At 50.7% G+C, this 57671-nt stretch carries 51 protein-coding genes and 1 pseudogene (2 of these 52 cut by a window edge); 29 read left to right on the forward strand and 23 right to left on the reverse strand.

Annotation, left to right across the window (positions count from 1 at the left end; genetic code table 11):
- From BQ5383_RS02125 to BQ5383_RS02145, 5 genes and pseudogenes are all read left to right on the forward strand, one after another.
- Positions 1–390: the 3' portion of a BTAD domain-containing putative transcriptional regulator gene (locus tag BQ5383_RS02125; protein WP_071429127.1), read on the forward strand. Its footprint begins 1026 nt before the window's first position; 390 of the gene's 1416 nt are visible here — the last part of the coding sequence; the start codon falls outside the window, past its left edge; the stop codon is at positions 388–390.
- Positions 391–443: 53 nt separating this feature from the next.
- Positions 444–884, forward strand: coding sequence for a hypothetical protein (locus tag BQ5383_RS02130; RefSeq protein ID WP_139193320.1), 441 nt, complete (start codon positions 444–446; stop codon positions 882–884).
- Positions 885–1052: 168 nt separating this feature from the next.
- Positions 1053–1367: pseudogene (locus BQ5383_RS21980) on the forward strand (DUF1016 N-terminal domain-containing protein); the annotation flags it as partial.
- An 88-nt stretch (positions 1368–1455) separates the two neighbouring features.
- Positions 1456–1917 carry a low molecular weight protein-tyrosine-phosphatase gene (locus tag BQ5383_RS02140; protein ID WP_071429129.1) on the forward strand — a complete coding sequence of 154 codons (462 nt, stop codon included), beginning with the start codon at positions 1456–1458 and terminating at the stop codon, positions 1915–1917.
- A gap of 4 nt (positions 1918–1921) precedes the next feature.
- A complete protein-coding gene (locus tag BQ5383_RS02145) occupies positions 1922–2764 on the forward strand; it encodes a KilA-N domain-containing protein (RefSeq protein ID WP_071429130.1) in 843 nt (280 codons plus the stop codon).
- A 368-nt stretch (positions 2765–3132) separates the two neighbouring features.
- Here BQ5383_RS02145 and BQ5383_RS02150 read toward each other — a convergent pair whose 3' ends face one another.
- On the reverse strand, positions 3133–4353 hold the full coding sequence (locus BQ5383_RS02150; protein WP_139193352.1) for an IS110 family RNA-guided transposase: 1221 nt from the start codon (positions 4351–4353) through the stop codon (positions 3133–3135).
- An 885-nt stretch (positions 4354–5238) separates the two neighbouring features.
- Here BQ5383_RS02150 and BQ5383_RS02155 point away from each other — a divergent pair.
- Positions 5239–6549, forward strand: coding sequence for a hypothetical protein (locus BQ5383_RS02155; RefSeq protein ID WP_071429132.1), 1311 nt, complete (start codon positions 5239–5241; stop codon positions 6547–6549).
- A 193-nt stretch (positions 6550–6742) separates the two neighbouring features.
- Here the strand turns inward: BQ5383_RS02155 and BQ5383_RS02160 are convergent, their stop codons facing one another.
- The 4 genes from BQ5383_RS02160 to BQ5383_RS19855 form a co-directional block, all read right to left on the reverse strand.
- Positions 6743–7981 (reverse strand): IS256 family transposase, encoded by a 1239-nt coding sequence (locus BQ5383_RS02160; protein ID WP_071429133.1) that lies wholly within the window; start codon positions 7979–7981, stop codon positions 6743–6745.
- A 171-nt stretch (positions 7982–8152) separates the two neighbouring features.
- A complete protein-coding gene (locus tag BQ5383_RS20975) occupies positions 8153–8326 on the reverse strand; it encodes a hypothetical protein (protein WP_172724574.1) in 174 nt (57 codons plus the stop codon).
- A gap of 317 nt (positions 8327–8643) precedes the next feature.
- A complete protein-coding gene (locus tag BQ5383_RS02170) occupies positions 8644–9042 on the reverse strand; it encodes a replication initiator protein A (RefSeq protein ID WP_071429135.1) in 399 nt (132 codons plus the stop codon).
- A gap of 23 nt (positions 9043–9065) precedes the next feature.
- Positions 9066–9506: a cysteine-rich VLP domain-containing protein gene (locus BQ5383_RS19855; RefSeq protein WP_083389831.1), complete on the reverse strand. Its 441-nt coding sequence runs from the start codon at positions 9504–9506 to the stop codon at positions 9066–9068.
- 256 nt (positions 9507–9762) lie between these two features.
- Between BQ5383_RS19855 and BQ5383_RS02175 the strand changes: the two genes are divergently transcribed.
- From BQ5383_RS02175 to BQ5383_RS20350, 10 genes are all read left to right on the forward strand, one after another.
- Complete coding sequence (locus tag BQ5383_RS02175; protein WP_071429136.1) at positions 9763–10464, forward strand: helix-turn-helix domain-containing protein; 702 nt, start codon at positions 9763–9765, stop codon at positions 10462–10464.
- Positions 10465–10601: 137 nt separating this feature from the next.
- A complete protein-coding gene (locus BQ5383_RS21745) occupies positions 10602–11750 on the forward strand; it encodes a type I restriction-modification system subunit M (protein ID WP_268874616.1) in 1149 nt (382 codons plus the stop codon).
- On the forward strand, positions 11677–13170 hold the full coding sequence (locus BQ5383_RS21750) for an N-6 DNA methylase (protein ID WP_268874617.1): 1494 nt from the start codon (positions 11677–11679) through the stop codon (positions 13168–13170). The genes BQ5383_RS21745 and BQ5383_RS21750 overlap by 74 nt, the downstream gene beginning before the upstream one ends.
- Complete coding sequence (locus tag BQ5383_RS02185) at positions 13167–14372, forward strand: restriction endonuclease subunit S (RefSeq protein ID WP_071429137.1); 1206 nt, start codon at positions 13167–13169, stop codon at positions 14370–14372. Before BQ5383_RS21750 ends, BQ5383_RS02185 begins: the two co-directional genes overlap by 4 nt.
- A 13-nt stretch (positions 14373–14385) precedes the next feature.
- Positions 14386–17583 carry a type I restriction endonuclease subunit R gene (locus BQ5383_RS02190; protein ID WP_071429138.1) on the forward strand — a complete coding sequence of 1066 codons (3198 nt, stop codon included), beginning with the start codon at positions 14386–14388 and terminating at the stop codon, positions 17581–17583.
- A complete protein-coding gene (locus BQ5383_RS02195; protein ID WP_071429139.1) occupies positions 17583–18245 on the forward strand; it encodes a M48 family metallopeptidase in 663 nt (220 codons plus the stop codon). Before BQ5383_RS02190 ends, BQ5383_RS02195 begins: the two co-directional genes overlap by 1 nt.
- 519 nt (positions 18246–18764) lie before the next feature.
- The gene (locus tag BQ5383_RS02200) at positions 18765–19118 is read left to right on the forward strand and encodes a helix-turn-helix domain-containing protein (protein WP_071429140.1); all 354 of its coding nucleotides are present in this window, start codon (positions 18765–18767) and stop codon (positions 19116–19118) included.
- Positions 19118–20626, forward strand: a complete 1509-nt coding sequence (locus tag BQ5383_RS02205) for a recombinase family protein (protein ID WP_071429141.1) — start codon at positions 19118–19120, stop codon at positions 20624–20626. The genes BQ5383_RS02200 and BQ5383_RS02205 overlap by 1 nt, the downstream gene beginning before the upstream one ends.
- A 138-nt stretch (positions 20627–20764) precedes the next feature.
- Positions 20765–21943, forward strand: coding sequence for a hypothetical protein (locus BQ5383_RS02210; RefSeq protein ID WP_071429142.1), 1179 nt, complete (start codon positions 20765–20767; stop codon positions 21941–21943).
- 869 nt (positions 21944–22812) lie between these two features.
- Positions 22813–23997, forward strand: a complete 1185-nt coding sequence (locus BQ5383_RS20350) for a CAP domain-containing protein (RefSeq protein WP_071429143.1) — start codon at positions 22813–22815, stop codon at positions 23995–23997.
- Between the two features lie 427 nt (positions 23998–24424).
- Here BQ5383_RS20350 and BQ5383_RS02220 read toward each other — a convergent pair whose 3' ends face one another.
- The 4 genes from BQ5383_RS02220 to BQ5383_RS02235 form a co-directional block, all read right to left on the reverse strand.
- The gene (locus BQ5383_RS02220; protein WP_071429144.1) at positions 24425–26191 is read right to left on the reverse strand and encodes a glycoside hydrolase family 2 protein; all 1767 of its coding nucleotides are present in this window, start codon (positions 26189–26191) and stop codon (positions 24425–24427) included.
- 15 nt (positions 26192–26206) lie between these two features.
- A complete protein-coding gene (locus BQ5383_RS02225; RefSeq protein ID WP_235821917.1) occupies positions 26207–27100 on the reverse strand; it encodes a carbohydrate ABC transporter permease in 894 nt (297 codons plus the stop codon).
- Positions 27049–27846: a carbohydrate ABC transporter permease gene (locus BQ5383_RS02230; RefSeq protein ID WP_235821918.1), complete on the reverse strand. Its 798-nt coding sequence runs from the start codon at positions 27844–27846 to the stop codon at positions 27049–27051. The genes BQ5383_RS02225 and BQ5383_RS02230 overlap by 52 nt, the downstream gene beginning before the upstream one ends.
- A gap of 579 nt (positions 27847–28425) precedes the next feature.
- Entirely contained in the window at positions 28426–29760 is a 1335-nt protein-coding gene (locus tag BQ5383_RS02235; protein ID WP_235821919.1) for an extracellular solute-binding protein, read from the reverse strand.
- 307 nt (positions 29761–30067) lie between these two features.
- Between BQ5383_RS02235 and BQ5383_RS02240 the strand changes: the two genes are divergently transcribed.
- From BQ5383_RS02240 to aroQ, 9 genes are all read left to right on the forward strand, one after another.
- Positions 30068–31036 (forward strand): ArsR/SmtB family transcription factor, encoded by a 969-nt coding sequence (locus BQ5383_RS02240; RefSeq protein WP_071429148.1) that lies wholly within the window; start codon positions 30068–30070, stop codon positions 31034–31036.
- Positions 31037–31048: 12 nt separating this feature from the next.
- Positions 31049–31885, forward strand: a complete 837-nt coding sequence (locus BQ5383_RS02245; RefSeq protein WP_071429149.1) for a sugar phosphate isomerase/epimerase family protein — start codon at positions 31049–31051, stop codon at positions 31883–31885.
- A gap of 615 nt (positions 31886–32500) precedes the next feature.
- The gene (gene aroF, locus BQ5383_RS02250) at positions 32501–33517 is read left to right on the forward strand and encodes a 3-deoxy-7-phosphoheptulonate synthase (protein ID WP_071429150.1); all 1017 of its coding nucleotides are present in this window, start codon (positions 32501–32503) and stop codon (positions 33515–33517) included.
- A 15-nt stretch (positions 33518–33532) separates the two neighbouring features.
- Complete coding sequence (aroB, locus tag BQ5383_RS02255; RefSeq protein ID WP_071429151.1) at positions 33533–34594, forward strand: 3-dehydroquinate synthase; 1062 nt, start codon at positions 33533–33535, stop codon at positions 34592–34594.
- Between the two features lie 3 nt (positions 34595–34597).
- Positions 34598–35869 (forward strand): 3-phosphoshikimate 1-carboxyvinyltransferase, encoded by a 1272-nt coding sequence (aroA, locus tag BQ5383_RS02260; protein ID WP_071429152.1) that lies wholly within the window; start codon positions 34598–34600, stop codon positions 35867–35869.
- The gene (gene aroC / locus BQ5383_RS02265) at positions 35847–36926 is read left to right on the forward strand and encodes a chorismate synthase (protein ID WP_071429891.1); all 1080 of its coding nucleotides are present in this window, start codon (positions 35847–35849) and stop codon (positions 36924–36926) included. The genes aroA and aroC overlap by 23 nt, the downstream gene beginning before the upstream one ends.
- A 112-nt stretch (positions 36927–37038) precedes the next feature.
- Positions 37039–38178, forward strand: coding sequence for a bifunctional chorismate mutase/prephenate dehydratase (locus tag BQ5383_RS02270; protein WP_071429153.1), 1140 nt, complete (start codon positions 37039–37041; stop codon positions 38176–38178).
- A gap of 21 nt (positions 38179–38199) precedes the next feature.
- Complete coding sequence (locus BQ5383_RS02275) at positions 38200–39435, forward strand: shikimate kinase (protein ID WP_071429154.1); 1236 nt, start codon at positions 38200–38202, stop codon at positions 39433–39435.
- The gene (gene aroQ, locus BQ5383_RS02280; RefSeq protein ID WP_071429155.1) at positions 39432–39869 is read left to right on the forward strand and encodes a type II 3-dehydroquinate dehydratase; all 438 of its coding nucleotides are present in this window, start codon (positions 39432–39434) and stop codon (positions 39867–39869) included. Before BQ5383_RS02275 ends, aroQ begins: the two co-directional genes overlap by 4 nt.
- 268 nt (positions 39870–40137) lie before the next feature.
- Here aroQ and BQ5383_RS02285 read toward each other — a convergent pair whose 3' ends face one another.
- From BQ5383_RS02285 to BQ5383_RS20980, 8 genes are all read right to left on the reverse strand, one after another.
- Complete coding sequence (locus tag BQ5383_RS02285) at positions 40138–40893, reverse strand: ABC transporter ATP-binding protein (RefSeq protein ID WP_338061398.1); 756 nt, start codon at positions 40891–40893, stop codon at positions 40138–40140.
- A 16-nt stretch (positions 40894–40909) separates the two neighbouring features.
- Entirely contained in the window at positions 40910–41521 is a 612-nt protein-coding gene (locus BQ5383_RS02290) for a hypothetical protein (protein ID WP_071429156.1), read from the reverse strand.
- Positions 41522–41533: 12 nt separating this feature from the next.
- A complete protein-coding gene (locus BQ5383_RS02295; RefSeq protein WP_071429157.1) occupies positions 41534–42829 on the reverse strand; it encodes an ABC transporter permease in 1296 nt (431 codons plus the stop codon).
- Complete coding sequence (locus BQ5383_RS02300; protein ID WP_071429158.1) at positions 42829–44454, reverse strand: efflux RND transporter periplasmic adaptor subunit; 1626 nt, start codon at positions 44452–44454, stop codon at positions 42829–42831. The genes BQ5383_RS02295 and BQ5383_RS02300 overlap by 1 nt, the downstream gene beginning before the upstream one ends.
- 545 nt (positions 44455–44999) lie before the next feature.
- A complete protein-coding gene (locus BQ5383_RS02310; protein ID WP_071429160.1) occupies positions 45000–46655 on the reverse strand; it encodes a sensor histidine kinase in 1656 nt (551 codons plus the stop codon).
- Positions 46639–47313, reverse strand: a complete 675-nt coding sequence (locus BQ5383_RS02315) for a response regulator transcription factor (RefSeq protein ID WP_071429161.1) — start codon at positions 47311–47313, stop codon at positions 46639–46641. The genes BQ5383_RS02310 and BQ5383_RS02315 overlap by 17 nt, the downstream gene beginning before the upstream one ends.
- 139 nt (positions 47314–47452) lie before the next feature.
- Positions 47453–48871, reverse strand: coding sequence for a sugar transferase (locus BQ5383_RS02320; RefSeq protein ID WP_235821920.1), 1419 nt, complete (start codon positions 48869–48871; stop codon positions 47453–47455).
- Positions 48872–49033: 162 nt separating this feature from the next.
- On the reverse strand, positions 49034–49174 hold the full coding sequence (locus tag BQ5383_RS20980) for a hypothetical protein (protein ID WP_172724575.1): 141 nt from the start codon (positions 49172–49174) through the stop codon (positions 49034–49036).
- A 235-nt stretch (positions 49175–49409) separates the two neighbouring features.
- Here BQ5383_RS20980 and BQ5383_RS02325 point away from each other — a divergent pair, with 235 nt between their 5' ends.
- Positions 49410–50684, forward strand: a complete 1275-nt coding sequence (locus tag BQ5383_RS02325; protein WP_071429162.1) for a glycosyltransferase family 2 protein — start codon at positions 49410–49412, stop codon at positions 50682–50684.
- A gap of 436 nt (positions 50685–51120) precedes the next feature.
- On the opposite strand, the gene BQ5383_RS02330 is transcribed toward BQ5383_RS02325, so the two are convergent.
- The 5 genes from BQ5383_RS02330 to BQ5383_RS02350 all read right to left on the reverse strand — a co-directional run bounded on the left by BQ5383_RS02330 (position 51121) and on the right by BQ5383_RS02350 (position 54031).
- Entirely contained in the window at positions 51121–51483 is a 363-nt protein-coding gene (locus BQ5383_RS02330) for a NifB/NifX family molybdenum-iron cluster-binding protein (RefSeq protein WP_071429163.1), read from the reverse strand.
- Positions 51484–51592: 109 nt separating this feature from the next.
- Positions 51593–52465, reverse strand: coding sequence for a nucleotide-binding protein (locus BQ5383_RS02335; protein ID WP_071429164.1), 873 nt, complete (start codon positions 52463–52465; stop codon positions 51593–51595).
- Positions 52462–53292: a nucleotide-binding protein gene (locus BQ5383_RS02340; protein WP_172724576.1), complete on the reverse strand. Its 831-nt coding sequence runs from the start codon at positions 53290–53292 to the stop codon at positions 52462–52464. The genes BQ5383_RS02335 and BQ5383_RS02340 overlap by 4 nt, the downstream gene beginning before the upstream one ends.
- Positions 53293–53294: 2 nt before the next feature.
- Positions 53295–53651 (reverse strand): NifB/NifX family molybdenum-iron cluster-binding protein, encoded by a 357-nt coding sequence (locus BQ5383_RS02345; protein WP_071429166.1) that lies wholly within the window; start codon positions 53649–53651, stop codon positions 53295–53297.
- Complete coding sequence (locus BQ5383_RS02350) at positions 53648–54031, reverse strand: DUF134 domain-containing protein (RefSeq protein ID WP_071429167.1); 384 nt, start codon at positions 54029–54031, stop codon at positions 53648–53650. The genes BQ5383_RS02345 and BQ5383_RS02350 overlap by 4 nt, the downstream gene beginning before the upstream one ends.
- Before the next feature lie 244 nt (positions 54032–54275).
- Here BQ5383_RS02350 and BQ5383_RS02355 point away from each other — a divergent pair, with 244 nt between their 5' ends.
- Positions 54276–54974 carry an aspartate/glutamate racemase family protein gene (locus BQ5383_RS02355; RefSeq protein WP_071429168.1) on the forward strand — a complete coding sequence of 233 codons (699 nt, stop codon included), beginning with the start codon at positions 54276–54278 and terminating at the stop codon, positions 54972–54974.
- Positions 54975–55177: 203 nt separating this feature from the next.
- Here BQ5383_RS02355 and BQ5383_RS02360 read toward each other — a convergent pair whose 3' ends face one another.
- Positions 55178–56251, reverse strand: coding sequence for an ABC transporter substrate-binding protein (locus BQ5383_RS02360; RefSeq protein WP_071429169.1), 1074 nt, complete (start codon positions 56249–56251; stop codon positions 55178–55180).
- Positions 56252–56638: 387 nt separating this feature from the next.
- On the opposite strand from BQ5383_RS02360, the gene BQ5383_RS02365 reads away from it, so the two are divergent.
- Entirely contained in the window at positions 56639–56977 is a 339-nt protein-coding gene (locus BQ5383_RS02365) for a P-II family nitrogen regulator (RefSeq protein WP_071429170.1), read from the forward strand.
- 103 nt (positions 56978–57080) lie between these two features.
- Positions 57081–57671, forward strand: partial view of an ABC transporter ATP-binding protein gene (locus tag BQ5383_RS02370; protein ID WP_071429171.1) — the 5' portion only. Its footprint extends 576 nt past the window's final position; 591 of the gene's 1167 nt are visible here — the first part of the coding sequence; it begins with the start codon at positions 57081–57083; the stop codon falls past the right edge of the window.

Consider the following 57671-nt stretch of genomic DNA (forward strand, 5'->3'; position numbering starts at 1 on the left):
GTGCAGAAAATAAATCTCATGAAAAAAGCCGTAAGATTATATCGAGGGCCAATATTCCGCGGCGCACAGGATGAGCACTGGATCATCAGCCAGGTTAATCTATACCGCCTGCGGTATGTGTCCTTGGTTAATGACCTCCTGCGTGCTCTGGCCGAAACGCAGGACTATACCTGTGTCCAGCATTATGCGCTGAATGCCATAGACCTCATGCCAGGAAATCTGAAAGCACACTATTGGCTGGTTGCTTCCACCTATCATCTCGGTTCTATTGCACTGGCCAAGAACGAGTTGCTTCGCGCCAAAGAGATTCTTACTTGCGAAGAATACAGCATATTGGAGGATTATCTCAGAAAGAGTGAAGATGTCTCCTGGGAGAAGCTGAGCAAATAGTAGTTTCACAGCATATAACGCCATAAATGACTCAATTTTCGGAGAGGAAGTCTTTGTTTAACGCACTATGTGACGCAAACGCATTTAATATACTTAAATATAACACCCTATGTGACGGCCATATTCTGAATCCCAATGCGCCGGATTTTGAAGAGCAGTATTGGACTCTCCGAAGAATGGGCGCCCGCTTCCGGGTCAACCATCACTCCTGGTGGAAACAGGAGCTTCCCAGCAAATCCGAGTACGAAGAAGCTCGGCGCAATCTGGAACGCATTCACTATGAGGTGGACTATGTGATCACCCACTGCGCCCCAAGCAGTATCGTTGACATACTGGGGAACGGTGGATATGTTCACGACCACCTGACCGACTTCTTGGAGGAAGTCAGAGAACGAGCTAAGTTCCACTACTGGCTGTTCGGACATTACCACGACAATAGGATCATCAATGACCGCTTCGTTCTGCTCTGGGAGCAGATGGTGCAGGTGGTGTAAAACAGGCCAAAGAGAAGCACAGGAAATACTCCTGCGTTTCTCTTTGGCCTGTTTCTAAATAAGGCAGGTTCTGCCGGAAAGGAGGAAGCCATGAACATCCGCAAAAACATCGATTACTCTGCCATGTTTACCGCTATGGATACGGCAATGGCCACCGCAATGTCTCAGATGGAGCTGTACTGCCAGCTGGGCGCTTTGGTCTGTGACCGACCGGAAAAGGGCGCCGCTGTCGCAGCTGCCGAATACCTGAAAAACCGTTACCAGGATGCTTCCGGCTTCTCTCCCCGCAACCTGCGTCGGATGCGGGACTTCTACCGGATATATGGTGGAAAGCCGGAACTGCTGAAGCTGGCCATGGAGGTCAGCTGGACACACAATGTAGTCATTCTCGAAGCAGAACTGAATCTGGAAGAACGGCGCTGGTACTTGCGCGCTGCCCGGCAATTTGGGTGGTCAAAGACTGATCTCCAGAAAAAGATTGCGACAGAGGCCCATCTGGAACTCCTCCTCGACGAATCAGAGGTTCCGTGCTATACTGAATGCGAAGACAGCAAATTGGAGTGTTCAAAGCATGATCAAGATACTTTTTCTCTGCCACGGCAATATTTGCAGAAGCCCGATGGCCGAGTTCATTATGAAGGATCTGGTGAAGAAGGCCGGTCTGGAGCAGAGCATTCAGATCGAGTCGGCAGCCACCAGCACCGAGGAGATCGGCAATCCGGTGTATCCGCCGGCTCGCCGCAAACTGTCCGAGCATGGCATCGATTGCTCCGGCAAGAGAGCCCGTCTGCTGCTGAACAGCGACTACGAGAAATACGACCTTCTGATTGGCATGGATCATGCCAACCTGCGGAGTATGTACCAGATCTGCGGCGGCGATTTTGCCGACAAGATGCATCTGCTGATGGACTTTACCAACCGTCCCGGCGAGGTAGCCGATCCGTGGTACACCGGCGATTTCGATACGACCTGGCGGGATGTGGAGGAAGGCTGTCAGGGGCTTCTTCAAAAAATAATCAACAAGGAGGTGTAAGTGCGTGGAAAAACTGGTTGTCAGGGGAACTGAGATCAGTGTACAATGGAATTCCAGTCGGGATGACTTTATCAGCTTGACGGACATTGCCAAGCTCAAGGATAGTGACAACCCCCGGTACATCATTCAAAACTGGCTTCGCAATCGGAATACGATTGAGTTTCTTGGTGTTTGGGAGTCCCTTTACAATCCAGAATTTAACCGTGTCGAATTCGATGCGTTTAGAAGTCAGGCCGGTCTGAACAGTTTTGTGATGACTCCCCAAAAGTGGATAGAGGCAACCGGCGCTATCGGCATTGTCTCAAAAGCTGGTCGATACGGCGGCACTTATGCACACAAAGAGATTGCCTTTGAGTTTGCCTCCTGGATTTCTGTTGAATTCAAGCTGTATCTGGTCAAGGAATTTGAGCGGCTCAAGACCGAGGAGATGAAGCAGCTCGGCTGGGACATCAAGCGAAACCTGGCCAAGATCAACTACCGCATCCATACAGATGCCATCAAGGAAAATCTGATTCCGCCTGAGCTTTCCGCAAAGCAGGTCTCCATGGTGTATGCCAGTGAAGCTGATGTTCTGAACATGGCCCTGTTCGGTATGACTGCAAAACAGTGGCGGGACAGCCATCCCGATCTGAAAGGAAATATCCGAGACTACGCCAATGTCTCTCAGCTGGTCTGCCTGTCCAATCTGGAAAACCTGAATGCGGTGTTCATCAACGAGGGGATGTCTCAGGCCGAGCGGCTGGCAAAGCTCAATGCCATCGCCATCAGCCAGATGGAGATTCTGACGCAAGATCACCGCATCGAAGCCCTGGAGTCCCATAGCGGAGAACGATCTCCCATCGAGTAAAAAAAACGCTTGCGAGTGGGCGAAGACCGTGGCATCTATAGTGTTGCGATGTTCCAGATGGACATTGCACGAACACCTACTTTTTCAAAGGCGGCTTTGCCGTAAGGGTGTGGCTGTGATGTCAAAACAGAACCAGAGGGTCAAGGTGCGATGTGCCTTGGCCCTCTGGTTTTTTGTATGCTTATACCTTATTAGGATTCAGCACCCAATCATAATAGACAGCTTGTCGCAAACCTGCTAATAGGTGTCAAGCCCCAAAATGGAAAATCGGATGTCAGAAAATGAGCATAACAAAACAGACCTGCAACAAAGTGAAAATTGCAGACCTGAGTGTTTTGTGACTTTGAGATTTTGTGTTTACACCAGAGTTAAGCGATTTCTTGCGTGTTCAGATATTCTTTTACTCTTGCATAATAAATCCGCAGGAACTTTGCAGCTCCGGCCACGGTGTAAACGTAGAAATGCTTTCCTTCTGCTCGTTTCTTATCCATGAAACAGAATACAGAATTGTCGGGATTCCCGTGAACAAGGATCATGGAGGCGATTTCAAACAGCACCTTACGCAAGTGAGGCGAACCGCGTTTGGAAACATGACGATTCTTTGCATCAAATGTACCGGATTGATACGGTGGTGCGTCCACACCAGCATAGGCAACCAGAGCGCCTTTGTGCGAAAAACGGCGCACATCACCAACCTCAGCCATCAACTGCGGTCCTGTGATTTTCCCAACGCCTTCCATCGCCATTACCAGCTCATATTCTGGCAGCAGGGAAGCCAGCCGATTCATTTCCACGCGGAGCGCATGAAGCGAATCATACACGGTATTCAGGCTGATTGCCGCTTGCGTTATCAGCAGTTTTGTACTATCATTTTTAGGAAGCGTGGCAACGGCATTCCTGGCTGCGGTATGGATTCGTTCGGCATCGGAAGTGCTGAATCTGTAACCGGTTCTTTTGCACCATTTTTGGAAGGTGTCTGCAAAAGTATGTAGGGATAAAGCTGCCACGCATTCTTTATGCCAAAAACGGATCACAAAATCTACCCATTTGACATGGCCCTTTGAGTTCCTACCTTCATTCAGAAACAACTTATTGGCGCCGGGGAATGTCTGATCCAGGAGTGAAATTAAACCGTTTCTCAACATCGTGCCGGTGGTAGTTGTCCGCTCATAGAGCCGATTCTGGATCTTCAGCATTTGTCTTGTTTCATCTTCTGAGGAATATTCCCTGAGATCCATCCAGAATGTGAGGCCATAATTTGCGATTTTCAACGCATCCGCTTTATCCGTTTTGACCTTGCGCAGTGAATTGTCGCTGAAGTTGTGGATCAGAATCGCATTGACTACACTGACAAAGAATCCAGCCTGTTGCAGCGCCAAAGCCACGGGCCTCCAATACATTCCTGTATGCTCCATGACAACTCGAATCTCACCGCTTTCATCGTCAAGACTATGCAGTTTCTCAATCAGATTCTTGATGCCGGTAACATCATGGCTGATATCAAATGGGAGCAAGGCCACTTCGCCGCCTGGTCTTCTGGCAGCCACTGTGCTTTTGTATTTTGAAACATCAATTCCAACCACTGTAATGACTCCTGCGTTCATCTACGATCCTCCTTTGCTTGGTTTTATAACCGGCGACCGCCACAGTTCATTGCCGATTCAGCTTGCTTAGTCACACGAATGTACGGATTGCTCCGATGATTCAACCTGCGTAAATCGAACGCTGCAATGAGAGGGTCGGCTAACAGTTTGCACAAACGAGCGTGGTTAGCTCAAGCAATGCCCCGTAAGGCCGATTACCTCTTCATTGTAGCTTAGGTTTGAACCGCTGAACAGCATTATCAGTACAACACTGTTCTTGGGGTCAAGCATATTGTAGCAAGCAATGCGAGTGTTAATACACACTCACTTTTCCGCTTGTTGGGTACTATGCCCCAAACCCCACTGAACACAGAACTCATTCTGTGGTTGCGTGTTCTGCGAACACTTTTGAAGGGTAACATTGCAAAACGCCCCCTCATCGGACACTTCTAGGTCTGCAGCCTATGGTCTATTTTAGAGCAGAGGGCGTCGTAAATCACGACACCCTTTTGTATGGTGTGGTACGCCCTGAAATAGAGTCTACCTTGGAAGATGGGGTGGCAATATACCATCCCATCGGGCAATAATGAGTTTTCCAAAAAGGGGTACTCAAATTCCGAACCCCATTACTCCGTAAGAGTTCCGCACTCTCAATTCCAACTGGTACGTAGCGAAATACGATGTACCTCCACGGAGCAAATCAGGTGTTTCTATACGGATGGTCTTCCTTTATCTTGTTTAGTGTGGCAACTTAAAACGGTTTTTACCCAACTGTCCAGGATGTATTGTGCGCCACACGAGAAGACACAGTCCTACTTCCACTAATTGAAAATTGCCCATTACTATGGTATAATATGCTAAATACAACATCAAATTAGGAGATGAATTAGTATGGAAAATCAACTAATAGAATCCCCATCTTCTGAAATGCAAGTCATTAATGATCAAAAAATGGAATTATTTAGAGAACGCTTTAAGTATATTCGGGAAGATATGCAGGATAATCCTTATGTGATCGAAACCCTTAGAGTGTTACCTGTTGGCGGCTTTCGTAGTGCTATAGGATCATTTTGGAATGCCGTAGTAGATGACTTGCGGAATAAGATAATGTTCCGTAGTCTTAGTATGTTTAACAAAGAGATGAAACCACCAAGAACGGTAACTAAGTATGAAGATTTTCAAGATTTCATTAATGATGAAATGTTGATTGACGGAGCTTATAAAATTGGTGTTATCGGGTGGGAGGCTCACAAAGTTCTTAAACAAGCAAAGGAAACTAGACACATATTTGACGGACATCCTCGGAGTTCCGATCCTGGCCCATTAAAGGCGTTATCAATGATGGAAGATTGCATAAAATATGTGCTGAGCCAAGAGTATCCGCCGCAAATTATTGATATAGACGAATACATATCCAATATGGGAAGTACAGATTTTGATAGAAACGAATTTAGTGTTTCTAATGCAATATCAGATTTACCGGATAATTACAAAACCGAATTGATTAATCGTTTATTTAGCTCTTATATTAATGACAGTTGTTCTTCTATCTTGCGATCTAACATTGAGGTTGTCGCACCAATTTTATGGCGAGTATTACCTAAGCCAACTGCATTACAAGTTGCACGCAGAGTTGATCAAGAAATTGGAAAAGGAAATGCCGCTTCAACAAACTATGCTTTCACATTTATCAGCTTAGTAGGAGCGAAGAAATACTTGACCACTCAGGCACGCAAATATCGTCTTGCACCGTATATTCAAAAATTAGTAGATAACCTAGATGTTTTTTCAGTAGAAAACGAGTGTGTTGATGAATTAAGTAAATATGCCGGTTATGTTCCAAGAGAATTATTATCTGATTATGTCTGTGGATTAACACAAACTTATGTTGGTCGTATAGGCGGAAGTGCTTATTATGCAAGAACTGATTTCTATGCTGATGGCGCAGCAATCAAAATCCCTAAAATGTTTGAATATTTCGATGATGAGTCTGCCCATGCATTTGTTGATACCATTAAGTCAAATAGTCTTTTGCAGCAGAGAATACAAAGCAATGTGAAATTGCGCCGATTAAGAACCCTGGGCGAGATAGTATACAAGAGAATTTCAGAGCACTTTGATGAAAAAGAATTCTTAGAGGCTCTCTTAGATGAGAAGCGTGAAAAGGAATTTTTTGAAATGCTCAAAAGGGAAAAGCATTAATACTAAAAACATATGAACGGGAGGGGCAATCCCAAATTTTGTGTAACCGCCAAAAGCGGTGCAAATAGAGAAAAATTTATCATGGGCGGCAGACGGGAAAAACGGCTGCCGCCTTGTTAACAACATAACGCCAATGGGACGGGATGTCAAGGCGGAGCTATCATATCCCCTCTGCCATCGATCTGAAACGGCATTACTCAGGCATGCGCTCGGCGAAGTAGACAGCCATCTGGGCGTGGATCACACTCCAGTCCTGCCGCCGGCCGGTCCACTTCTTCGTGATGTCCATCATGGCCAGATACAGCATTTTCAGCAGACTGTCGTCGGTGGGGAACACGGATTTGGCTTTGGTCACCTTGCGCAGCTGGCGGTTGAAGCCCTCAATGGCGTTGGTGGTGTAAATCAGCCGCCGCACCTCCTGAGGGTACTTGAAATAGGTGCTCAGGTTTGCCCAGTTGTCCCGCCAGGACTGGGAGATTTTCGGATATTTCCGGTCCCAGTGCTCCCCGAAGGTATCCAGGGCATCCAGTGCCGCCTGCTCATCTACAGCGGCATAAACTGCTTTCAGATCAGCCATGAGCGCCTTTAGGTCCTTGTAGGACACATATTTACTGGAATTGCGCAGCTGGTGGATGATGCAGTTCTGAATTTCGGTTTGAGGAAAGGTTGCATGGATATCCGCATCAAATCCGGCAAGGTTATCCGTGCAGGCGATGAAAATATCCTCCACACCACGGTTCCGCAGGCCGTTAAGCACGGTCGCCCAGAACTTGGCACTCTCATTTTCGCCTACCCACATGCCCAGTACATCTTTCCGGCCATCCAGATCAATGCCTATGGCAATATACACCGCCTTCTTTACGATCTGCCCCTCGCTGCGGACATGGTAGTGGATGGCATCCAAAAATACTACGGCGTAGATGGACTCCAAAGGCCGCTGCTGCCACTCTTTGGCCACAGGCAGGATCTTGTCCGTGATCCGGCTGACCGTGCTGTCCGAGACCGAAATACCGTAAATATCCTGAATATGGGTCTCAATATCTCCGGTGGTCATCCCCTTGGCATACATCGACAGGATCTTTTCCTCGATATCCTGGCTGATGCTGGTCTGGTTCTTTTTCAGCACCTGCGGCTCAAACTCGCCTTTCCGGTCCCGAGGCACGGATACTTCTACGTCGCCAAAGCTCGTACGCAGCGTCTTACTGCTGTGCCCATTGCGGCTGTTATCTGTGTCCTTGTTTTTGTAGTCATACCTGCTGTAGCCCAGCTCGTCATCCAGTTCCGCCTCCAGGCCGTTCTCCATGAATTCGGCTATGGTCTCTTTAAATAAGCTCTGGATGTCTTCCATGCTGCCGATGTTCGCCATCTGCAGCAGTTCACGGATTTTCTCCCGCCGGGCCTTTTCTTCCGGCGTGCGATTCTTTCTGGCCATATGTATAACCTCCTGTGTGATGCTTCTATTCTACACCACTCAGGAGGTTTACACATAATTTGAAACAGCCTCGAACGGGACGATTTATCGTCCCGTTCATATGTTTTTAAAAGAATCTTGTATGACACTACCTTTCGGGGTGATATTTTGGGACGATCTATGAATTTCACTTCATTCCTCGCTTTTATCAGGATGCTTCTTTTTCCATTCCTTCAACTCCTTTCGTCCCTGTTCGCTTGCGTAGAATTTCTGAATTTCGGGGACGAGAAATCGGGCGAAGGAATTAATGATGGACTGCGGCAGTTCGATCTCGTATGGATTCTGACATTTTTCTTGGCTGGCCATAGTGTATTGCCCCGACAGCAAACCTTTCCGACTCGACTCAGCCCATCTCACACTCCTTCCCGGCAATACACAGCTGCCAAAGATTGTTCCCATGCACAGAAGGAGAACAGATCGTTTTAAAACCTGAGAAATTTCTCATAGAGCTCCTTTCCCATTCCTTCCCTTCCGGGGTTTTCGCCGGAAAAGCCCGTACAAAATAGCTCGGATAGGAAGGGAATGAATCGAATTAAACTGGGTATATCTATCTTTTTCTTTTTATCTACCGTCTGGTTTTCGCACTTCAAGAAAGCTGATTACCGTACTTGTAGGGCTCGTTTTCAACCTTCTGGCGTTCCGTAACCGGATTTCTTGAAATCGGCATTTGAAACCGCTTCATAGTGTTTTGGGTAGATACGGTTGGGTTTTCCACACCCCTGCTTCTTGATGGAGATCAAATCGGCATATTGCAGCTCCCGCAGTGTGTCCACTGCTTTTTGGCGGCCGCAGTGCAGCAGCTCACACACCTCGTTGATGGGATAATACAGATAAATCTTGCCATAATCGTCAGCCCATCCGTTTTTGCGAGACAAGTCCGTTCGACGTAGGATCATTGCGTATAACAGTTTGGCTTCGCTTGACAAGGAACAAAAACTCGGTGCTTCAAACAGAAAATTGGGCAGCCGTATAAAACTTTGGGCTGGTGGCTTCTGATGAATATAAAAGGGTTTTGTAGCCATGACAGGTACCTCCATGCGGACAATTAGAATGTGGTTTCTGAGCGATGAGGGGTATTGCTATTCACCTCCATGATTGCCGGGCTGGAAACCGAGTATATATCCGGCTTTTGAAAGCTCTGTTTGTCCGTATTCGACCTCCGTTTCCTGTCACTTGCTGTTTTCTGACGACGGTGCACCTTGCGGGCACAATCAGAACAATACTTAGCGCGGTTGGACTTTGCCAGGAACGGCGAGCCGCATTCTGCGCATCGCTTCAACCCCTTTGGTTTTGTGATCTCGGCATATAAAGCTGGAGCGCCCGGCAGAACCCAATCCCGGAACCAAGTGCAGCACAGAGAATAAGAGATACTTTGTACACAGACACAAGGTTCGCCATCGTCCAGTGCGATACAGTTGCCGCGGTCATAATTGCAGCAAGATTTTCGAATTAGCGCATTGGCTTTTCTCCTTTGCTTGGGTGTCATTTGAATCAACAAATTGTTTTTCCTCCCAGCTTCGCGGTTGCATCTTGTGCAAATATTTTTCCATGCGCTTCACTCCGTTTCATGTAAAGAATTGATTTTGTGAGATTTACGGTTTATAATAGTTGTAAACCGTAAACTCTAATTGAATTATACCGTAGGAAGGTGCTTGAATCGGTATATCAACCATAAATTATTTTAGTTTCAAAAATGATTTATTTATAAATTATAGTTTACAAATGGACGGGAGGATCAACTCATGCTGTATGACGAAGCAAGGATGGCGCTGACCAAAGAGCGGCTGGAAGATCTGCGCAAAGAAAAAAAGCTGTCCTTTGAACAGCTTTCCAAGCAGCTTGCGGAGCGTGGTGTCAACATCAGCCATACAAATCTCAAAAATTATGAAATCAACGATCCAGTCCATCCTCTGTATGGCCGCACCCGTAGCATGAGCATCGAGTATCTGGTCGCCTTTGCGGATTTTTACGATGTGTCGGTGGAATATTTGCTGGGACTGTCTAACTCCCGCAAACGAGAATATCATGATATTTCCGAACAGCTGAATTTGAGCGACGGCGCAATCGAAGAATTGGTTCGATGCAAAGAAAATTCCAGCAACGAAGAAGAGCCGCAGATGTATTTTACCAAAGACACAGTGGTTCTGAATGATTTTCTCACCAGCACAGAGTTCAAAACTGTGATGGAGAAAATCAAGCAAAGCTTGTTTGCCTATCATATGTACCAGGTCACCCACGACAGCATTTCGGCGCAAATACGCGAGGAAAAATCCGAGCAGATGAAAGAGGCCCAACGAGTGTTGGATGCGTGTGGCTATTGTTCTGTGGAATATGATTTGATTTCCCAGGTTCATATGGAAAACGCAATTGGTGTATTGAATACCTATCTGCGCAAGCTGCCAAGGCTGCTTTATGAGGAAAACAGAGAACAGCTCGCTTGGTAAGATGCGGTGTATTTGTTCACCAATATCCAGATGGTGGAGCACGGAAACAGCAAAGACATTCTGGGCCGCACCTAGCGGAATACAAGGTGTGCACCGAAGCCAAATGACAACAAATAAAACATGAGGGAGAATTTATCATGCCTAAATTAACAATATCTCAATTGGAAAGCCATCTGTTGAAAGCAGCAGATATTCTCCGTGGCAAAATGGACGCTTCTGAGTTTAAGGAATACATCTTTGGAATGCTCTTTCTAAAGAGACTTTCCGATAACTTCATGCAGAAACGTAAAGAACTGGAAGCGGAATATAAAGATGATTTGACGCCGGAAGAACTGGAGGATTTTCTTGAGGATAAGACTTCTTACGGCAGTACTTTTTTTGTGCCTCGTGAGGCGCGTTGGGAGTGCGAGGATAACGGCGATGGCTGGACGGGACTGCTCCATGTCAAAGTGGATGTTGCTGCCAAGCTGAAACGCGCCCTTGTTGCCATAGAAAAAGAAAACATCCAGCTTGATGGCGTTTTGAAGAACATTGATTTTGCAAAAAAGGTTAAGAACAAGCAGATCATTACAAATGAGCGCCTCGTTCAACTTGTCTGGCATTTCAATAAGTACAAGCTGACAAATGATAATTTTGTGTTCCCCGACCTGCTTGGAGCAGCCTATGAATACATGATCAAGAACTTTGCGGACTCTGCCGGAAAGAAAGGCGGAGAATTCTATACGCCGTCAACTGTCGTTCAACTGATGGTGCGAATCATTAAGCCGCAGGAAAACATGGAAATATACGATCCCACGGTCGGCAGCGGCGGTATGCTTATTCACAGCAAGCAGTATGTTGAGGAGCAAGGCGGCGATGGACGTAAGCTGGCTCTGTTCGGGCAGGACGATGCTGCAACGGTATGGTCGATTTGTAAGATGAATATGATCATGCACGACATCAAGGATGCCGACATTCAGCACGGCGATACCCTGATGGAACCATATTGGCAGAAGAACGGATCGGTGCGTCAGTTTGACCGCGTGATTGCAAATCCTCCATTCTCACAGAATTATACAAAGAACGATAAAATGAAGTGCCAGAACCGCTTTGTCTATGGGTGGGCTCCTCAGACCGGCAAAAAAGCCGATTTGATGTTTGTGCAGCACATGATTGCCAGCACAAAACCGGACGGCATGATGATAACGGTCATGCCTCACGGCGTTTTGTTCCGTGGCGGTGCGGAGAAAACTATCCGTAAGGGCATTCTCACGGACAAACAGGATTATTGTACAGGCAATTATTAGCCTGCCGCCTGATTTGTTTTACGGCACCACTATCCCTACCTGTCTTCTGGTTATCAACAAAAAGAAGCCTAAGAAACTCAAGGACAAGGTGCTAATCATCAATGCCGATGCGGAATATGGTGAAGGCAAGAATCAGAACTTCCTGCGCCCGGAAGATACCGAGAAAATCGTCTGGGTATTCGATAATATGGTCGAGGTCCCCGGATATTCTAAGATCGTAAAGATTGCGGATATTCTTGATGAAAAGACAAACGATGCTAATCTCAACATTAGTCGCTATGTCGACAATGCTCCGCCGCAGGAGCCGCATGATGTCCGTGCGCATATGCTCGGTGGCGTACCGAATGTAGAGATTGAGGCATTGAACGGACTGATTGCAAAGTACGATATAGCCCCTGCGGACATCTTTTCTGACAGAGGAGACGGATACTCCGACTTCCTGAAGAGATGCGCCACAAAAGGAATGATTAAATCCTACATTTCAGATCATGCGGGCGTTCTTAGCGCAAAGGAGCGAATGCACGGAGCATTTGAAGATTTCTGGATAGAAGCCGCTCTCGCCGTCAACAGTGTTCATACCGATATGGGTATTGCCGAGTTTGCCATAAAGTTTACCAATCTTCTCGTGGAGACGCTTGAACCGCTCGGTATTCTGGATCAGTTCCAATGCCAGGGCGTATTCGCCAACTGGTGGGAACACAGCTACACTGTCCGTGAATATACGGAGATCGAGCAGTCGGTCGAGGGCAAGGAAACGAAGGTTGACGTCAAGGAAGTCATCCGTATCAAGAATGTTTTCAAGACCATCAGTTCCGAGGGCTTCGTTGCCTCACTTGTCAGCGATGATAAGATTGCCTCGGAGCATTTTGCTGACGAACTGGAAGAACTTCACAGGCTCCGTGATGATGCGGAAAATGCGCAGGCTGACCTGATGGCGTATGTAGCCTCCATTGAAATGGAGACTGATGACGATGATTCCGAGGACGGCGATGAGGAGAAAGAGCCGAAGGAACCGTCCGTGAAAGAGGTCGAGACTTATCTCAAGAGCCTGGGAACGGACGAGGCAAAGGCGTCTCTGAAGCAGATCGCCGCGCTCAAGAAGGAAAAGAACCGTCTTGGCAGAGAGGTCAAGAAGAAGGAAAAAGAGCTGCAGGATAAAATCGATGCTATCCGAGAGGAACTGACCGAGGAGCAATGCGAAGACCTCGTGATGCAGCTTCTCCATGACGGTTTCGTGGAGGAACTGGACGCTTACCTTTCCGCCGAGGTGCAGAAAACCATCCGTGCGGTCAATAAACTGTGGGAGAAGTACCATGTTTCCGTTACCACGCTGTTGGACGAGCGGAAAGCCGCCGAGGACAAGCTGAACGGATTCCTCGCGCAATTGGGATATATTCCGAAAAAGGAGGTTGACGCATGACCTCCATGACAAAGCATACGCTTGTCGACTGCTTCTCCCTGCGTGCCCGCATCGGTTGGCAGGGACTGCGGTCAGATGAGTTTAAGACAGAGGGACCATACCTTGTAACGGGTGTAGATTTCCATAACGGCAGAGTCGATTGGGATGACTGCTACCATGTTTCCGTTGACCGTTATGAGCAAGACAAGGGCATCCAGCTCCGTGAAAACGACCTGCTGGTAACAAAGGACGGTACTGTCGGGAAGACAGCGTTTGTGGTGGATTGCCCGGAGCAGGCTACCCTTAACAGCCACATCTTCCTGGTTCGATCCAAGGATGGCTCTGTTGAGCCGGAATACCTGTACTATGTTCTAAATTCTCAAATCTTCACAGATTTCATGAAGAACATACTCACGGGGACGACTATAAAAGGACTGACGCAGAGAAATTTCTACAAGTTTGTATTTGAGGCTCCTGACGTACCGACACAGAAGAAAATTGTAGAGGTGCTGGAGTCTATTGATGCTGTCATCGACAAGACAAGGGATTTAATTCAGAAATACACATCTCTAATGAAAGGTGTTGTTCAAGATATACTTATCGAAAGTATCAAGGATGAGAATACAGTTAAAATGGGAACTTTTGCTAACGCACTTGGTGGCAAGCGCATCCCTAAAGGCTCTGAATTGACGATTGCTAAAACAGCACACCCATATATTCGCGTTAGAGATATGACAAAACCGAAGGTTGTGGAATTGACAGACGATTTCATGTATGTAGAAGAATCAGATTTTCACAAGATTTCGAGATACATAGTAGATGCCGGAGATTTGATTATTTCTATTGTCGGAACTGTTGGTGCGGTTGCTCTTGTGGGAGAAACGCTTGATAAAGCTAACTTAACAGAAAATTGTGCCAAAATTGCAAACATCAAAGGTTATAGTCCTGAGTTTTTATACTATTTTCTCAAATCGGAGTACGGGCAGAAAGAAATTGCGAGTGGAACAGTTGGCGAGGTTCAAGCAAAGTTGCCTTTGAAAAATATTCTTGAAATAAAAGTTCCAGTGTTGAGTATGCAGGAACAAGAAGCAGTTGTAGAAAAACTGCGGATAGTAGATGAGAAAATAGAACGAGAAGTACAGTACTATAACAAGATGGAAAGTATCAAAGTTGGAATGATGCATGATTTACTGTCTGGTTTAGTAGATGTGACTATGATATAAGGAGGCGGCGTTTATGGCAGGAAGACCATCTGAATTGATGTATGTGGAGACTCCCCTGCTTGAACAACTAAAACAGTTGGGATGGACAGTCGTCCAACTGGATGACAGCGAAAAGCACGATCCTCAGAAGAGTTTCCGGGAGTCCTTCTCGGAGGTCGTTATCGTGTCGCGCCTGAAAGCTGCCCTGAAGCGTCTAAATCCGTGGCTGAACGATGTCCAGGTCGACGATCTCTGTGTTCAGGTTCAGAACTATCCTCATCCACTTCGGCAGATTCTTGAAAACAACGAGGAAGTTTATGACCGCATTACGGAAGGGCTGTCTGCCGACAACGAAGAAAGTGGCGAGATAAACTGTCCTGTACGTCTTATCGACTGGAGGGATGTGGATGCCTATGACGGTCCCAACGCTACTGATAACGACTTCCTTGCCATCAGCCAGTATAAGGTTCGCATTCCCGGCAAAGAGGAGTATATCATTCCCGATATTGTCCTGTTTGTAAACGGTCTGCCTCTCGTGGTCATCGAGTGCAAGGCGCCAGATATCACAGAACCGATGGCAGAAGGCATCGACCAGCTGATGCGTTACCAGAACCGCAGAGGTGCTGAAGAGCTGGAAGGTGTGCCGGAACTGTTCTACTTCAATCAGATTATCATGTCCACCTGTTTCCATGATTGCCGCTATTCTAGCATCACAGGCGGTGTCAGCCATTTTATGGAGTGGAAAGATGCCTATCCATACAAGCTTCGTGATATCAATCCTAACGGCAAGCCTTCGGCACAGGAGATTGCTGTGGCGGGTATGCTTGAACCATCCCACCTCCTTGATATTGTCCAGAACTTCATAGCGTATAAAGATGAGGACAACGGCATCCGTGTGAAACTCGTTCCCCGCTATATGCAGTATCGCGGCGCATCCAAAATTATCGAGCGACTGCGTACTGCCGATAAGGGAGAAAAAGGCGGTACGCTCTGGCATACCCAGGGTACGGGCAAAACGCTCACCATGATGTTTGTTATCCGCAAGATGTACAATTCCTTCGATTTAAACAACTACAAGGTCGTTCTAATCGTGGACAGAAAAGACCTGCAGACGCAGATGTTCAAGACCACGAAGACCGTGAAGTATGCCATCAACATTGCTGGCAGCATCGATGGACTGAAAGATCTCATCAAGAATACTGCAAGCGATGTTACGGTTGCGATGGTTCACAAATTCGGCGAGGCGGAAAAGAGCAAGGATAAGAAGGGTAAGAAAACCGGCTCTTTGGAACAGAGAACTTCAGTTTCCACATTCCCGGTTCTCAATACAAGCGATCGCATTCTGGTTATGATCGATGAGGCGCACCGTTCCGAATACTCTGAATTGGCTGCAAATATGTGGAAAAGTATGCCTAACTCGGTAAAGGTCGCATTTACGGGGACTCCGATTACCAAGACTGTTGATAACTTCGGTGGTTACATTGATACCTATACAATGCGACAAGCCGAGGAAGACGGTATTGTCGTAGAAATCAAATATGAAGGTCGTGCAACGGACAGCGAGATTACCGATCACGATGCCATGAACCACGCATTTATCGATGTTTTTGGCTATCTCGAAGATGATGAACAGCTTGAAATCCTTGGCAAGTACACTGTCAGAGGATATCTTGAGGCGCAGGAAGTTATAAGCGAAAAAGCTGCTGATATGCTCGACCATTATATCAATACAGTTTTCACCAACGGATTTAAAGCGCAGGTCGTCGGAGTCAGTAAAGAAGCGGCATACCGATATAAGAAAGCGATTGATGCACTCCTTCCCAAGAAAATAGAAGAGCTGGAATGCAGCAATCCGAACCACATTGATATCGAACAGCTGAAGAAACTCAAAACTGCCTGCATCATCTCGTCCGGCGGTGCAAACGAGGATCAGCACCTGAAACAGTATACAAATGAGAGTGAGAATGAACTCATCATTGACGGCTTTAAGGCACCGTTCGGAGAGATCGGCCTTAAAGGTGGTGATGGCAATTACGGCATCCTAATCGTTACCGCCATGCTGCTGACAGGGTTTGACGCTCCTGTTGAGCAGGTCATGTATCTTGACAAGAAGTTGACAAACCATAATCTCCTGCAGGCCATCACAAGAGTGAATCGCACTTGCGGAGCAAATAAAAAGTGCGGATACTTGGTAGATTATGTGGGTATCACAAACCATCTTAAAGACGCTCTTGCCGATTATGCTGATGCTGATAGGGATGAGATTTTGTCATCCCTTCGTGACAAGTCCAAGGATATTGATGCACTGAATACGGCGTACAACGAGATTATCCAGTTCCTTAACGAAAAGGTCGGTTACGCACTTTCGCAGACCTCCGACATTATTGAGGAACTTTGCATTGATGAGGAACTCCGGGAAGAATTCAATGGACGGGTCTCTGTTATGTCACGCTTGTTTGACCGTGTTCTTCCGAATCCGGCAGCATTGGAGTATAGCGAGGATTACAAGGCGCTTGCTTTCATTCGTGAATCCGTAGCAAAGATGACCAGAAATCCAAGGTTCTCCAATAAGGATGCCAGCAAGAAAGTCCGAGCCATTATCGAGGAATACCTCAAAGTCAACGGTGTGGATATGGAAATTGCACCCATTTCCTTGCTTTCGGATGACTTCCTGAAAGGCGGCCAGAGCAAAAAGAGTGATCGTGCGGTTAGCGAAGAAATCAAATATGCTGTCCGCGAGTTTATCAACATTAATATGCCGAAAGACCCAGAATTGTATGCTCGCTTGAGTGAGCGGTTGGAACAGATTCTGGAAGAGTTCAAAAACAACTGGGCAGAACTCCGTAAGGCTCTCGAACAGCTGCGCCGCGATATCAAAGCCGGTCGTGCGAAGGAAAACACCTACGGTTATGATGCGACACACGAGATGCCGTTCCTCGGTCTTCTGAAGACGGAGTTCTTCGGGAAAAAGACTTTTGAAGAATTGTCCGATGAGCAGATGACCATGATGAAGAATCTGACGGATAATGTTCTGAACCGATTCAAGCAGGAAACGGTCGCTGTCAACTTCTGGAATAATGTGGCGCTGCAGCAGGAACTCCGCACATATATCATCAAACAGCTGATTTCACCTGAGATCAAGAAGTTTGTACCGGATATCGTGAAACGCCGCAAGGACATCGCACAGAAACTGATGGAACTCGGCTATCAGCATTTCGGGAGGGATGACTGATGCAGGAAATAGCATATCAGGTGGTGCGCTCCAACAGAAAGAGCGTGGCACTTGTAATAGATAACGAGGCAAACCTCATAGTTCGCGCTCCGGCTCTTATGCCGGACACCGTGATAGATGAGTTTGTCCGCAAGAAAAGACGCTGGATTAATGAAAAGCAACAGCAGGTAGCAGTCTTCGGAGAAAAGCATCCTCCTGTTGTCGTGGAAACCGGCGAGAGCATTATGTACCTCGGCAGCAATTACGCCATCATCAAGGATGCGGTCGATGCGGTCGAAGTGTCCGGAAATGAACTGATTGTCCCGGAAACCTACGATGTTGAGGCACTGACCGCATGGCTAAAGGAACAGGCTATGCAGACCATATCAGAGCGGGTTGCTCTGTATGCGAATGTCATGGGCGTTACGCCCGGAACCGTAAAGCTGTCGGAGGCAAAGGCTCGATGGGGTTCTTGCAGCACGAAGAATAATCTGAACTTTGCGTGGAGGCTCGTCATGTGTCCTCTCTCCGTGATTGATTATGTTGTTGTGCATGAGTTGAGCCACATCACTTACAAGAACCACAGTCCTGCATTCTGGGCAAGAGTAAAAACAGTTCTCCCGACCTATGAGGACGACCAGGACTGGCTGAAGCTTAATAAGAAATTGATGGAGATAATATAAAGAATTCATTGATCACACAATACCTTTTAATTATCCCAGTTGGCGAGATGCTTAGGAGGAAATATCATGGAGGAAGCGGTACAGATTGTAATGAGCCAGTGCGAGATGTGGATAGATAATGCTGTGCTATAGGTAAGTGTTTTACGCAATAGCATTAGATAGCATCGCTTCTATTCCAGGGAAAATTCCAAATAAGAGCGTTCGCAGAACGCGCAGCCATAGAATGAAATTCTGTGTTCAAAAGGGGCTTGGGGGCGCTGCCCTCAACAAGCATACGGCAGAAAATGTGAGCGTGTATTAACACTCGCATTGCTTGCCGGATTTGTGTGTGGCTATCCACACGCATTGCTTGCTACAATGTGCTTGCTACAATGTGCTTGCTACAATGTGCTTGGATCAAGATATGGAGTTCGAAGATTATGAGATACCGCTATTTCTTTCTTTAAATTATGCTAATATAGGGTTGAAGATTAACCTGCTATCTGATATAATGAAGCTGTCAAATAGGGGGTGTATCTCTTGAAAGAAGTAGCTGAAAGGTTGCGGTTTCTGCGGGAAAGTGTCAAACTATCTCAAGTAAAGATGGCTGAGATTGTCGGTGTCAAGCAATCCAGCCTGAACCGTTATGAGCTTAACCAGGCTTCGCCGACATTTGAAACACTTACCCGGTATGCGGATTACTTTGATGTATCTATGGACTATATCTTTGGACGTACGGACAATCCTCAGGGCAAGCTGTATGAGTACAAGCCTAAAATTCAGCAGAACGACCCCCAGATGCAGAAGTTTGTGGAAATGTGCTTTGACCCCACATCTCCTATGAATGCACGACTCAAGGAAACACTGCTACAGATGCTTGGGGAGGCGAAATAATGAATGTTGTCATCTATGCTCGCTACTCCAGTCATAGCCAGACTGAGCAATCCATTGAGGGACAGCTCCATACCTGCTATGAGTATGCTAAAAACAATGGTTATCTCGTTGTCGGAGAGTATATTGACCGCGCTCAGAGCGGAACCACCGACAGCCGCGCCGAGTTCCAGCGGATGATTGCCGACAGTGACAAGCATACCTTTGAGGGTGTTCTGGTTTACCAGCTTGACCGTTTTGCCCGCAACCGATATGACAGTGCCATCAACAAGGCAAAACTGAAAAAGAACGGTGTGCGAGTGATCTCCGCGCGGGAAAACATCAGCGATGATGCCAGCGGCATTCTGGTGGAAGGTGTTCTGGAAAGTATGGCTGAATACTACTCAGCGGAGCTTTCCCAAAAGATTCGCCGGGGCATGGAGATCAATGCGCAAAAGTGTTTGGCCAATGGCAGCAATCCTGGTTTGGGCTATAAGGTGGATTCCGAACGTCGGTACTATGTGGATGAGGAAGAAGCAAAGATTGTCCGGGAGATTTTTGAACGGTATGCCAGTGGAGAAACAGTCGCAGACATTATCCGTGATTTGAACCGCAGAAAGCTCACGACTTCTCTTGGCAAACCCTTTAATAAAAACAGCGTCCACCGCATTTTGAACAACCGGCGTTACATCGGGTATTACCTCTACAAAGGCCAGGAAACGCCGGGCGGTATGCCTCGTATCATCGAAGATGAGCTGTTTGAGCGTGTCCACTATATCCTTGATCGCAACAAAAAAGCACCTGCCCGAGCCAGAGGGCGAGAAGAGTATCTGCTCACCACAAAGCTGTTCTGTGGCTACTGCCGGGAGATGATGACCGGTTACGGTGGTACAGGAAAATCCGGCAAGACCTATCACTACTATGCCTGTAATAATTTCAAACGGCGTAAATGCAAAAAGAAGGTCATCAGTAAAGAGAAAATCGAGGATCGTGTTGTGCTGGAGTGCCGCAAGTTGCTGACAGACAGCAACATTGAGCGGATCGCAGCTTCGGTATCCGAGGTCTGTGAATCCAACCGGGACACAGCATCCATCAAACGCATCAGAGCTGCCATCCAGGAAGCAGACACCGCCATTGAAAATCTCTGGAAGGCATTGGAGCGGGGACAGGCCGCTGACATGATAACTGAGCGAATTGAAAAACGCCAGCACGAAAAAGAGGAACTGCAAGCACAGTTGGCTGTCGAGATGGCGAAGCAGGTGACTTTGACAGCACCCCAGGTTAGAGCTTATCTCTACTCGCTCAGGCAAGGAGACAAGAATGACGAGAACATCAAGCGTGGAATCATCAATATCTTCCTCCGGGCGGTATATTTGTATGATGACCGGTTCACCTTGGTTTTGAACGGTAGCGATACCCCAATCACAATTGATGACATCCTGCTGGACGAGATCGAGGAGGGGCTTGAGGGTGACCTGACCAACTGCGAAGGGTGTTCATCGTTGGTTGCGGACGCTCCACCACCAGACTGAGTCTGGACGCAATTCGCGTTCCAGGCTCTTTTTGTTTGCTCAAATCCACTTTCCGCGCTCCAGTGTTTTTTCGTATTGTCTCTGTCAAATTGTGATTGTTGGCGTTCTGTGGTATAATTTCAGCAGGGAGACAAATAAATGGGAAGTGTTTATGCCCTAGGATTTTCGTATAAAATACCGGAGGAAAAAGCCATGAAAAAAGACATAGTGTTTTTCATACTTTTCGTGCTTTTGACCCTTTTGTGCGGCTGTCAGGACCCTGTGGCGAACGATCTTTTCGTGTCGGACTCTTCCGTTTCAGGCTCCCAGAGTTACGAAAGGAATGAAATGATCTATCAATTCAATAGGCCCTTTATCAAAGGGGAGAATTATTTTCAGATTGAACCTCTCACTCTCCCTTCCGAACTCAACTCCATGAAATCTGCTGTGTCAGCTGTACTGTCAGAAACACAACTTTTGATGCTTCTGTATGAGGAGGATCCTGTACCGGTTATCAGGGAGGCCGGGATTTATGATCTGGTGAGCGGAGAATACCGAACCTCTTTTACTCTGGACGAAGGCAGGACGATTTCCATTGAGTGCACAACAGATAGTCTCATCCTTTATAAGGAGACGGACATTGCTTCCAATACAGTTTCTCTGAATTGTTATGATTGGAACACAGGCAAAAGAAATCAGATTTATCAATTCTCGCCGGAATATGCCCATACCTCTGCTTTTTACAATGATATTGTCAGTGGTGATGGAAAGGTTTACTTTGATGATGTTGTAACCGAAGAAGAAAAAGTGGTCGGAGTAAATCTTCTGGAATACGATTTCGCGACCAAAGAGGTCAGACTGTATCGGGAAAATGCCCAGAATCCTCTATGGATCGATTCCAGACTGGCGTATATCTGCAAGGACGAAAATACAGATCAGCATTTTGTAGAAGTTTCCGGGTATGAGGATAGAATTTATCTGGACGAGAATATCAGCTTGCTTACTTCGACAGGAAATGAGCTGTATTCCATCAATTACGAATCCAATGATCCGAAAACCAATCGCACCATTTGGAGCATTAGAAGTTTGCCAGCAGATGAAGAATTGCTCTTATCCTCCAATGCTATAGACCAATTAGCCGCCAACTGTTCTGTGGTAACATGGAGAAATTTTACTCCTGAAAAGCCTGTGATTTATTTAAGAGAACAGGATTGTTTCACTGTGCTTCTGGAAGATGAACTTGCATATAATACCTATCTTCTGGGAGCTGAATGGGGTGTTTTGATATGCAGCCATGACAACTCTCCCACGGCCTACTATATATTCTCCCTAACCTAAAGCAGCAGCGGCTTGGCCAGTCCAGGGGGTACTCTTTCTTTTGGTGGAGCAGTTTCAGATGGAAGCCGGTTGCTGCGGCCTGACGCTCCTCACTGGGGGACAGATTACACTTTGGTGCTTCATCCTGCTTATGGGGAACGCTAGAGAACTGCTCCCCGCAGGGGCGGTTCCCCCACAAACGCTCCCTCCCTTTTGACAGGACGATGCAAACGCCGATCTAAACTGACCACCCTTCCCAAAACAAAAGGCACCAGCCGTAGGTTGGTGCCTTTTGTTTTGTGGCAAGAAGGCGGAGAAGAGAACAGGGCGGCGCGCCGCAGCGCGCAAAAAGGCTGCCGGTGGCAGGCTTTTTAGCCCGCGGGTAGATTCCCGCCGCCCCAGGCAAGGGCCTGGAGCCAGGTCGCGCTCCGAGTATTTTCCGTTTCCTAAGAATCAAGCAGATCTGCGCATCCCCAAAACTCACAAAGACTTTCAGAAGTTCATTTCTTTCGTTTCTTCACTGTTCGCCTTTCTTCATTTTATGTTGTGCCGCTAAACAAGGCTTTGTTGATGATATGCCGATATGGTGCTTCACCCATCTTCTATAAATCCTTCTCATCGGTTTTGATGCACGACTGTCCAAGAGATATGGTTTTTCCATGGTTTCACCCCGGCAGCCAAGACCGGACACCTTGAATCACAAGGGCAATTGTGGTACACTGGCTGTGGGTTGTCACAAAACAGCCATTTTCCGCAGCACGGGTGCGTTTCGTTTCACCCAGAGGAAAACAAGCCCTGTTCATTGTGGCCGATCACACCGCGGTATAAAGCAGTATCTTTTTTTCGTACAGCTGCGGCTGTGCGTTTCTTTCTTTGTAGGGGGTAAAAGCATGAAAAAAGTACAATTGATTTGTTGTATCGCCGCTCTCTCCATGCTGGTATTGGCCGGGTGCGGTGAAGCATCCTCCAGCGCTCCGGAAAGCGCCCTTACCAGTTCCAGCAGCAGCTCCATCGCGCAGGAAAGCAGCTCCAGCAACTCTGTCTCCGAAAGCAGCCAGGCGGTTTCTTCCTCCTCCTCTCAGGCTGACTCCAGCGCAAGCCCTGCCTCTGAGAGCAATTCGGCTGCCTCTTCCTCCTCTTCTCAGGCTTCCTCTGCCACTTCCGTTGTCCCGGAAAGCTCCCAGCCCGCCTCTTCCTCCACTGACACCGGCAACACGGGAACATCCGCTCCCGCTGTCAGCGCCAATAAATCCGCCAAGGAAAGAGCAGAGGCTTTGTTTGCGACAGGTGAACTGGAAGTCCTGGATTGGAATACACCCGCAATTGCATTCGGCGGTGCAATGGATCGGGTCACCTTTTTGGATGACGACAGAAATATTATTGCATTTTTCTATCCTGACAATATGAGCAGTATGGATTCGGATTTGAAAGCAAATGGCTTTTATGATTCTCTAGATCCAACGATTGGCTGGATCAAAGCTTTCAACGACTATCGGGGTTTGGAAACAGATCTGATTAATAATCAGACACTGGATAGCAGCATGAAAAATCTGATCTGCTACCGCTACGACGCCGCAACCGATTCCTTCACCCAATTTTTGGTTCCTGTGGACGGGGATGGGTCCTCCAACGAAAATACCAGCGCCAATTCCTCCCACAGCTCTGCCGAACAGGATCAGCCCTCTGCCGAAGCTGGTGATGTGTATGAAGCCATTGAGCTTATCAACGCCGAACGTGTGAAGGCGGGCCTCAATGAGCTGGAAACCGACAATGACTTGATGGAAATGGCTGCAATCAGAGCGGAAGAAATGTCAAGAGAATTTGCCCATACACGCCCTGATGGTAGTGATTGGAAGACTATTTTTGATGACTTTGGATGGAGCACCCCAAACCATAGAGGAGAAAATGGCGGCGGTGGTAAGGACACAGCTGCAAAGCAGGTAAATTCTTGGATGAACTCTTCCGGACATAAGGCTAATATTTTGAAGGAAGGTATCACCAAAATCGGTGTAGGCTATTATTATAACGCCAATTCTGAGTATGGCGATTATTGGACCATGATCGTTTCTGACTAAAGATCCCTAAAACAGTATCAGCCTCTGTTTGTTCTTCTTCTGGAACAAACAGAGGCTTTCTTTTTGCGGGGCAAACGATTGGCGGGAGGAAAAAAGGAACAAAATCGAAATATCAGCTGGATTTTCCCTGTCCCTTCCCCATCATCCCCGGGAGCTGTTTGCCCAAGGCCTGCCGACAGCTGTCCCACGGAACCCACCTGCCGTATTTGCGGCGCCCAAAGCATGAGAACCCACCGAGAAATCCCATCCCTCCACCGGCTCACCGGCCATCCCGCCGAAAAAGCCTCCGGTATGGCGCCGCTGTTCTTGCGCCATATCGGAGGCTGATGGAAAATTTCAAAGCGGCTGCGCTTTCTTGTTGTCCCTTGTGTTTTCCTGCTGCCCTTCTTATCTTGGCCGCAGAACTGCCAGGCTCGCCGCTTTTTCCTTATTTTTGTTCGTTGATTTTTCGGATTGCATCGGGGTCAAATTTGTATTCATGCCTGTAATTGAGCAGCCCGTTCTTTTCCTGCTCCACATCGGTAAGCTGGGTATAGCAGAATCCGCAAACCAATGGGGAATCATAGATGGATCGGATCAAGCGTCCGTATTCCTCTAAAAATCCCTGGGAGGAGATGGTCGTATAGCCCCAGCCCTGGGTAGGATCAGATACCGCATCCTGATAAACGGTATCCTTCATATCTTGTGCCAGCGCGATGCCGCCGCACTCTGTCAATACCACAGGCTGTCCCTGATAAGCAACTCCTTTAGCATACACCGATCTTTCCATGATATTTTCCAGCTGCTCCACTGATTTCAAACTGTCAGCGAACACCTTATGTTGTCTTGTATCCTCCTTTTCCCCATGTTTATAGCTATGTACCGCGCAAACATCACTTTCCGTCATTTCCCAACCGTCATTGGAAACAACGAGGCGTGTCTGGTCCAAACCTTTGACCATATAATACAGGCTCCGGGCAAAGGCCTGCTGCTGCGGGTCGTCATAAATTCTGGGTACTCCCCAGCTTTCATTGAGCATCTCCCAAGCTATAATGCAAGGGTGATTATAGTCCCGATTGATGACATCCATCCATTCTCTGGTAAATGCCTGTGCCGATTCCTCCGTATACACCCAGAAGCTGGCCATGGCCTCCCAAACCAAAAAGCCCAGTTTATCGGCCCAGTACAGAAAACGGGGGTCTTCCACCTTTTCATGCTTGCGGCAGCCGTTGAAGCCCATTTTCTTCGCCTTGATGATGTCCTGTTTATAGGCTTCATCCGACGGCGCTGTCATCAGGCAATTTTCCCAATATCCCTGGTCCAGCAGCAGCTTTTGGTAATAGGGCTGATTATTCAAATAGATTTTTCCCTTTTCGGCATGAACCTTTCTCATTCCAAAATAGCATGCCACCCGATCCTGCAATTTTCCCGTATCTTTGGATAAAACCTGAAGGACCGCATCATATAAAACAGGGTTTTCCGGAGTCCAGTAATTTCCCGTAAAGTGGAAGGCGCCGCATTCCATGGCTTTCTTTTTAAACACATCTACCGTCAATGTGTTTTTAACACCATCGCATATGATGTTTCCGGCAAAAACATTTTTCCCTTCAAAGGAGATCTCAATCTCCACCGCACATGGTAGCGCACTTGTTTGAGACAGGCAAAAATCTATTTTCACCGTTCCACGATCGATATCGGGGGTAAAACGGATTTCCTCCACCCGTGTTTCCGAAACAGGTTCGATCCATACCGATTGCCAGATCCCGGTGCTCTGGGTATACCAGATAAATTTCGACTCGTCTTCCCAAAATTGCTTTCCCCGGGGAATGGATTCATCATGTAACGGGTCCTCCACCTCCACACGGATGGATTCCGTTTTCCAGTTTAAAAAACGCGCTATAGGGAAAGTAAAGGGCGTTTGGCCTCCTGTATGAGAGCCCACACAGTGATCATTGATAAACACCCGGCATCTGTAATCCACCGCCCCGAAGTGGAGGTAAATTTCTTGTCCCTTCCACTCTTGCGGAACCGTGAACTGTCTTTCATACGTTACCTTGTTTTCCTTGATTTTCTCACCGATGCCGCTCATTTGGCTCTGGCAGACAAAAGGGACTTCAATTTTTGTGGTCTTATCACCGCAGCTAAAATTCCACCCCCCATTTAAGCTCTGCCATTTTTCCCGGACAAAGTCCGGACGCGGATATTCTTCTCTCATATTATTTCTCCCTCATCATTTGATTCCAGACTGTGTAAAACCTTTTACAATGTATTTGTTGGCAAACATGAATATAATCATCACAGGCACTACGGAAACAACGGTGGAAGCCATCATCATACCTGGATCCGTATAATTTTCACCCAGAACCAGCGCGGCGATTCCCAGCGTAATGGTTCTGGTTTCATTCCTGCTGATGACGAGGGATGGCCACAGGTAGCTGTTATACAGTCCCAAAAATGTGATAAACGCTTGGGTGATGACAACGGGCTTTACCGATGGCAGCACAATATGCCACAAAATCTGAAAAATATTTGCTCCTTCTACAAGGCCAGCTTCTTCCAGCTCTTTGGGAAAGCCTTTCAAAAAGTTGTAGATGAGATAGATGCACATTACTCCTGAGCCTGACGGCAAAATGAGGGGCCAAAATGTATTGAGTCCGCCAATCTCCTTGAAAATGTAGAAGAGAGGGAAAAAGGTTACAATTTCGGGAATGGACATTGCCCAGATCAATCCGATGATGATGAACTTTTTCCCCGGAACCTCCAGCCGCGCCAGGGCATAAGCTGCCAGAACGCTGGTGGTGATGCGCAAAACGGTACCTCCAACGGTCACAACACATGTATTGAACAGCCACTGCATAATGGGAGCCGTTTCTGTGTTTTTAAACAGCTCAACATAATTTTCCAGTGTCCATTGCCGGGGGAGCAAAGAGGTGGAGGTGATTGCTTCCGCGGTGCCCTTGAAGCTGGTGAACACCATAAACATCAGCGGCAGCAGAAACAGATACGCGATTATGCACGCGACCATCACCAATAAAATTTTCGAGATATACTTTTTATTCATGACGTCTTCTCCTATTTCAGCTCTTCTTTTTCCTTGGTCAGATAGTATTGCCCCACGGAACACAATACAATGACGATGCCCATCAAAATGGTCATAGCGCTGCCAACTCCCAGGTCATTTCTGTCCATGATGGTGGATGTAATCATCATAATGAGGGGTTTTGTGCTTTCACCAGGTCCGCCTTTGGTCATCAGACGGGGCTGTCCATAAACGTTGAAGGAGGCAATAATGGTGGTCATGAGAACAAAGAAAAAGACATTTTTAATAGCCGGCAGAATAATATATCTCACCTGGTGCCAATAACGCGCTCCATCAATGGCGGAGGCTTCATATAGCTGTACATCAATTTCATTGAGGGCATTGACGAACAGCATCATGTTATAACCAATCGTCCACCATACGGTAGCCACTGTCAGCGCCACCCAGACATAGGGCTGCTGCTCCACCCAGGGGATAGCTTTGTCAATAAGGCCCAATTTGAGGAGAAAATTATTGAGGTACCCACCGTTTCCCTTCATCAGCCATACAAACACCGCTGCTACGGCTGTAACGGATACAGAGTAGGACGCAAAGTAAATCGTTCTGAAGATGCCCTTTGCTTTTTCCGGAAGACGATCCAGCAGCAGCGCCAGACCCAGGCTGCCCAGCACCAGAAATGGTGTGGTGAAGATGGTGAAAAGAACGGTATTTTTTAGTCCCAGGTAGAAGGAATCATGGTACATGGATGGACCAAACAATATTTTTTTGTAGTTATCCAATGCCACAAAGCCTTGATTGCCTACCACCAGACTGTATTTGCTCACGCTCATAAATACTCCATATACAAATGGAACCAACCAAAACAACAGGAAAAAAACGATAAATGGCAAAACAAACAATAGCCCTGTACTTTTTTTCTTCATGTTCCATCATCCTTTAACCTAAATTGAAGTTGCCTCTTCCGTTGCCTCATCAGCACATTTTTCCCAAAACCTCCCCCTGGACCGCAAAAGGCTATCCGGAAGAATTTGTCACAAACATCTTGTTTCCCCTCCGCTCTTCCCAGCCGAACGCCCTGGCTCCCGGCGGTTCAGGCATAGGCAAGCGCCCCACCTGTTTTTCAGTATGAGCTACTGTCTAACAAATGGGGCGCAATTCAAAGCGGAATCATTTCTTTTTACCCTTCAGACTTCTGTCGCTGTTTGAGAACTCAGTCAGGGCCTGTTATTCCGACTGCCAGTTGGCAGGCAATGGAGGGCTCGCTTCCAGTTTTGAAGTGAACACAAACCATGCACAGCAAGTTGAAGTTGGTCAAAAGTGAAATCAATTGCAGAAATGTGTCCCGGCAGTACGGCTGTTTCTGCCCCATCATTTACCACCGCTCTCTTCAACAGAAATCTTCCGCCTCATCACAGCTGTGACAATTCTTCCGCTATCTGGGTGGCCTTTGTGAGCTCTGCCATCAGCGCATCCCTTGAAAGGTCTTCCGTCTGGACAACCAGGGACCATACAGTGGAGTTTACATACTTGACCTGCTCACGGATGTTGTAGATGGCGGGAAGAATCACGGCGTCGTCGAAAATGCCATAGTTGACATTGGCCACAGGGTACTTGTCCGGATTCTCCTGGACCAGCTTCATGGTCTCCAGATGGATGGGGGCTTGGCCGGAATCCGCCCAGTTGAGCATCACCTCAGGCTGATAGGCGTATTTCATAAACGCGGCGATGCCTTCGATCTTGGATTCATCCACCTTGGCGGAAACGCCGAAGGTATGTCCGCCGGCAGGCACGCACGGAGTGTCGCCGTAGATCTGAGGCAGGGTGGAAACTCCCAGGTCATCGCCCAGAATCTCCAGGGCGGTGGTGTACTTCCAGGGACCGGACATGCAGGCGGCAGTCTTGACGGAGGAACCGTCGGTCACTTCGCTGACAAAGGTATTGTAGTGGTCCTGATCGCCCAGGCCGGCGGCGCTGATGTGGTCCTTGTAGATCAGATCGTGTACCTGCATAAAGGCGTCGCAGGCCTCTTCGGTGTCCAGTTTGATATGCTCGCCTTCCACCCAGTTGACCCCGTTCTGGCCCAGCGCCAGCATCCAGCCCCACTGCTCGTCGCCGGTCAGCGGGATGCCGATGGGATAGACGTTGGTGTTCTGGGAATCCAGCTTGTCTCTGAGCGCCAGCAGATCGTCATAGGTCTTGGGGGGCGTCTCGGCGAGAGCTTTGTTGTAGAAGAAGGTGTCGGCGTACAGATCCAGGGGGAAAGCGAAGACGCCGTCATCATATTTGGCGTAGGTTTGTACGATGGGATGGAAGTCCTCCTCAAAGGAGAGGCCCGCCATTTCATAAATGTCGGAAACTTCTCTCAGCAGTCCCATGGCGTGATAGGTGGAAATCCAGTCGGCATGGATGATGAGCATATCAAAATCGTCGGACTTGAATTTGGTGTAATGGTCCGCGTCCTGGAGCTGCTCAATAAAGTATTTGTCCTGGGACTGATTGAAGCCATCCACAATCTTGGTCATGAACGGGCCGTCGCCCCCGGTGAAACCGTTGATGAAGGTGATGACCGTTCTGTCCCCAGGGGTTTCCTCCTGAGCCGAGGTGCTCGCCTCAGACTGGGCGCCGCTGGAAGAGCCGGCGGCGGAGGAGCCTTCACTCTGGGCGCCGCAGCCGTAGCTGAATACTGACAACCCCAGTACCAGCGCCATTACAAAGGCCAATTTTTTGAATCTTTTTCCTTTCACGATTTTTTCTCCTTCCTCTTGCATTATCGTGTGTTTTTTATTACAATATTTTTACAGTAATAAGCCTCCAAACCGCCTCCCTTTACTACAATTTTTTTGTTATCTTTTTCATGTTTATTATAGTTTGTTCTCACAATATAGTCAATAACCCCTTTTTAGTTTTTTATTTTTTGTATATATTATTATTTTTGCTGGTTCTCCTTTGTCTACAATAGATATTTATTATATATTTTATGTAGTAAATAATGGATGTTTCTTTTAATAAATCTCAAAATATTAGAAGAATCATCGGAAAGGATGTGTTTTCATGGCCCGTGGCAAGACCCCCATCAAGATCATCGGTGAACGAAACATTGCTCTGAACCTCAGCAATCCCTCCCATCACCAGCAGATCGCTCTCATCGGAAAAGCCCTCTCCTCCCCCACACGTCTGAATATCCTCAATCTCTTGAAAAACAAGGCTCTTTCCATCCAGGAAATCGCAGCCATCCTGCAAATTCCCATCTCCTCCACCGCCGTCCACATCAAATGTCTTCAGGAAGCCAATTTGATTATCACAGAAACACAGCCGGGCAACCACGGATCGATGCGGGTGTGTATCTGCAGTATGCAGAAATTTCTGCTGGAAACCTTTGATTCTGATCTGGACTGCCAGAACAACACCATCAGCATCGATATGCCCATCGGCAGCTACTTCCAGTGCGACGTCAAGCCCACCTGCGGTCTTGCCGATGAAAACGGCGTCATCGACACCTACGACAGCCCCGCCTCCTTCTATTCCAAAAATCGTGTCCGCGCCCAATTATTATGGTTCCAGAAGGGCTATATCGAGTATCGTTTTCAGAATCTCATCAACACCATGCTGACGCTTTCGGAAATTTCCTTCAGCATGGAAATCTGCTCCGAGGCTCCGGGTTATCTGAACGACTGGCCATCGGATATCACCATTTTCGTCAACGACCAGGAGCTGGGCACCTACCTCTGCCCGGGAGATTTCGGAGACCGGCGGGGCAAATACACTCCCTCCTCCTGGCCTAACGGAAGAACCCAGTACGGGCTGCTGAAAACCTTTTCCATTACCGACAGCGGCGGATATATCGACAAAGATCTGGTCAACCCCAATATTTCTATTGCTGATCTCCATCTGGAGCACGCCCCCTATATTTCTCTGAAGATTCAGATCAAGGACGACGCGAAGCATATCGGCGGCATCAATCTTTTCGGAGAAAAATACGGTGATTATCCCCAGGGAATCGTCATGAGCTTAATCTATTAAAGGAGTGGTCACATGAACAAGATCCATATCTCAACGGTCATCGGCAGCGACGTCCCCGTTGAAACACAGCTGAAACTGATCAAAAACGCCGGTTTTTCCGGGTTTTTCCTCACCTATTCCGGTACGCCGGAGGAAAAAATCGACCAGTGGGCTGAAACCGCCCAAAAGCTGGGGCTGGAGTTTGAAACCGTCCACGGACCATTTGTCCACGCCAACCGCCTGTGGGAAGCCGGAGAACAGGGCAAGGAATACCTGGGATACTTAAAGGGGATCATCGACGCCTGCCACCGCATCGCCGTGGACAAGCTGATCATGCACGTCACGGTGGGCAACACAGCTCCCCCGGTAAGCGACGAGGGTCTGAACCTGTTTTCTCAGTTGTGCGGCTACGCAAAAGATCAGAATGTACAGATCTGTTTTGAAAATCTGGAGCCTCTTCCCCATATCGACGCGGTGATGGCCCATATCACCGATCCCTTTCACGGTTTCTGCTGGGACTGCGGGCACAACGCCTGCTATACCCCTCATATCGATATGATGGCTAAATTCGGCTCCCGGCTCAAATGCCTGCATATCCATGACAATCTGGGCGTCACCCAGCCTGGAAATATTGATTACCGTGATGACCGCCACTTTCTGCCCTTTGACGGGATCATCGACTGGACCTGGTTTGCCGACAAGCTCAATCAGGTGGATTACCAGGGGCCCCTCACACTGGAGGTGTCCATCAACGGAAAGCCGGATTACAAGGAAATCTCCCTGGAAGAATATCTCTCCATGGCCTATGAACGGGGATGCAGGCTGCGGGAGCTGCTTTTGAAGCGGAAAGGATTGAACCAGAATCTTTAACGCCCCCGTAAAGGCAGCGGGGATAAATTACATCTTCTGTCAGGCGGAAATATCCCCCGCCCCGGATATGGAAGGCAAAGAAGGTCAAAGAGGTATCTGTAAACCAAAATTTCACCTTGTTCTTTTTTGTATTTTCTTGCGCCGCCTTTTGGAGCAAAGGCACCCTTTTCATACAAACAAAATGCGCCAACCTACATGGCCAAAAGGCTGAGAAGAAAGCAACGCAAGATTTCTCTGTTTGTTGTTTGTTTTATACTACATCATCATTTATAACAATCATAAAAATGTAAAAAAGGGAAAAAGAGAGCCTGGTCTCTTTGTTTCCCACTTTACAGCGGCAGTGTGTTGTGGTATGATACACCTAATAAAAACCGGGGTTAGCCCGGCTTCTGGGAGCAGATTATGAACAAGTTCGCTTTTGCAGCTGAATATTACTTTACCTTTATTTTTACCTTTGCTTACTTTAGCAAGGGTTCTTTGAGGTTGGCTGCAAAAGGCGCAAGCTGCTGAAAAACGGGGGAAGCCCCCATCACAGGCAGAGTGTAAAGCCCCGCAGTGAATCTCACTGCGGGGCTCTTTTTATTGCCTGGCCGGAAGGAAGAAGGAGGAAATAACATGGTACTGGTACTGAAAAAAGGATATGACCAAAAGCAACTGGACAATCTCATCGGATGGCTCAAGGGCCTGGGAGTAGACACCCACCTGAGCGAGGGGCGGTATCAGACCATTCTGGGTCTGGTGGGAGACACTTCCGCAGTGGATATTGAGCTGGTCAAAAGCATGGACATTGTGGAAACGGCCAAGCGCATCCAGGAGCCCTACAAGAACGCCAACCGGAAATTCCATCCCGACGATACCGTTATTGATATCGGCGGCATCAAGCTGGGCGGCGGCCATTTCCAGCTGATTGCCGGCCCCTGTTCAGTGGAGAGTGAGGAACAAATCATCACTGTGGCCCGCGAAGTTCAGAAGGCAGGAGCCAAGCTTCTCCGGGGCGGCGCCTTCAAACCCCGCACCTCCCCTTACGCCTTCCAGGGCCTGCGGGCTCATGGACTGGAGCTGCTGCTGGAGGCAAAAAAGGCAACCGGTATGCCCATTGTTACCGAGATCATGGAGGCTTCTCATATTCCGCTGTTTGAGGATGTGGACGTGATTCAGGTAGGTGCCCGGAATATGCAGAACTTCGAGCTGCTCAAGGAACTGGGCCATCTGGATAAGCCGATCCTCCTCAAGCGGGGTCTGGCCAACACCCTCCAGGAACTGCTGATGAGCGCCGAGTACATCATGGCTGGGGGCAATCAGAAGGTGATCCTTTGCGAGCGGGGGATCCGCACTTTTGAGACTGCCACCCGCAACACACTGGATTTGTCCGCCGTGGCAATGCTCCATGAGATGAGCCACCTGCCGGTGGTGGTGGACCCCAGCCACGCTACTGGTATTTCCCGCCTGGTGCGCCCCATGGCCATGGCTGCCGCCGCCGCAGGAGCCGACGGCCTGATGATCGAGGTCCACAACGACCCGACCCATGCCCTCTGCGACGGGGCCCAGTCCCTGACACCGGATGCTTTCGCCCAGGTGTCGGAGGATGTGCAGAAGATCCTGCCTATTGTGGGCAAGCGGATGGACGGCTGAGAGAGGAGAAGCACCATGGAACAGGTGACAGTCAAACTTTCCTCCCGCTCCTATGAGGTGCGTATCGGCGGTGGACTGCTGGAGAAAGCGGGCGAGGAAATCGCACCCTTCGCCCCCGGCGGCAGGGTGGCTTTGGTGAGCGACGACCGGGTGGACCGGCTGTATGGTGACCGGACCGCCGCCTCTCTGGAAAAAGCGGGCCTTCAGGTGAGCCGCTTTACCTTCCCGGAGGGGGAAAGCTCCAAGAACATGACCACCTATTGCCGGCTGCTGGAGTTTCTTGCCCGGCAGCGGCTGACCCGGGCCGACTGCGTGGCCGCACTGGGGGGAGGTGTCACCGGGGATCTGGCGGGCTTTGCCGCCGCCACCTATCTCCGGGGCATTGCCCTGGTGCAGCTGCCCACCACCTTGTTGGCCGCAGTGGATTCCTCTGTTGGGGGAAAGACCGGAGTGGACCTGGAAGCGGGAAAGAATCTGGCAGGGGCCTTCTGCCAGCCCCGGCGGGTCCTCTGCGATACCCATACCCTTTCCACCTTGACGCCTGAGACCTTTGCCGACGGTATGGCGGAGGTGATCAAATACGGGGCCATTCTGGACCGGGAGCTGCTGGAGCTGCTGGAACAGCGACAAGATGAGGACCCCATGGAGGAAGTGATCCGCCGGTGCGTCGCCCTCAAGGGGATGCTGGTAGAGCGGGATGAGCGGGACACCGGGGACCGGCAGCTTCTGAACTTTGGTCATACCGTGGGCCATGCCATTGAAAAGCGCAGTGGTTATACCATCACCCATGGCAGTGCTGTCGCTATGGGAATGGCGGTGATGGCCCGGGCCTGCTGGAAGAATGGCTTTTCCAAAGACAACTGCGCTCCCCGTTTGGAGTGGCTTCTGAAGCGGTATCACCTGCCCACCCGCTGCCCCTATTCCCTGGAGGAGCTGGTGGAAGGGATGCTCTCGGACAAAAAACGGGGCGGAAACCGCATCACCCTGGTGGCTCCCATGGAGGAAGGACGTTGTGTACTCCATCCAGTGCCGGTAGATGAGCTGGAGGCTTTCCTCCAGCCTGGTATGGAGGGATAAGGGATGGAACTGTGTTTTGAACCTGCCCGCCTTACCGGAAGGGTGAAAGCTATTCCCTCCAAGTCTGCCGCCCACCGGCTGCTCATCTGCGCCGCTTTGGCGGACCGTTCCACCAGGCTGCTCATGGGTGAGCGGTCCAAAGATATTGACGCCACCATCCGATGCCTGACCGCGCTGGGCGCACAAGTCCGGACGATACCAAATGGCCTGGAAGTGCTGCCGCCGGAGGGACTTTCCACCATGCCTCTGCTGGACTGTGGAGAAAGCGGCTCCACCCTTCGGTTTCTGCTGCCGGTGGCCGGAGCGCTGGGATGCGGCGGCCGCTTTACCGGGGGCGGACGGCTGCCGGAGCGTCCCCTGTCCCCTCTTCGGGAGGAGCTGGAAAGCCATGGCTGCACCCTTTCCCCGGCGGGAAGCTGGCCTTTGGATCTGACGGGACAGCTGACAGCCGGAAGTTACCGGCTGCCGGGGAACATCAGCTCCCAGTATTTTACCGGCCTGCTCCTGGCTCTGCCGCTGCTGCCGGGTGACAGTGAAATTATCATTACCTCTCCCCTGGAATCCCAGGGCTATATTCAGATGACCCTGGATGCCATGGCCGCCTTTGGGGTCCACGCCCGGCGGGAGGGGGACCGTTACCTGATTCCCGGAAATCAGCGTTACCACAGCCCAGGGACCGTGGCAGTGGAAGGTGACTGGTCCAACGCTGCCTTTTGGCTGACGGCGGGAATCCTCACCGGTCCGGTGGAGGTGACCGGCCTTCTGTCCCAGTCCGGCCAGGGAGACCGGGCCATCCTCTCCCTGCTCAAACAGTGGGGAGGCAGCCTTTCCGCCGGTGACGGCAAGATTTCCGCTGCCCGGGGGAAGCTGCTTCCCCAGCAAGTGGATGCTTCGGCCATCCCCGATTTGGTGCCCATTCTGGCGGTGCTGGCCGCGGTGACCCCGGGGACCACCCACATTACAGGAGCTGCCCGGCTGCGCCTCAAAGAGAGCGACCGGCTGGCGGTCATGGCCTCCTGCCTGAACACTTTGGGAGGACAGGTGGAGGAACTGCCTGACGGCCTGGTGATTACCGGCGTGCCCCGTCTGGGGGGAGGTCGGGTCCACAGCGCCAACGACCACCGGGTGGTGATGGCCATGGCGGTGGCAGCCACCGTCAGTGAGGGCCCTGTGACGGTGTGTCAGGGGGAAGCGGTGGAAAAATCCTATCCCGGTTTTGTCCGGGACTATATCCAGTTAGGAGGGAGCGCCTATGTCGCTGATGACAGGACATAAACTGGAATTATCCATCTTCGGCCAATCCCATTCCCAGGGGATGGGGGTGGTGCTGGACGGTCTGCCTGCGGGGGAGACCATCGACCTGGAGCGGGTCCAGGAGTTTCTCCGCCGCAGGGCTCCGGGACAGGGACCCTGGGCCACCGCCCGGAAGGAGGAGGACCGGCCCGAGATTCTGTCCGGTTTGGTGGACGGCAAAACCTGCGGAGCTCCCCTTTGCGCCGTGATTGCAAACAGTGACGCCCGCTCCGCCGACTACGAGGAGCTGCGGCGGAAGCCCCGTCCCGGCCACGCCGATTACACCGCCTGGGTACGGTATCAGGGGTATAACGACATCCGGGGAGGGGGACAGTTTTCAGGCCGTCTCACCGCTCCCCTTTCCTTCGCGGGAGCCGTAGCCCTGCAGATTCTGGAGCGTCGGGGAATTTATATCGGCGCCCATATCGCTGCCATCGCCGGGATCTCCGACCGTTCCTATGATCCTGTAAAGGTGTCGGCGGAGGACCTGGCCCTGGCTGGGTCCCGTCCCTTCCCGGTGCTGTGCGAAGCCTCCGGCAAGCGGATGATGGAGGCCATCGACAAGGCCCGCCAGCAGATGGACTCTGTGGGCGGGGTGGTGGAATGTGCCGCCATCGGCCTGCCCGCGGGACTGGGTGAGCCCATGTTTGACGGAGTGGAAAACCGTCTGGCCGCCGCCATTTTTGCTATCCCCGCCGTGAAGGGAGTGGAGTTTGGGGAGGGCTTTGGAGCGGCGCTCCTCCGCGGCTCCCAGAACAACGATCCTTTCCTCTGGGAGGGAGAGCAGGTGGTCACTTCCACCAACCACCACGGAGGAATCCTGGGGGGCATCACCTCCGGAATGCCGGTGATCTTCCGTGTGGCCTTCAAGCCCACCCCCTCCATCGCCCAGGAGCAGCAGACGGTGGATCTGTACGCCGGCACAGAAGCCACATTGGGGGTACGGGGCAGACATGACCCCTGCATCGTTCCCCGGGCGGTACCCTGCGTGGAGGCAGCCGCGGCGGTAACGCTGCTGGATCTGCTGCTGGAGGGCTGAGAAAGGCGAAGCGCCTGAGATATCGCTGGACAAAATAGCCGTGGGGATGCGTCCCCACTTCCCGGGAAAATATGGATACAATCAAACCAAACAAATGGAGATGGAATAAAAGATGGAACTGAAAGAAGCAAGAGAGCAGATCGACCGGATTGACCGTCAGCTGACGGACCTGTTTGTGGAGCGGATGCAGGTGGCCCAGCAGGTAGCCGCCTATAAGCGGGAGCATGGCCTGCCGGTACTGGATCGGGAGCGGGAGCGGCAAGTGATCGCCAGCCGAACCGCCCAGGCGGGAGAGGAAATGGCCACCTATACCAGGGTGCTGTACAACACCCTGATGGATCTGAGCCGCAGCTATCAGAGTGGTAAGAACAGCCGAAACTCCCCTCTGCCGGATAAGATCAAGGAAGCTCTGGAGCGCACTCCCCAACAGTTTCCAGTGAGCGCCACTGTGGCCTGCCAGGGGGTGGAGGGAGCCTATTCCCAGATCGCCTGTGACAAGCTGTTTCGTCAGGCATCCATCACCTATTTCCGCACCTGGGAAGGGGTATTCCAGGCGGTGGATAAGGGGCTGTGCCGCTATGGCGTGCTGCCTATTGAGAACAGCACCGCCGGTTCGGTCAACCAGGTATACGACCTGATGAACCGCTATCGCTTCCATATTGCCAGAGGCGTGCGCCTTCGGGTGGAGCACACCCTTCTGGCCCATCCTGGGGTCACACTGGGGGAAATCACCGAGGTTTACTCCCATGAGCAGGCCATCCAGCAGTGCGGCCACTTCCTCAAGGACCACCCCTCCATCAAGGTCCATGTCTGCGAAAATACCGCCGCTGCCGCCCGAATGGTAGCTCAGTCGGAGCGCCGTGATGTGGCGGCCATCTCCTCCCGGGACTGCGGGGCGCTGTACGGCCTGACTGTACTGGAGGACGGTATCCAAGACAATGCCAACAACTACACCCGGTTTATCTGCATTTCCAAGGAACTGGAGATCTACCCCGGCGCCAACAAAACCAGCATGATGCTTTCCATCCCTCACAAACCCGGTTCCCTTTATCAGATCATCTCCAAGTTTGCCAGCCTGGATCTGAACCTGACCAAACTGGAGAGCCGTCCCATTCCCGGCAAGGATTTTGAGTTTATGTTCTATTTTGATATTGACGCTTCCATCTACGCCCCGGAGACGGTGGAGCTGGTAGCCCAATTGGATGAGGAGCTGGAGCGGTTCACCTATTTGGGCAGCTATCTGGAGCAGTAATAAGGAAAGGAGGGGGCGGCCATGGAACAGCGGCCCTGCGGTCTCATTGGCGGCAGCCTGGGACACAGTTTTTCTCCCCAGCTCCACGGGATGCTGGGGGATTATTCCTATCGCCTTTGGCCCCTGACGGCGGAGGAGCTTCCGGCGTTTCTGGAAGGGAGACAGTTTGCTGGTCTGAATGTCACCATTCCTTATAAGCAGACGGTCATTCCCTACTGTGGGGAGCTTTCCCACCGGGCAAGGCGCATCGGCAGTGTCAATACCTTGATTCCAATGCCGGACGGTTCCCTCTACGGAGAAAATACCGATTATGATGGCTTTGCCGCCCTGGCTGACCGGGCGGGGATCGATTTCAAGGGGCGCAAGGTGGTGATTCTGGGCAGCGGCGGCACCAGTCGTACTGTCCGGACGGTGGCAGAGGACCGGGGAGCCAGCCAGGTGATGGTGGTTTCCCGAAAGGGGCCGGTCACCTATGAGGACTTAAAAGGCCACCAGGACGCTGAGATTCTGGTGAACACAACTCCTGTGGGAATGTACCCCCACAATGGAGAGCTGCTGGTGGACCCAGGGGATTTTCCCCGGTGCGCCGGTGTGCTGGATGTGGTGTACAATCCTCTGAAAACCGCCTTCATCCTCCGAGCTGAGGAATTGGGGCTTCCCTGCGCCGGAGGACTGCTGATGCTGGCGGCCCAGGCGTGGCGGGCGGCGGAGCTGTTCACCGGCAAGGCCATCCCCTGGGAGAAATGCGAGGCCGCCTTCCGGCAGCTGGAGCGGCAGCGGCGAAACATTGTGCTGGTGGGGATGCCCGGCTGCGGCAAGACTGCCGTGGGGCAGTTTTTGGCCCGGCAGCTGGGCCGTCCTCTGGTGGATACCGACCAGATGGTGGAACAGAAGGCGGGGCGCTCCATCCCTGAGATTTTCGGCGAGGAAGGGGAGGAAGGCTTCCGCCGCCGGGAAACTGAAGCCATCGGGGAAGCGGGCAGCCACACCGGAGCGGTCATCGCCATTGGCGGAGGAGGGCTGCTGCGTGAGGAAAACGGCAGAGCCCTTGCCCAAAACGGTCTGCTGGTATTTCTGCGAAGGCCGGTGGAGCTGCTGGCCCGGGAAGGACGTCCTCTGTCCACGGGGCTGGAGCGGCTGCGGGAAATGTACCAGGAGCGGCTGCCGGTGTATGAACGGTGGGCACAGCTGTCGGTGGACAATACAGGCGAGGTGGCCGATACCGCCGCCGCCATTATAAAGGAGTGGGAGAAATGAAACTGCTGGTCATCCACGGACCCAACCTCAATATGCTGGGCATCCGGGAAAAGAAGATTTACGGAGCCCAGACCTATGAGGACCTGCTGGAATATATCCGGCAGATCTGCGCCAGGGAAGGCATCGAGGTGAAATTCTACCAGTCCAACCATGAGGGAGACCTGGTGGACGCCATCCAGGGGGCCTATTACGACCAGATGGACGGTATCATCATCAATCCCGGCGCCTACACCCACACCAGCATCGCTCTGTTGGACGCGGTAAAGGCGGTGCAGATTCCCACGGTGGAGGTCCATCTGTCCAACATTTATGAGCGGGAGGAATTTCGCCATACTTCCTACATCTCCCTGGGGTGCATCCACAGCTACTACGGCATGGGCTTCCAAGGTTACGAGGAAGCGGTGAACTGTCTGAAAAACTATTGGAACAGCTGACTTCATCGGGGAAAAGATACTGGGTTTCAAACTGAAAAACGGCGCTGCCTGCCAGGGTATCATTGTGCCAAAGCGAAATGCTCCCATGGTGATTCATGGCCCTTTGTGGCAAATGTCCTGATAAGCGCTGAACAGTTTTGGCCCTCAGCTTTGTTTCTGAAGCTGAGGGCCAAAATCAATGTTTTTATTTATTTCCTGTTTTTCTTTTCACGCAAAAAGATCCCGGCTTCTTCTCAAAGTCTCGGGATCTTTTTTATTTTTCTGGCGATTATGCAGGAAGCTGTTTGGATTCTTCTTCTCCCAAAAACAGCTCTCCATCAATTATTCTCACCACGCGGCGGGCGTGAGTAGCCACCGACAGATCGTGGGTAATCATGATAATGGTATTGCCCATTTCGTTCAGCTGCCGGAACAGCTCCAGCACCTCCAAACCGGTATTGCGGTCCAAAGCGCCGGTGGGCTCGTCGGCCAGAAGGATGGCGGGCTTCCCCACCAGGGCCCGGGCAATGGCTACACGCTGCTGCTGTCCGCCGGACAGCTCCGACGGCTTGTGGCTCATACGTTCTCCCAAACCCAGCATCCGGATGGTCTCCAGACAAGCCTGTTCCGCCTGATGATGCTCCATTCCCCGCACCAGCAGAGGCATCGCAATGTTCTGCAGAACAGTGTACTTAGGGATAAGCTGATATTTCTGAAAAATAAAGCCGATCTCACGGTTGCGGATATCTGTAAGCTCTTTATCCCCGCACAGATGAACGGGATGACCATGAAGGTAATATTCTCCGCTTTCACAGGTATCCATACAGCCCAGAATGTTCATCAGCGTAGATTTACCGGAACCGGACGGACCCAGAATGGCTACAAAATCCCCCTGATCCACCGTCAGGTCAATATGCTTGAGGACCTGGAGCCGCTCTGTACCCATGGGATAAGATTTACACAGATCCCGCACCTGTATCATATGGTCTGTAGGAACGGTGAGGGGAACCTTTCCCCCGTTTGTTTTTTGTTTGAGCATCTTCATTGCTGTTCCTCCTTACTCAAGACAAAACCTGGAGCCAGGCGATATACTGGCCTTCTTCATTGGTATCCCAAACCACCTGAACGATATTATCCACGGAAATCTGAGTAAAATCGGTGGAGATGTTTCTGGTACCCATAGCGGCATATACCGCTACACCCACAGGGACCCGGATGGTCTCCTCTTCACCGGTCAGTTCCAGGCTGACCGACGGCTGGGGGGCTGCCATGGCGCTGTCCTCCCCGCTTCCGGGCATCATCATGGCTTCTCCGGCAAAGTCACCGGCAGCTCCTCCTTCCATGGGGGCGGATGGCATACCTTCGGCCATCGCAGCTCTGCCGGGTCCTTCCATCGCTTCCTGCCCTGAAGGCGCTGACATATTTTCCTGTCCACTGGTCTCTTGTTCCGAAAGGCCACTGGCGCCGGGGGCCATACCGCCCCTTTGTCCCTCCTGCAATGTGCCTACAGCCAATGTCAGGTCGTTGCCTGCTATATTAGTCACTTTACCATAGGTGACGGTCTGTCCCTCCGTTACTTCAGGAATCACTACACCGGAGGAGGATGCTTCCTCGCCGCAGCCGGACAGCAGCATCAGTGCTGCCGTCAGCAGGGCCAGCGTTTTGTTTTTCACACCGTTTCCTCCTTACTCCATGTTGAGCGCCTCGATGGGCACCAGCGCCGCAGCCTTCCGGGCGGGATAGAAGCCGAATACCGTTCCGGTGACCACTGCAAACAGCAGTGCCAGCACATAACCGGTAAGGCTGGGCTCCACACGCATACCGGTGTAGGACATCAGAGGCATCAGAGCCATGCTCAGTCCAATTCCCACCACGCCGCCAAAGGCGCTGATGAGGAAGGCTTCCGCCAGGAATTCCAGCAGAATATCCCGTTTGGAAGCTCCCAGAGCCTTGAGGATACCAATCTCCCGGGTACGCTCCTGAACCGATACAAACAGCACGTTCATAATACCAATACCGCCGACGATAAAGACGATACTGGCCACTGCCACCAGCAGCATTGCCAGGGTGTCGGCGGAGGAGGTGGCCGCCTCCATTTTGCTTCCCGCATCAGTGATGGTGAAGTTGGCGTTGGTGTAGTTCTGATCCAGAACGATCTTGATGTTCTCAATGACCTCAGGGACCTCGTTGACATCTTCTGCCACTACAGTGATCTGAGGAGAAATATCCCGGCCCATGATGTACTTTTCAGCCGTATCATAGGGCACAAAAATGGCCTCATCAGGGCTGATACCAGAGGAAACGGTACCCATCCGCTCCAAAACGCCATAAACAGTGTAGGAACGTCCGTCAATATAAATGATGCTGTCAAAGGCCTCCATTGCGCTGCCGAAAATCTCCTCAGCGATAGAGCTGCCCAAAACGCACACCTTATCCTGGTTGGTATCATTTTCTTCGGTAATAAATTCTCCAATGGCCATGGTAAGGTTGCTTACTTCCTGATAAGATTCTGTTACACCGGCAATGGTATACTGGGTCTCTTCCTCCAGGTCGCCGCCGGTAACTCCCTTCTTGGCGGTAGCGGAAATGGAGACGGCGGTAATATCAGGGACAAACAGCTCCAATTCTTCCACATCATCTTTGGAGAGGGTAATATTTCGGTTGACACCAAAGCTGGGCATCATGCCTCCTCTGGCTGCACCGCCCCCTCTGGCGACTCCTCTGGCTCCGCCGCCGGGCATCATCGGCATCATGCCTCCTCCGCTGCTGCCACTGCTGCTGTTGTTATAACTGATATCAATGGCGCCCGCGGAAAGGTTCTTGAACTGATCTTCCACATCCATCTGACCGCCCCGGCCGATGGCAATGACCATCACGATGGTAGCCGCACCCACAATGATTCCCAGAGAGGTGAGCATCATTTTGAACTTGTTGCCCAGAATGTTGATCCAGACCAGGCGAAAAATTTCCCCTAATCTCATCAGCTGTTCACCTTGCTCTCAATCAGGGCTGTCTGACCCTCCTCCAGGCCGCTGATGATCTCCACCATGTTGCCGTTGGAGAAGCCTGTTTCCACTTCCACTGTGGAAATGCTGCCGTCGTCGTTTTTGATTTTTACATAGGATTTTCCGTTTTCAGTAAATACCGCCCGGTTGGAAACCATAATGACGTCCTGAACTTCCTTGGTAATAAAGGTAACGGTTCCGGTCATGCCCTGATACAGCTTGTTGGTATCTCCGGACAGCTTTACCTGAATATTGTAACTGATAGTGGAAGAGGCGCTCATGGCGGGGGTAACGGACATACTGTCCACCACGCCTGTAAATTTTTCATCGGGATAAGCATCGAAGTAAACATTTGCTTCCTTGCCCAGGGTGATATCTCCGATGTCCTCCTGATCAATCGCCAGTCCTATGTAGACATTCTCCTCATTGGCGATGGTTGCCAGTGTATCGTTGGCGGAAACCTTATCTCCAGCCACCACATTGACGTTCATCACCAAACCGGCATAAGTCGCCTTCACCTGACCGTCCGTGAGATAGGCCTCCAGGTCCTCGATCTGGTCTGCCAGCTTTTCCAGTGCCAGCTCTTTACTGGCCACCGTATTTGCCAGCCGGGCGATCTCGATTTCGTAAAGGGTCTGGACAGTTTCCTCATACCCCAGTGCTGTCTCCATTTCCACCTGCGCGTTATACTGATCCAGAGACATACCGTTAACGGCAATCTCATATTTCAGCTGAGCACTGTCCCGGGTGCTTTTGGCACTGGCGATCCGTTTTTCCAGATCTCTCTGGTTATCAGACAGGTTATCCTTATAATCCTGATATTCCTCTTCCAGGGCTGCCAGCTCCTCTTCAAGAGCTGTGGTATCCTCTCCCGCGGCCTGGGCGTCGGAAATGGCCTGCTGCAGATTGCTGATGTCTTCCCGGTACTCATCGCCCATATCCTTCAGTTCTTCCAGCTCTGCCTCCAGTTCATCCACCTGATCTTCGGCATCCAGCATGGACTGTTTGAGGTTATAGACGTTGCCATCGCTTTCTTCCAGAGCCAGCTCGTAATTAAGTTCCGCGTTTTCCGCATCGTTGAGGCGTGTTTCCAGTGTGGTCTGGGCCTCGATCTCTCCGGACTGCTGATCCAGCTTGGCCTGCTCCAGCGCCAGTTCCGCTTCCTTGTAGCTTTGCTGCAGATCCTCCAGCTCTTCTTCAATATCCTCGGTGGACAGCTTGGCGATGGGGTCCCCCACCTCCACCCGCTGGCCGGCTTTGACGTAAACCTCTTCCACCAAAGTTTTGACATTGCTTTCGTCGTCGCTGCTGCCGGTGGAATAATCGTCATAAGTAACCTCGATGGCTTCCAGGCTTGCGTTTCCTGTTTCCGAGATACCGGCGGTGATGTCTCCCCGTGTTACCGGAGTTTCCTTATATACCGCCTGAGTCTCCTCCTCCTGGGCGGAGGCTGGATAAAAGTAGGCGACACTGCCCACAACAGCCAGCGCCACAACGCCGGCGGCTATTCTTTTTCTGTTGCGCCGCCAGAAACCGGCGGGAACAGGACGTTCCATCAACGTTTCCTGCTGCTGATTGGTGGACAGGTTATTTTGTTCCATGTCGTTATACCTCGTTTCTTTCCGGCTGTGTTTGAGTTCTGCTATAGAATAAAGCGCCTTTGTGTTCAGAATGTGATTAAAAAGAGGGACTTTATGAACAATTTCCTGAATTCCCTTGCAAAAAATATAAATAGCCTCAAGCCAGAATCAACGAGGATTTTCCGGCTTTAAATAAAGTGCTGCTGCCTTATGGGCTGTAACGGAAGCCTTTTCACAATCTTTTTAAAACAGCTTTGTATCATCTTTTTCCAGCCCCGGCAAACATCGGCTTTGCTCAATGGCAGACTGCTCTTGATCCACCTGTTTTATCAGCCCCGCCGCTTCTCGCTGAAAAGAGAAACGACATAAACTGCACTTTAACCTGAAAGATGGTTCCTTTTCTCCTTTCTGCAGCCATCTTTCTGAGCCACCACAAAGCAGAAAGGCCGTCCAAATCTCTGTTTGGGCGGCCTTTGCGTCTATACTGCAAAAAGCGGGGCAGGACAGTCCCACCGGACCACCTGCCCCGCCTTTTTCCAGGCGGCGTTTTCCAATACGCTTTCTCATCAGTCTTCCAGTTCCACCACTGGCAGGCAAAACCAAAAGCTCACACCGTCTGATATATTTTCCACTCCATACTGTTCTCCATGAAGCTCCATAATGGTTTTCACAATGGCCAGGCCCAAACCATAGCTCTGGCTGCTGCGGTCCCGTGCCTTGTCCCCCCGATAAAAGCTGTCAAATATCCGCGGCAGTGCTTCCTGTGAAATATGAGAACCATTGTTCCATACCTCCACCCGGCAGCGGTCCCCCATAGGATGGACGGAAATGCGCACCTCGCCTCCTTCCGCACCATATTTGATGGCGTTTTCCACCAAATTGGACACCACTTGACGAATCTTCTGATAATCCGCCTGCACCACGCTTTCTCCGCCATAGTCGCGGGTGACGGTCATATTTTTTTGTTCCAGCGGCAGCCGATAGGTTTTTACAGCATCATCAAGCACATCATTGAGGCAGAAAACCGAAGGCTCCAGCTTATCCATTCCGCTTTCCAAACGGGACAAGCGAAGCAGCCGTCCCACCATCTGAGACAGGCGGTTGCCCTCATCCTGAATGATCCTGCAATATTCTTCCAGCTGCTCCCGATCCTGACAGCCGCGGATGGCCTCTGCGTAACTGACGATCAGGGTCAGGGGGGTTTTAAAATCATGGGAAACATCGGACATGAATTGCCGGCGCATCCGATCTGTTTCCTGCTGCCGTTCCAGGTCCTGCTGAAGCACCCGATTGGCTTCCATCATCCGCCCAATGTTTTCCTGAAGCTGCCGGGACATATTATTGATGCTCACCGACAGCGCGGTCAGCTCATCTCCTCCTGTTTCAGGACAGGTTCTGGAAAAATCCATATTGGATATTTGATTGGCCACTGTTTCGATCTCACGGATGGGGCGTGTAAACCGTCCCGCCACATAATAGATCCCCACCGCGCCCAACAGCAGGATACCTATGGACAGCGCGGCGGAATATTGCACCGCCATATCCGCCACAGATTGAATATACTCGGTAGGCGTTTCTATGAAAAGATATAAATTCTCATCCAAACCGCTGACCAATACGATCCTTCCACCCCGGTCCTGATCTTTCCACTGTATGGTATTGATCAGGCGCTCACCCGACTGAGGAAGATTATCCAGGATATCCCGGCCAATATAGCTTCGGAAGGACAGCTCGGGAGGTGGAAAAAACTGATTGTTTCCCTTGTTCTGTCCCCCATCCTGGTCGTCCTTGCCTGCAGGATTCTCTTCTTTTGGGGGAGGCTCCTGCTGTTGGTCCGACTGATCTTCCCCATTATCCTGGGGAGGGACAAAATCATCCCCCTTGTCAAGCATGGCGATATTCCTCATTTTGGAGTGATACAGAACAGATGGTTCTCCATCCTCACCCACGGAAAAAATAGAAACTACCACATTTCGGTTTTCAATGGAGAAGATATCTTCGTACAGTTCCTCCCATGATTGCTGGTCGCCCTGATTATATTTTTCCTGCACGGCGTCGGCGGTCTCGTTGAGTTCCCTGACCTTACTGTTCTCATAAAAACGGCGAAACAGGCCGGAGCCCAATACGACCAGCAGCAGGATATTCAGCAGCAGGATAATAAGAATCACCGCGAACAAACGCCGCCGGATTCCTCCCCAAAACCGCTTAGAGGTACTGTTCAAACTTATAGCCCACCTTTCTGATGGTGACGATATGCTTTCCCTGGGCGCCCAGCTTCGCCCGCAGGCACTTGATGTGGGTGTCCACCGTCCGGTCATCTCCGCTGTAATCCATATCCCAAATGCGGTTGATGATCTGTTCCCGGCTGAGGACAATGTTCTTGTTGCGCATCAGATAACACAGCAGATCGAATTCCTTGGGGGTCATAATGACCCGCTTTCCGTCTGCCAGTACGGTACGTTCCCGGTACAGCACACGGATACCATCCGCTTCCAAATCGCTGTGATCTCCCTGCTGTGTACGCCGCAGCAGGTTTTTCACCCGTGTCACCAAGATAGCGGGGCTGAAGGGCTTGGAGATATATTCGTCCGCTCCGCAGCGAAAACCAGCCACCTCATCGCTCTCAGTGTCCCTGGCGGTGAGAATCAGCACCGGCAGATCAGAATTGGCACGGATTCTGCGGCAAACCTCGTAGCCATCCATCTCCGGCATCATCACATCCAGGATCGCCAGTGCCAGATCATGGGTGTTTTCAAACAGCTCCAGCGCCTGACGGCCATTTGCGGCCTCCACGATCTCAAATCCCTCCTGGAGCAGATAGTGCGCTACCAGGCGGCGGATATTGGCCTCATCCTCTGCAATGAGAATTTTATTATTCATGTCTTTTCCTCCCCGGTTTGATCTGACAGTCCCAGTATAGAAATGTAATGTGAGCATTTTGTGAAAAAAAAGAAATATTTCACTTTTTCCAAAAAGAGCCCCGTCCTTGATCGGACAGGGCCCGTACAGGTCGCCGGAATCATTTCGGCGGGTGCTGCTGAGGATTTTTTTTCTGCATATATTTTGCCTGGGCCGTTGTCTGATCTTTCCCTACACCTTCGGTACTGCTGGGGATCAGCAGCACCTTGATGGTCATGAGAATCAGCTTGATATCCAACAGAATACTGTAATTCTCAATATACATCAAATCCAGCTTCAGCTTATCATAAGGAGTGGTATTGTACTTGCCCATCACCTGAGCATACCCTGTCAGTCCCGCCTTCACCTTCAGCCGGAAGTCAAACTCCGGCATGGTTTCACGATACTCCTGTGCTATTTCGGGGCGTTCCGGCCGGGGGCCCACCACGCTCATATCTCCCCGGAAAATGTTGAACAGCTGGGGCAGCTCATCAAAACGTATTTTCCGGATAATCCGTCCCACCGGGGTAATTCTGGAGTCATGCTCCTGCGCCAGACGGGCGCCTGTTTCTTTCTCCGCGTCCACAACCATACTGCGGAACTTATAGATCTCAAACACTTTGCCATCAAGGGTCAGACGTTTCTGTTTGTAGATCACAGGACCCCCGTCATAGAGCTTGATGGCCAGCGCTGTCAGCGCCATAAAGGGGGACGCGATCAGCAGCGCCGCCGCAGACACAACAATGTCCAGCATACGCTTCGCCAGACGTTGTTCTGCTGTAATGCCCATGTTGCGGCACAGCAGCAAAGGCGTATCAAACAGATGAATACTGTCCGCACCCCGGATGATGGTATCGGAGATCTTGGGGGTCACATAGGTGCGCACTGAATGGAGGAAGCAGAATTTCAGCAGCTTATTGCGGTATTCCGCTTTGACATCACTGATGACCACCGCCTCATAATCCAAAATTCTGGAACAGATCCGCTCCATCCCTTCCTTGATGTCCACGATCTCACAAATCTGATATTTCTCAGACCGGGTGGAAATTTTTTCAATCAGGCTTTGGGAATACTGGCTGCCGGAAATCAGCAGCATCCTGTGGGGGGGATAAATATACTGATAAAATTTGTGGCCCAATACACCCCAAGTGCAAATAAATAAAATGTGGGCTGCCGTCATCCACACCACAGGCATGGGACTCATAAAGCGACGCCCGATGAGGCTGATTTGACAATAGGTAATGACGTTGACAAACAGCGTGGACATCACGGAGGAAAAGATCACATCTCCCCGCTTCAAATATCCGATGCGGTAACCTCCGTACAGTTTGGTAATACAAAAAGACAATGCGCCATATACACCGACGACCATCCAGTTGCCCCTGCGGAAAAAGGGCAGCTGGATCACTCCGCTGTAATATCGGTACCATACCAGAGCAAAGCTGCCGGTCAGCAGACCCCATATTAACAAAGAGAGTAAAAACATCAGTGTACGTTTATGTTGTTCCTTATAGCGAAAGGATGTTTTCTGCGGCTCCACTTTGACACTCCTTATCACACGCCCTGAGTTTACAAAACCTCCGGCATGAAATATTGGGCATACATAATAGTATTATAAGGAATCGAATTCAAAAGGTCAACAAAAAAGCCTGTGATCCTTTCAAATATGGTTTTGCTGCGAAAATGCAGCTTTTTTCGTTTCTCATGCATTTTCATTTTTTATGAGCCTCTCTTTCTTTGCTTTTGCCAGTCTGTATGCTGTCATTTTACCCATATTTTTTTCCATTTTACCACTTTGACCAGTTTTCAATAAATTGAATTGCAGCATCTGTTTTTGGTGCAAATCCAATTAATTCCTGATTTATCCATAAAGATTCCAAAATACTACCCAAAAATTAATGATAAAAAATGTGTTTTTTGTACATCAGCAGGAAAATTTATTTACCTGAGGAAAATTCCAGGAAAAAGTCTTGAAAGCAATCTCAGAAAACATTATTCTATATCTTCGTGTTCTGCATTACGAACCACAAATTCCTGCAAATTTTCACGAATTCAGTAGAAATTAAACGGAGGACATCATGCTGCAATTTGTCAATGATTTCAATCAGGGGATCTTTATCCTGCTGACTGTCATCTATTTGTATCAATTGTACTATCTCTTTGTTTCTCTCACCGCCCGTCGGCGGAAGAACCCTCTTCCTGCCAAAGCCCAGAAAAATCACAAATACGCGGCCATCATTGCCGCACGCAACGAAAGCGCTGTGATCGGTGAGCTGATCCGCAGCCTGCGGGGACAGAACTATCCCCAAGAACTTCTGGACATTTTTGTTATAGCGGACAACTGCACTGATGACACAGCGGCCGTTTCCCGTCAGGCTGGGGCCATCGTCTACGAACGGCAGAACAAATCCCTGGTGGGCAAGGGATATGCGCTGGACGAACTGTTCAGAAAGATCCATGCTTATCATCACGATGCCGGCTACGAGGCTTTCTTTATTTTTGACGCCGACAACCTGGTGGATGAAAACTTCGTCCGGGAAATGAACCGTTTGTATGACTGCGGCTACAAAGCAGCCACCTGCTACCGCAATTCCAAAAACTATGGGGCCAACTGGATTACCGCCGGCTATTCCCTGTGGTTTTTGCGGGAAGCCCGGTTCCTCAACGCTCCCCGGATGCTGCTGGGCAACAGCTGCGCGGTTTCCGGCACAGGCTTCATGGTTGCCGCTTCCCTGTTGAATCAGGGTTGGCAGTGGCATCTGCTCACCGAGGATATCCAGTTCTCAGTGGAATGCGCCCTCAAAGGTGAGACTATTGGCTACTGCGATACCGCCATCATCTACGATGAGCAGCCCACTACCTTCGGTCAATCCTGGCATCAGCGGCTGCGCTGGTCCAAAGGCTTTTATCAGGTGACCCGTCACTATGGCGGCGCGCTGCTGCAAGCAGTGGTTGCAGGGGGCAAAAAAGCTTTTTCCTGCTACGATATGCTGATGACCATCGCTCCCGCTACCCTGGTAACAGTACTTGGCATCCTCATCAATGCCTTCCTTCTGATCTCCGCTCTCATTGAACCCAGCTTCATCACTGCCCGTCTGGTTCGTGCCACTGGCCGCGCCATTGTTTTCGCAGTGGTCAATATCTATCTGGCGCTGATGCTTTTCGGTACTGCCACCCTCATCACCGAATGGAAGAAAATCCGTGCCTCGGCTTTTCGTAAAGTCGTTTTCCTGTTCACTTTTCCCATCTTCATTTTTACCTATATCCCCATCTCTCTGGTGGCCCTGGTGAGAAAGGTTCAGTGGGCTCCCATTCACCATACTGTCCTTAAAAGTCTCAACGAGGTCCGCTGACCTTAAAAGGCAAGTAAATACGGCTGGGTTTTTCCTTGTGGAAAGACCCAGCCGTGAGCGTGTCGAAAAAGTTCGACACGCTTCCAGGGGGTATCCCATACCCCCTGGATACGCCGCCTGGTTCCTGACGAAACCAGCGGCGATACCCCCGGTTTCGCGCCCCAGTGGGCGCGGGTCGGGGTATAAAAATCAGGCGCATGTCCTGATTTTTATGATTTTGAATTTTGTTTACTCTTTCAAACAGGCTTTTTTTACAGTCTGACGGCTGGGTCTTTCCTTGTGGAAAGACCCAGCCGTATCAGTTTTAGCAGGAGTTTTTGGGAAAGGACTGTTTTCATCCAATCCCAGCATCACCGGATCATCTTGCCCGCACATTGGGGCAGACTCCCAAAGAATCAGTCATCATTTCTTTGATGACTTCCCGCTGGATAAAAACTCAGTGATGATGTCCGCACTCATCCGCATGCTGATGCTCATGGCAGATGGAACCGGTGGAATGAAGCTCACCCTTCAGGTAGCTTTCCACAGCCTCCCGTGCGAGACCCTGGGCGCCCACGATCACCTCAACACCCCGCTCATTGAAGATTTCCACAGCGCCGCCGCCCATACCGCCGGCAATGATGACTTCCGCCCCTTGGTCAGCCAGAAAATTGGGGAGAAAACCGGGACGGTGACCGGGATTTGGAAGGGTGGTCTCACCAGTAATGACACCGTTTTCAGTGTCGTAGAGGGTGAAGGTCTCACAATGGCCGAAATGGCCGGATACTTGGGTACCCATGCAGGCTACAGCGATTTTCATGTCAAAACACTCCTTTTAAACTTGGTGGTTTTTATTTTTTGTATGGTTTGAGACGGCCCCAGCGCCGCCAAAAATCACAGAAACAAACTCATTTTCAGAAAAAAGCGCTTCATACCGCTGATATTTCCAGCAGCTCAGCCGTCCGGCGGTAAATCTCCCGCAGAGCCTCACAGGCGGGACCACCCAGATCGGCAACTGTCTTGCCCTGATTGATGGCAGCAGAAACTGTGGGATCATAGGGAATGCAGCCCAGGAAAGGAATCTGCCGGTCACGGCAAAAGTCCTCAATCCGCCGTGTATCGTCCGGGCTCAGGTCGTACTTATTGACACAGACCGCCACCCTGGTACGAAATCCTTCGGTTGTACGAACCAGGCGTTCCAGATCACTGATGCCTGACTGGGAGGGTTCCGCCACAATCAGCACCAGGTCCACCCCGCTGACCGAAGCGATCACCGGACAACCGATGCCGGGGGAGCCATCGATGATGGCAAAGGGAGTCTCCGGCGCTTTGAGGAACAAAGCCTGCTTGACTGAAGAAACCAGTTTGCCGGAATTTCCCCGGCCCATCTTCAGTATCGCGGTGGAAAAGGTCCGCTCTCCCTGGATGAGGGTGAGCCTTCCTGCCACATCGGGGGAAAGGGATATAGCCTTCTGGCCGCAAACCAGGGTGCATACGCCGCATCCTTCACAGGCGTAAGGATCCACTGAAAAGGTCATGCCTGTCCTGCGGACTGCCCCGAACCGGCAGAACTGGGCACACATTCCGCAGCTGATACAGCGTTCCGGGTCAATGGCGGCCTTTTGGGAGCCGATGTAGTCCTGTTCCTCCCGTGTTCCTTCCACCTGCTCCACCAGGTGGAGATTGGGGGCATCCACATCACAGTCGGCAAAAGCAGGCGCGCCTGAAAAACGGATAAAAGCCGAGGCGGTGGTGGTCTTGCCGGTGCCTCCCTTGCCGCTGAGGATCAGCAGTTTTTTCATCTGCCGGCACCTCCCATCTGTTCCAGCAGCCCTTCAAATACCTTCGCCAATCCGGCATCCGTCCTGGAAGCGATGATTCCTTCGGCACAGGCGGCAGCGGTCTGTCTGCTGTAAGGAACAGAGGCCAGGACAGGCAGCCCCGCCTGGGCGCAATATTCTTCCAAAGGAGAATAGGGTCCTTCCGCCTTGTTTATTACCACGCCACAGGGTTTTCCCAACAGGGAAGCCAGCTGATGGACCATTTTGAAGTTATGGAAGGCGAAGGCGGTGGGCTCGGTCACCAAAATACACCGGTCCGCCGCTGAAATGCTTTCCATCACAGAGCAGCTGCTGCCGGGCGGACAATCAATGACGGTAAACTCCTTCCCTGACGCCGCCATCCTGAGGGCGCCACGAATCACCGGCACAGGAGATGCCTCACCGGTATGGAGCACACCGGTAATTACCTGAATATCCCCATGCCGTCCGGTTTCCACCACACCCACTTCCCTGGTGGTTTCACTTACCGCCTTACGGGGACAGACAAAGGCACAGCCTCCGCAGCCGTGGCAAACATCCGGCAGGATCATGGGACGGTTTTTGGCGAAGAACAGAGCATTGAAATGGCAAAAATCCACACACTTGCGGCATCCGTCGCAAAGGCTCTGATCAAAGACCGGCACTGGAACTGTTACCGGGGTGGTCTCAGTCTCCTGCGGCCGCAGGAACAGCCGTCCGTTGGGCTCCTCCACGTCGCAGTCAACGTAGACCGCCTTTCCCGCTGCCGCCGCCAGATTGACCGCCACAAAGGTTTTACCGGCGCCGCCCTTGCCGCTGAGAACCGCCACCCTCACCGGATGCCGTGGAAGCCCGCGTGAAAGCTGGTCATCAGCGAAAGCTTCCCCTCCTGGAATGCGTCTATATTTTCCTGTACTGTGCTTCCCTGGGATTTATAGATGGATACATCTGCGGCTTTAAGCACCTGAGCCGCATTCTCACCGCAGCGGATGGTGATAATCGCCTCCGCTCCACCGTCCAGCATAAATTGGGACGCCTTGACTCCTGCGCCTCCTTCTGCCTGGGCGGCAGGGTTTTCCTTGATCTCACTGGTATGGCTGTCTGTGTTATAGAACAATACAAAGGGCGCTCTGGCAAAGGAAACGCATAACGCTTCCCTGGTCTCGTCCACGGGAATGGCAACGATCATGATTTTTCCTCCTCCTTCATGGAATGGGCGGCGCGGCAGGCTTTTCTGTGTTTGTGGCATCCGCCGCAGCCGCAATGGCTTTCTTCTCCGTCACACAGCTGGTAGTCTCCCCCTTCGATCTTCAGGGGCAGGCCGTCCACCAGCGCAACGCTCAGCTTCTTGCGGGCGCTGTTGTAAATCTGTTGTACCGTTGTGCGGGCTACGTTCATGTAAACGCTGCACTGCTCCTGAGAAAAGCCTTCATGGTCAATCAGACGGATGGTTTCATATTCATCCACCGTCATCACCACCCCAGGCTTTGCCTCCTGACACCCAGCCGGAATAAAAGCATCCGCCTTGGGCAGGCAGCAGACCTTTCTGCATTTTCTTGGTCTGGGCATGGCCTCCCTCCTTTCCAAAGGCTGGTTTTTGACATATGCCGCTTTCAAGGATGATTGTACCGCTGTTTTTGACATATGTCAATATCTTTTCTTTTTTGTTTCCCTCAACTGCTAAAGATTGCCCGCACTTTTTCTTCAGAAGCATATTCCAGAACAAACTACCGCCCAGTGGAAGAGATGATTTTCCCCACTGATTGTTTTGGCGGGTACCCCATGGTATACTGAAAAAAAGGAGGGGTCAACCATGAAGACTATTGGACTCATCGGCGGTATGAGCTGGGAAAGCACCGTCACCTATTACAAGGTCATCAATGAAACCGTCAAAGAGAAGCTGGGAGGCCTTCATTCTGCCAAATGCCTGCTGTACAGTGTGGATTTTGAGGAAATAGAAGCCTGCCAGGCTCAGGGACAATGGGAGGAAAGCGGCATCATCCTCACCCAGGCAGCACAGGCTCTGGAGCGGGCGGGAGCAGATTTTCTCGTCATCTGCACCAACACCATGCATAAGGTCGCCCCACAGATTCAGCGGGACGTTTCCATTCCTCTGCTGCATATCGCCAAAGCCACGGCCCGGCAGCTCCACCGGCAAGGCATCACTCGGGTAGGGCTGCTGGGTACCAGATACACGATGGAGCAGGACTTCTACAAGGAAGTTCTCCGGCAGGAGGGCATCCAGGTGCTGATTCCCGGAGAAAAGGACCGCAATCTGGTCAATGATGTAATTTATCATCAGCTTTGTCTGGGGATCATTTCTCCTCAGTCCAGGAAAGAGTATCTGCGGATCATTGGGGAACTGGCGGAGCAGGGAGCGCAGGGAGTTATTCTGGGCTGCACTGAAATCGGACTGCTGGTGAGCCAGGAAAACACTTCGGTTCCCCTTTTCGACACCACGCTGATTCACGGACGGCAGGCGGCTCTTTTTGCCATGGGAATGGAGGAGTAAGAGAACAGACGCCAAAGGGGCGGCCCTTTTCCATTTGTGTCCATAAAATCTGCAAAATCAAAGCCATCCCTTCAGCCGGTGGTTCAGTCTGTGAAGAAAACCGGGTTCATGCTCGAGGCATGAACCCGGTTTTCTTCAGCGGCGGGCCCTGCATGAATCAGGGCCCGCTGCTATATCAACAGATTCTTTTTTTCGGGTATTGCTCAGTTCTTCAGCTGAGTGAACACTTCGTCAAAATAGGTGACAGCCTCGCCCACATCGTTGAGGAATTCCGCCTTTGCCAGCTGCTCGTCAGAGACGTTGCAGGCAGGGTTATTCAGATAATCCTCTCCCAGCAGTTCCTTGGCAGCATCGTTGACACAGATATAGGGGAACGATTCCGCCAGGATCTTGCCGTTCTCAGGGCGAAGGACAAAGTCAATAAACAGCTCCGCCTCCCGCTTGTGCTGTGCTTCGGCGGTAATGGCAAAGCAGTCCAGAGACAGGGATACGTTCTCCTTCAGATCCACCATCACAATGTCGGGATTTTCCGCAATGGCCGCCGCGGCATCGCCGCCGTAGACAAAGCCGCCTGCCACCTCATTGGCGATGAGCATGGTCTTGGGGCTGTCGGAATCGAATGCCTTGATGTTGGGTTTGAGCTGTTCCAGCCATTCCAGGGTGCCGTAGATGGTATCCTTGTCGGTCTCATTGAAGCTCTTGCCGCTGCGGGACAGGGCAAAGCCGATAAGGCCCCGGCTGTCATCCATCACCACCAGATTGTTCTCAAAGGCGGGGTTGAGGAAATCGTCCATGGAGGTGGGCATTTCCACACCCAGCTCTTCCAGCTTCTTCTGGTTGACCACAGCGGCAGTGATGGTGGCCATATAAGGAACGGTATACTGGTTGCCCTTGTCAAAATCCAGGTCCAGCATCTGAGGATTGATGTTCTGGAGATTGGGGATATTGTTCAGGTCCAGGGGCTGAATCAGGTTCTGGGCCACCAGGGCCTCCACAATAAAGTTGGTGGGAACGATCAGGTCATACTGGCTGGTACCGCCGGCGGTCAGCTTGGTCAGCAGCTCCTCATTGGAGGTAAAGGTGGACTGAACCACCCGGATACCATATTCATCCTCAAAGGCGGTGAGGATTTCCTCCGGCATATACTCGGACCAGTTATACAGATACAGCTCTTTGGCGTAGCCGTCCTCGGTAACGCCGGAATCAGCGCTGCCGCAGCCGGACAGCATGGACAGGGCCAAAACGGCCGCAAGAATAGATGCAACAATTTTTTTCAATACAAAAACCCTCCCAAAAAATGATGAAAAACAGAGAAAAAGGCGGGCGGCCTTCCCATGGATATCTCTTTGGGAAGGCCCCGCGGCCTTTTCGGTATCATTATAATGGCAGGGGGGTGCCCCGTCAATCATTTGAGATTAAAAATATGCTTAAACTTTATCTCAAAAATCCGCAAATTTTGCACTTTTCTACAGAAAATCCGGCGAAAACCGTGAAAATCCAAATTGGCCGTCGGAATCCTTTAAAATATCTCAAAAATTGTTGACTTTGCTCCCATGCCATCCTATAATGTACTCGTCAATCGCACCGCGTTTTTTCCGCCCTGCCGGGGGGAGAATTCGCGGTCGTTTTTCCGATGCCCGGAAGGAAAAAGGAGGATACATAGGATGAAAAAGCTGGAGATTATTATTCGCCCGGAAAAACTGGAAACACTCAAGGCGATCCTGGTGAAAAACGAGTATAACGGCATGACCGTCACAGCGGCCATGGGCTGCGGCCATCAAAAGACCCTGGCTGATAAATCGGAGCGGGAGACCATGGAGGTCAACCTGCTGCCCAAGATCCATGTGATGACAGTGGTTCTGGACGAGGACATGGAGGAGATCCTCACCGAGATTCATGAAAAGCTCTCCACCGGCAATGTGGGAGACGGTACCGTGTTCGTTTCCGAAGTTATCGACGTCATGCGCATCCGTACCGGAGAACGGGGACACAAGGTACTTTGATCTTTTTTGTAAAGCGAGGCCTTCTCCCTGGAACCGAAGTGGAGAAAACTGCTTTTGAACCGGCTGTCCCGTAAAACAGCTGTTAATGGAAGGGGAATTGATCATGGAAGAGAAAAAGGAGGTGCCCCCCGCCGGCGGTGGGGAGGAGCGCCCGGTCATTATTGAACTGAAGGACGTCTGCAAGTCTTTTGAGGACACCCGCGTGGTGCGCCATATGAATTTACAGGTACGGGAAGGGGAATTTCTCACCCTGCTGGGGCCTTCCGGGTGCGGTAAAACCACCACCCTGCGGATGATTGCCGGATTTGAACAGCCCACCAGCGGCCAGCTGCTCATTGAGGGGCAGGATATGAAGGGCAAGGCTCCTTATGAGCGGAACGTCAACACGGTGTTCCAGAATTACGCCCTGTTTCCTCATATGACGGTGTTTGACAACATCGCTTTCGGTCTGGTGGAAAAAAAGGTGAGCAAAAAGGAGATCCGCGCCAGGGTGGAGGAGATGCTCCGCCTGGTACAGCTCCAGGGCTTCGGCGACCGGATGCCCTCCCAGCTTTCCGGCGGCCAGAAGCAGCGGGTTGCCATCGCGCGGGCCCTGGTGAACAACCCCAAGGTACTGCTGCTGGACGAGCCTCTGGGAGCTTTGGACCTGAAGCTGCGCAAGCAGATGCAGACGGAGCTCAAACACCTGCAAAAA

It is taken from the genome of Angelakisella massiliensis (assembly GCF_900104675.1).
Lineage (GTDB): Bacteria > Bacillota > Clostridia > Oscillospirales > Ruminococcaceae > Angelakisella > Angelakisella massiliensis.

Coding starts and splice junctions, on each gene's coding strand:
- BQ5383_RS02160 (WP_071429133.1), bottom strand. CDS start 7,981: ATGGCCAGAAAGAATCGCACGCCGGAAGAAAAGGCCCGGCGGGAGAAA.
- BQ5383_RS02185 (WP_071429137.1), top strand. CDS start 13,167: ATGACCTCCATGACAAAGCATACGCTTGTCGACTGCTTCTCCCTGCGT.
- aroF (WP_071429150.1), top strand. CDS start 32,501: ATGGTACTGGTACTGAAAAAAGGATATGACCAAAAGCAACTGGACAAT.
- BQ5383_RS20350 (WP_071429143.1), top strand. CDS start 22,813: ATGAAAAAAGTACAATTGATTTGTTGTATCGCCGCTCTCTCCATGCTG.
- BQ5383_RS02275 (WP_071429154.1), top strand. CDS start 38,200: ATGGAACAGCGGCCCTGCGGTCTCATTGGCGGCAGCCTGGGACACAGT.
- BQ5383_RS02365 (WP_071429170.1), top strand. CDS start 56,639: ATGAAAAAGCTGGAGATTATTATTCGCCCGGAAAAACTGGAAACACTC.
- BQ5383_RS02240 (WP_071429148.1), top strand. CDS start 30,068: ATGGCCCGTGGCAAGACCCCCATCAAGATCATCGGTGAACGAAACATT.
- BQ5383_RS02295 (WP_071429157.1), bottom strand. CDS start 42,829: ATGAGATTAGGGGAAATTTTTCGCCTGGTCTGGATCAACATTCTGGGC.
- BQ5383_RS02195 (WP_071429139.1), top strand. CDS start 17,583: ATGCAGGAAATAGCATATCAGGTGGTGCGCTCCAACAGAAAGAGCGTG.
- BQ5383_RS20975 (WP_172724574.1), bottom strand. CDS start 8,326: ATGGCCAGCCAAGAAAAATGTCAGAATCCATACGAGATCGAACTGCCG.
- aroC (WP_071429891.1), top strand. CDS start 35,847: ATGTCGCTGATGACAGGACATAAACTGGAATTATCCATCTTCGGCCAA.
- BQ5383_RS02170 (WP_071429135.1), bottom strand. CDS start 9,042: ATGGCTACAAAACCCTTTTATATTCATCAGAAGCCACCAGCCCAAAGT.
- BQ5383_RS02335 (WP_071429164.1), bottom strand. CDS start 52,465: ATGAAAAAACTGCTGATCCTCAGCGGCAAGGGAGGCACCGGCAAGACC.
- BQ5383_RS02325 (WP_071429162.1), top strand. CDS start 49,410: ATGCTGCAATTTGTCAATGATTTCAATCAGGGGATCTTTATCCTGCTG.
- BQ5383_RS02210 (WP_071429142.1), top strand. CDS start 20,765: ATGGGAAGTGTTTATGCCCTAGGATTTTCGTATAAAATACCGGAGGAA.
- BQ5383_RS02205 (WP_071429141.1), top strand. CDS start 19,118: ATGAATGTTGTCATCTATGCTCGCTACTCCAGTCATAGCCAGACTGAG.
- BQ5383_RS02285 (WP_338061398.1), bottom strand. CDS start 40,893: ATGAAGATGCTCAAACAAAAAACAAACGGGGGAAAGGTTCCCCTCACC.
- BQ5383_RS02330 (WP_071429163.1), bottom strand. CDS start 51,483: ATGAAAATCGCTGTAGCCTGCATGGGTACCCAAGTATCCGGCCATTTC.
- aroQ (WP_071429155.1), top strand. CDS start 39,432: ATGAAACTGCTGGTCATCCACGGACCCAACCTCAATATGCTGGGCATC.
- BQ5383_RS02220 (WP_071429144.1), bottom strand. CDS start 26,191: ATGAGAGAAGAATATCCGCGTCCGGACTTTGTCCGGGAAAAATGGCAG.
- BQ5383_RS02245 (WP_071429149.1), top strand. CDS start 31,049: ATGAACAAGATCCATATCTCAACGGTCATCGGCAGCGACGTCCCCGTT.
- BQ5383_RS02350 (WP_071429167.1), bottom strand. CDS start 54,031: ATGCCCAGACCAAGAAAATGCAGAAAGGTCTGCTGCCTGCCCAAGGCG.
- aroA (WP_071429152.1), top strand. CDS start 34,598: ATGGAACTGTGTTTTGAACCTGCCCGCCTTACCGGAAGGGTGAAAGCT.
- BQ5383_RS21745 (WP_268874616.1), top strand. CDS start 10,602: ATGCCTAAATTAACAATATCTCAATTGGAAAGCCATCTGTTGAAAGCA.
- BQ5383_RS02355 (WP_071429168.1), top strand. CDS start 54,276: ATGAAGACTATTGGACTCATCGGCGGTATGAGCTGGGAAAGCACCGTC.
- BQ5383_RS02230 (WP_235821918.1), bottom strand. CDS start 27,846: ATGAGCGTGAGCAAATACAGTCTGGTGGTAGGCAATCAAGGCTTTGTG.
- aroB (WP_071429151.1), top strand. CDS start 33,533: ATGGAACAGGTGACAGTCAAACTTTCCTCCCGCTCCTATGAGGTGCGT.
- BQ5383_RS02270 (WP_071429153.1), top strand. CDS start 37,039: ATGGAACTGAAAGAAGCAAGAGAGCAGATCGACCGGATTGACCGTCAG.
- BQ5383_RS02155 (WP_071429132.1), top strand. CDS start 5,239: ATGGAAAATCAACTAATAGAATCCCCATCTTCTGAAATGCAAGTCATT.
- BQ5383_RS02300 (WP_071429158.1), bottom strand. CDS start 44,454: ATGGAACAAAATAACCTGTCCACCAATCAGCAGCAGGAAACGTTGATG.
- BQ5383_RS02140 (WP_071429129.1), top strand. CDS start 1,456: ATGATCAAGATACTTTTTCTCTGCCACGGCAATATTTGCAGAAGCCCG.
- BQ5383_RS02345 (WP_071429166.1), bottom strand. CDS start 53,651: ATGATCGTTGCCATTCCCGTGGACGAGACCAGGGAAGCGTTATGCGTT.
- BQ5383_RS19855 (WP_083389831.1), bottom strand. CDS start 9,506: ATGACACCCAAGCAAAGGAGAAAAGCCAATGCGCTAATTCGAAAATCT.
- BQ5383_RS02315 (WP_071429161.1), bottom strand. CDS start 47,313: ATGAATAATAAAATTCTCATTGCAGAGGATGAGGCCAATATCCGCCGC.
- BQ5383_RS02190 (WP_071429138.1), top strand. CDS start 14,386: ATGGCAGGAAGACCATCTGAATTGATGTATGTGGAGACTCCCCTGCTT.
- BQ5383_RS02175 (WP_071429136.1), top strand. CDS start 9,763: ATGCTGTATGACGAAGCAAGGATGGCGCTGACCAAAGAGCGGCTGGAA.